At 55.8% G+C, this 57,671-nt stretch carries 54 protein-coding genes, 1 tRNA gene and 1 pseudogene (1 of these 56 running past the window's edge); 44 read left to right on the top strand and 12 right to left on the bottom strand.

Translation table 11 applies throughout. From position 1 onward, the window contains the following. The 6 genes from IPM39_23670 to IPM39_23645 all read left to right on the top strand — a co-directional run. A protein-coding gene (locus IPM39_23670; protein ID MBK8989032.1) for an aminopeptidase P family protein crosses the window boundary here: on the top strand, window positions 1-452 show its final stretch. 739 nt of this gene lie to the left of the window's left edge; only the last 452 of its 1,191 coding nucleotides appear in the window; the start codon falls outside the window, past its left edge; the stop codon is at window positions 450-452. Window positions 453-482: 30 nt separating this feature from the next. Next, window positions 483-1,151, top strand: coding sequence for a hemolysin III family protein (locus tag IPM39_23665; GenBank protein MBK8989031.1), 669 nt, complete (start codon window positions 483-485; stop codon window positions 1,149-1,151). A gap of 188 nt (window positions 1,152-1,339) precedes the next feature. Further along, window positions 1,340-1,588, top strand: coding sequence for a hypothetical protein (locus tag IPM39_23660; GenBank protein MBK8989030.1), 249 nt, complete (start codon window positions 1,340-1,342; stop codon window positions 1,586-1,588). Window positions 1,589-1,924: 336 nt separating this feature from the next. Next, window positions 1,925-3,058, top strand: coding sequence for an outer membrane lipoprotein carrier protein LolA (locus IPM39_23655; protein ID MBK8989029.1), 1,134 nt, complete (start codon window positions 1,925-1,927; stop codon window positions 3,056-3,058). Between the two features lie 59 nt (window positions 3,059-3,117). Next, on the top strand, window positions 3,118-5,148 hold the full coding sequence (locus tag IPM39_23650; protein MBK8989028.1) for an ATP-binding cassette domain-containing protein: 2,031 nt from the start codon (window positions 3,118-3,120) through the stop codon (window positions 5,146-5,148). A gap of 214 nt (window positions 5,149-5,362) precedes the next feature. Next, the gene (locus IPM39_23645) at window positions 5,363-6,397 is read left to right on the top strand and encodes a fatty acid desaturase (protein MBK8989027.1); all 1,035 of its coding nucleotides are present in this window, start codon (window positions 5,363-5,365) and stop codon (window positions 6,395-6,397) included. Between the two features lie 31 nt (window positions 6,398-6,428). Here the strand turns inward: IPM39_23645 and IPM39_23640 are convergent, their stop codons facing one another. Together IPM39_23640 and IPM39_23635 are read right to left on the bottom strand one after the other, a co-directional pair. Then, window positions 6,429-7,013: a DUF4126 domain-containing protein gene (locus IPM39_23640; GenBank protein ID MBK8989026.1), complete on the bottom strand. Its 585-nt coding sequence runs from the start codon at window positions 7,011-7,013 to the stop codon at window positions 6,429-6,431. A 39-nt stretch (window positions 7,014-7,052) separates the two neighbouring features. Further along, window positions 7,053-7,916 (bottom strand): DUF2085 domain-containing protein, encoded by an 864-nt coding sequence (locus IPM39_23635; protein ID MBK8989025.1) that lies wholly within the window; start codon window positions 7,914-7,916, stop codon window positions 7,053-7,055. Window positions 7,917-8,119: 203 nt separating this feature from the next. Here IPM39_23635 and IPM39_23630 point away from each other — a divergent pair, with 203 nt between their 5' ends. After that, window positions 8,120-9,247, top strand: coding sequence for a PAS domain-containing protein (locus IPM39_23630; protein ID MBK8989024.1), 1,128 nt, complete (start codon window positions 8,120-8,122; stop codon window positions 9,245-9,247). Here the strand turns inward: IPM39_23630 and IPM39_23625 are convergent. Further along, window positions 9,222-9,767, bottom strand: coding sequence for a hypothetical protein (locus IPM39_23625; GenBank protein MBK8989023.1), 546 nt, complete (start codon window positions 9,765-9,767; stop codon window positions 9,222-9,224). The genes IPM39_23630 and IPM39_23625 overlap by 26 nt on opposite strands. Window positions 9,768-9,991: 224 nt before the next feature. Between IPM39_23625 and IPM39_23620 the strand changes: the two genes are divergently transcribed. The 3 genes from IPM39_23620 (at window position 9,992) to IPM39_23610 (ending at window position 13,415) form a co-directional block, all read left to right on the top strand. Next, window positions 9,992-10,888 (top strand): GNAT family N-acetyltransferase, encoded by an 897-nt coding sequence (locus tag IPM39_23620; GenBank protein MBK8989022.1) that lies wholly within the window; start codon window positions 9,992-9,994, stop codon window positions 10,886-10,888. Between the two features lie 145 nt (window positions 10,889-11,033). After that, a complete protein-coding gene (locus IPM39_23615; protein MBK8989021.1) occupies window positions 11,034-11,960 on the top strand; it encodes a MoxR family ATPase in 927 nt (308 codons plus the stop codon). Window positions 11,961-12,029: 69 nt separating this feature from the next. Continuing rightward, window positions 12,030-13,415 (top strand): VWA domain-containing protein, encoded by a 1,386-nt coding sequence (locus IPM39_23610; GenBank protein ID MBK8989020.1) that lies wholly within the window; start codon window positions 12,030-12,032, stop codon window positions 13,413-13,415. A 64-nt stretch (window positions 13,416-13,479) separates the two neighbouring features. On the opposite strand, the gene IPM39_23605 is transcribed toward IPM39_23610, so the two are convergent. Then, a complete protein-coding gene (locus IPM39_23605) occupies window positions 13,480-14,922 on the bottom strand; it encodes a proline--tRNA ligase (protein ID MBK8989019.1) in 1,443 nt (480 codons plus the stop codon). A 357-nt stretch (window positions 14,923-15,279) separates the two neighbouring features. Here IPM39_23605 and IPM39_23600 point away from each other — a divergent pair, with 357 nt between their 5' ends. The 16 genes and pseudogenes from IPM39_23600 (at window position 15,280) to IPM39_23525 (ending at window position 29,531) form a co-directional block, all read left to right on the top strand. Further along, window positions 15,280-17,460, top strand: a complete 2,181-nt coding sequence (locus IPM39_23600; GenBank protein MBK8989018.1) for a serine carboxypeptidase — start codon at window positions 15,280-15,282, stop codon at window positions 17,458-17,460. Between the two features lie 184 nt (window positions 17,461-17,644). After that, the gene (gene dnaX / locus IPM39_23595; GenBank protein MBK8989017.1) at window positions 17,645-19,228 is read left to right on the top strand and encodes a DNA polymerase III subunit gamma/tau; all 1,584 of its coding nucleotides are present in this window, start codon (window positions 17,645-17,647) and stop codon (window positions 19,226-19,228) included. A gap of 127 nt (window positions 19,229-19,355) precedes the next feature. Next, window positions 19,356-19,688: a YbaB/EbfC family nucleoid-associated protein gene (locus IPM39_23590; protein MBK8989016.1), complete on the top strand. Its 333-nt coding sequence runs from the start codon at window positions 19,356-19,358 to the stop codon at window positions 19,686-19,688. A gap of 14 nt (window positions 19,689-19,702) precedes the next feature. Then, window positions 19,703-20,296: a recombination protein RecR gene (gene recR / locus IPM39_23585; protein ID MBK8989015.1), complete on the top strand. Its 594-nt coding sequence runs from the start codon at window positions 19,703-19,705 to the stop codon at window positions 20,294-20,296. 83 nt (window positions 20,297-20,379) lie between these two features. Then, window positions 20,380-20,451, top strand: a tRNA-Gln gene (locus IPM39_23580). Between the two features lie 114 nt (window positions 20,452-20,565). Continuing rightward, the gene (locus IPM39_23575) at window positions 20,566-20,991 is read left to right on the top strand and encodes an HD domain-containing protein (GenBank protein ID MBK8989014.1); all 426 of its coding nucleotides are present in this window, start codon (window positions 20,566-20,568) and stop codon (window positions 20,989-20,991) included. Window positions 20,992-21,248: 257 nt separating this feature from the next. After that, window positions 21,249-21,635, top strand: a complete 387-nt coding sequence (locus IPM39_23570) for a response regulator (protein MBK8989013.1) — start codon at window positions 21,249-21,251, stop codon at window positions 21,633-21,635. A 54-nt stretch (window positions 21,636-21,689) separates the two neighbouring features. Next, window positions 21,690-22,712 (top strand): NTP transferase domain-containing protein, encoded by a 1,023-nt coding sequence (locus tag IPM39_23565; GenBank protein MBK8989012.1) that lies wholly within the window; start codon window positions 21,690-21,692, stop codon window positions 22,710-22,712. Window positions 22,713-22,752: 40 nt separating this feature from the next. Continuing rightward, a pseudogene (locus tag IPM39_23560) lies at window positions 22,753-22,999 on the top strand (type II toxin-antitoxin system HicA family toxin). 1 nt (window position 23,000) lies between these two features. Beyond that, on the top strand, window positions 23,001-23,240 hold the full coding sequence (locus IPM39_23555) for a type II toxin-antitoxin system HicB family antitoxin (protein ID MBK8989011.1): 240 nt from the start codon (window positions 23,001-23,003) through the stop codon (window positions 23,238-23,240). A gap of 25 nt (window positions 23,241-23,265) precedes the next feature. Continuing rightward, entirely contained in the window at window positions 23,266-23,682 is a 417-nt protein-coding gene (cdd, locus tag IPM39_23550) for a cytidine deaminase (GenBank protein ID MBK8989010.1), read from the top strand. A 76-nt stretch (window positions 23,683-23,758) separates the two neighbouring features. After that, window positions 23,759-24,541 carry a DNA repair protein RecO gene (gene recO / locus IPM39_23545; protein MBK8989009.1) on the top strand — a complete coding sequence of 261 codons (783 nt, stop codon included), beginning with the start codon at window positions 23,759-23,761 and terminating at the stop codon, window positions 24,539-24,541. A 112-nt stretch (window positions 24,542-24,653) separates the two neighbouring features. Then, on the top strand, window positions 24,654-27,623 hold the full coding sequence (locus IPM39_23540; protein MBK8989008.1) for a glycine--tRNA ligase subunit beta: 2,970 nt from the start codon (window positions 24,654-24,656) through the stop codon (window positions 27,621-27,623). A 102-nt stretch (window positions 27,624-27,725) separates the two neighbouring features. After that, on the top strand, window positions 27,726-28,361 hold the full coding sequence (locus IPM39_23535) for a uracil-DNA glycosylase (protein ID MBK8989007.1): 636 nt from the start codon (window positions 27,726-27,728) through the stop codon (window positions 28,359-28,361). Between the two features lie 75 nt (window positions 28,362-28,436). Then, window positions 28,437-28,799 (top strand): hypothetical protein, encoded by a 363-nt coding sequence (locus tag IPM39_23530; protein ID MBK8989006.1) that lies wholly within the window; start codon window positions 28,437-28,439, stop codon window positions 28,797-28,799. A 48-nt stretch (window positions 28,800-28,847) separates the two neighbouring features. Next, a complete protein-coding gene (locus tag IPM39_23525; GenBank protein ID MBK8989005.1) occupies window positions 28,848-29,531 on the top strand; it encodes a class I SAM-dependent methyltransferase in 684 nt (227 codons plus the stop codon). Window positions 29,532-29,554: 23 nt separating this feature from the next. Here IPM39_23525 and IPM39_23520 read toward each other — a convergent pair whose 3' ends face one another. Continuing rightward, window positions 29,555-30,136, bottom strand: a complete 582-nt coding sequence (locus tag IPM39_23520; protein MBK8989004.1) for a VOC family protein — start codon at window positions 30,134-30,136, stop codon at window positions 29,555-29,557. A 272-nt stretch (window positions 30,137-30,408) separates the two neighbouring features. Here IPM39_23520 and pdxS point away from each other — a divergent pair, with 272 nt between their 5' ends. Continuing rightward, on the top strand, window positions 30,409-31,320 hold the full coding sequence (gene pdxS, locus IPM39_23515) for a pyridoxal 5'-phosphate synthase lyase subunit PdxS (GenBank protein ID MBK8989003.1): 912 nt from the start codon (window positions 30,409-30,411) through the stop codon (window positions 31,318-31,320). A gap of 73 nt (window positions 31,321-31,393) precedes the next feature. Beyond that, window positions 31,394-31,999 carry a pyridoxal 5'-phosphate synthase glutaminase subunit PdxT gene (gene pdxT, locus IPM39_23510; GenBank protein ID MBK8989002.1) on the top strand — a complete coding sequence of 202 codons (606 nt, stop codon included), beginning with the start codon at window positions 31,394-31,396 and terminating at the stop codon, window positions 31,997-31,999. A 130-nt stretch (window positions 32,000-32,129) separates the two neighbouring features. Here the strand turns inward: pdxT and IPM39_23505 are convergent, their stop codons facing one another. The 3 genes from IPM39_23505 to IPM39_23495 all read right to left on the bottom strand — a co-directional run bounded on the left by IPM39_23505 (window position 32,130) and on the right by IPM39_23495 (window position 36,970). Next, a complete protein-coding gene (locus tag IPM39_23505; protein MBK8989001.1) occupies window positions 32,130-34,301 on the bottom strand; it encodes a glutamine synthetase III in 2,172 nt (723 codons plus the stop codon). 109 nt (window positions 34,302-34,410) lie between these two features. Then, on the bottom strand, window positions 34,411-35,361 hold the full coding sequence (locus IPM39_23500; protein ID MBK8989000.1) for a hypothetical protein: 951 nt from the start codon (window positions 35,359-35,361) through the stop codon (window positions 34,411-34,413). Between the two features lie 202 nt (window positions 35,362-35,563). Continuing rightward, window positions 35,564-36,970 (bottom strand): ammonium transporter, encoded by a 1,407-nt coding sequence (locus IPM39_23495; protein MBK8988999.1) that lies wholly within the window; start codon window positions 36,968-36,970, stop codon window positions 35,564-35,566. A gap of 372 nt (window positions 36,971-37,342) precedes the next feature. Between IPM39_23495 and asnS the strand changes: the two genes are divergently transcribed. After that, window positions 37,343-38,680 carry an asparagine--tRNA ligase gene (gene asnS / locus IPM39_23490; GenBank protein MBK8988998.1) on the top strand — a complete coding sequence of 446 codons (1,338 nt, stop codon included), beginning with the start codon at window positions 37,343-37,345 and terminating at the stop codon, window positions 38,678-38,680. Window positions 38,681-38,780: 100 nt separating this feature from the next. Here asnS and IPM39_23485 read toward each other — a convergent pair whose 3' ends face one another. Beyond that, window positions 38,781-39,326, bottom strand: coding sequence for a hypothetical protein (locus tag IPM39_23485; GenBank protein ID MBK8988997.1), 546 nt, complete (start codon window positions 39,324-39,326; stop codon window positions 38,781-38,783). Between the two features lie 393 nt (window positions 39,327-39,719). Further along, window positions 39,720-40,706: a tyrosine-type recombinase/integrase gene (locus IPM39_23480; protein ID MBK8988996.1), complete on the bottom strand. Its 987-nt coding sequence runs from the start codon at window positions 40,704-40,706 to the stop codon at window positions 39,720-39,722. 168 nt (window positions 40,707-40,874) lie between these two features. Here IPM39_23480 and IPM39_23475 point away from each other — a divergent pair, with 168 nt between their 5' ends. From IPM39_23475 to IPM39_23425, 11 genes are all read left to right on the top strand, one after another. Further along, entirely contained in the window at window positions 40,875-41,192 is a 318-nt protein-coding gene (locus IPM39_23475; protein MBK8988995.1) for a hypothetical protein, read from the top strand. Between the two features lie 3 nt (window positions 41,193-41,195). Beyond that, window positions 41,196-41,441, top strand: a complete 246-nt coding sequence (locus IPM39_23470) for a hypothetical protein (protein MBK8988994.1) — start codon at window positions 41,196-41,198, stop codon at window positions 41,439-41,441. Between the two features lie 43 nt (window positions 41,442-41,484). Next, window positions 41,485-42,522, top strand: coding sequence for a hypothetical protein (locus IPM39_23465; GenBank protein ID MBK8988993.1), 1,038 nt, complete (start codon window positions 41,485-41,487; stop codon window positions 42,520-42,522). Continuing rightward, a complete protein-coding gene (locus tag IPM39_23460; GenBank protein ID MBK8988992.1) occupies window positions 42,506-42,757 on the top strand; it encodes a hypothetical protein in 252 nt (83 codons plus the stop codon). The genes IPM39_23465 and IPM39_23460 overlap by 17 nt, the downstream gene beginning before the upstream one ends. Before the next feature lie 182 nt (window positions 42,758-42,939). Beyond that, window positions 42,940-43,308, top strand: coding sequence for a hypothetical protein (locus IPM39_23455; protein ID MBK8988991.1), 369 nt, complete (start codon window positions 42,940-42,942; stop codon window positions 43,306-43,308). A 66-nt stretch (window positions 43,309-43,374) separates the two neighbouring features. Continuing rightward, on the top strand, window positions 43,375-43,713 hold the full coding sequence (locus tag IPM39_23450; protein MBK8988990.1) for a hypothetical protein: 339 nt from the start codon (window positions 43,375-43,377) through the stop codon (window positions 43,711-43,713). 114 nt (window positions 43,714-43,827) lie between these two features. Continuing rightward, window positions 43,828-44,811, top strand: coding sequence for a hypothetical protein (locus tag IPM39_23445; GenBank protein MBK8988989.1), 984 nt, complete (start codon window positions 43,828-43,830; stop codon window positions 44,809-44,811). A gap of 23 nt (window positions 44,812-44,834) precedes the next feature. Beyond that, window positions 44,835-45,248, top strand: a complete 414-nt coding sequence (locus IPM39_23440; GenBank protein ID MBK8988988.1) for a hypothetical protein — start codon at window positions 44,835-44,837, stop codon at window positions 45,246-45,248. Next, window positions 45,218-45,427: a hypothetical protein gene (locus IPM39_23435; GenBank protein ID MBK8988987.1), complete on the top strand. Its 210-nt coding sequence runs from the start codon at window positions 45,218-45,220 to the stop codon at window positions 45,425-45,427. The genes IPM39_23440 and IPM39_23435 overlap by 31 nt, the downstream gene beginning before the upstream one ends. Then, entirely contained in the window at window positions 45,424-45,861 is a 438-nt protein-coding gene (locus tag IPM39_23430; protein MBK8988986.1) for a hypothetical protein, read from the top strand. The genes IPM39_23435 and IPM39_23430 overlap by 4 nt, the downstream gene beginning before the upstream one ends. After that, window positions 45,827-46,294: a hypothetical protein gene (locus tag IPM39_23425; protein MBK8988985.1), complete on the top strand. Its 468-nt coding sequence runs from the start codon at window positions 45,827-45,829 to the stop codon at window positions 46,292-46,294. Before IPM39_23430 ends, IPM39_23425 begins: the two co-directional genes overlap by 35 nt. A gap of 86 nt (window positions 46,295-46,380) precedes the next feature. On the opposite strand, the gene IPM39_23420 is transcribed toward IPM39_23425, so the two are convergent. Continuing rightward, window positions 46,381-49,212, bottom strand: a complete 2,832-nt coding sequence (locus IPM39_23420) for a tetratricopeptide repeat protein (protein MBK8988984.1) — start codon at window positions 49,210-49,212, stop codon at window positions 46,381-46,383. 343 nt (window positions 49,213-49,555) lie between these two features. Here IPM39_23420 and IPM39_23415 point away from each other — a divergent pair, with 343 nt between their 5' ends. From IPM39_23415 to IPM39_23400, 4 genes are all read left to right on the top strand, one after another. Further along, the gene (locus tag IPM39_23415) at window positions 49,556-51,634 is read left to right on the top strand and encodes an SAM-dependent DNA methyltransferase (GenBank protein MBK8988983.1); all 2,079 of its coding nucleotides are present in this window, start codon (window positions 49,556-49,558) and stop codon (window positions 51,632-51,634) included. Further along, on the top strand, window positions 51,621-52,916 hold the full coding sequence (locus tag IPM39_23410; GenBank protein ID MBK8988982.1) for a restriction endonuclease subunit S: 1,296 nt from the start codon (window positions 51,621-51,623) through the stop codon (window positions 52,914-52,916). The genes IPM39_23415 and IPM39_23410 overlap by 14 nt, the downstream gene beginning before the upstream one ends. A gap of 10 nt (window positions 52,917-52,926) precedes the next feature. Then, window positions 52,927-56,166, top strand: coding sequence for a type I restriction endonuclease subunit R (locus IPM39_23405; GenBank protein MBK8988981.1), 3,240 nt, complete (start codon window positions 52,927-52,929; stop codon window positions 56,164-56,166). Window positions 56,167-56,391: 225 nt separating this feature from the next. Then, the gene (locus IPM39_23400; protein ID MBK8988980.1) at window positions 56,392-56,898 is read left to right on the top strand and encodes a hypothetical protein; all 507 of its coding nucleotides are present in this window, start codon (window positions 56,392-56,394) and stop codon (window positions 56,896-56,898) included. Between the two features lie 26 nt (window positions 56,899-56,924). Here IPM39_23400 and IPM39_23395 read toward each other — a convergent pair whose 3' ends face one another. Continuing rightward, window positions 56,925-57,500 (bottom strand): hypothetical protein, encoded by a 576-nt coding sequence (locus IPM39_23395; protein MBK8988979.1) that lies wholly within the window; start codon window positions 57,498-57,500, stop codon window positions 56,925-56,927. Window positions 57,501-57,671: the final 171 nt, after the last annotated feature.

Genomic DNA, 57,671 nt, shown 5'->3' with positions numbered 1-57,671 from the left:
AAAACGACTACTGTTCCGACATTCAGCGCATGTGGTATGTGTTGGACGATGGCGAAACGGCCGCTCCGCCAGAAGTCCAACGCGCCTTCGATGTCGTTCTGGGGGCTATCAAAGCCGGAGAAGCTGCCCTGCGGCCCGGTGTGCCTGGCTGGCAAGTAGACGCCGCCGCCCGCGCCCACATTATCGCCAACGGCTACCCGGAGTACATGCACGCTTTTGGGCATTTATTGGGCCGGGTGGCCCACGACGGCGCCACGGTGTTGGGGCCGCGTTGGGAACGCTATGCCGGAATTTGCGAATTGCCGGTGGAAGTGGGTCATATTTTTACGTTGGAACTGCACGTCATTGTGCCCGAAAGAGGTATGATGAGTTTAGAAGAAGATGTATTGGTAACGGCCGTCGGTGTTGAATATCTCAGCATTCCCCAAACGACGTTACGATACATTCAGTGAAGCTGGTATGTTGGGAGGTAAATTATCACCATGTGGTTGTTGAAAGAAAAACCAACCTGGAAAACCCCGCTTTATTCGCCTACAGAAGAAATCGTCAACAGCGTCACCCATGCCATCGGCGCGGCGCTCAGTATCGCCGGCCTCACTGCCCTGGTCACTCTGGCTGTCATTTACGGCGACTTCTGGCGCATCGTCAGTTTTAGCATCTATGGCGGCAGCCTGATTTTGCTTTACCTGGCCTCCACCCTTTACCACAGCTTGCAGCATCCCCGCGTCAAACACATCCTCCGCAAATTTGACCACGCTTCCATTTACATCCTCATCGCCGGCACATACACGCCTTACCTGCTGGTCAGCCTGCGCGGCAGCATTGGCTGGACCTATTTCGCTCTGGTTTGGGGCCTGGCGGCCGCCGGCATCGTCTGGAAAATGTTCTTTTTAGGCAAACTAGAAGTCATCGCTACCATCATGTATGTTTTGGTGGGGTGGATGTGCGTCTTTGCCTTCAAACACATGATCGCTGCTCTGCCACCTCTGGGACTAACCATGCTTGTTACCGGCGGCGTGATTTATACAGTGGGTGTGATTTTTTACGCCTGGGAAAAACTGCCTTATAACCATGCCATCTGGCATTTGTTCGTGCTGGGCGGCAGTATTTGCCATTTTGTGTCTATCGCCACGTTGGTTCCGGTGCAGTGATACCTTTTTGTTGACGAGGGTGGCATTATGCAAGCCATTCTTGTTTCGGCGAATCCTGACGAAATTTAAACAGCTCTACTCCAAAGTTTTCATACAGAAATCCTGTATTTTGACCGTATAGTGAAACGGCCGTCTCGTGGTAGATCCATCACCCCAGGCCGGCAGCTTGTATCTATGAGGTTCAAAGGATGACCGCCAAAAAAGATTTTACTTACTGTCCTGAATGCGACTCCCGAATTCGGCTGCGCGCGCCGCGTCTGGGGCAACGGATTCAATGTCGGGAATGTGAGACCGCGCTGGAAGTGGTGGACCTGACGCCATTGGAACTAGACTGGGCCTTCGAGGCTATCCCCTTGGACGACGAACCACGCTCGATTCGCACGCGGTTCGTCGCCCAGGCCAGCCGCAAAGATTTTCCGGCTCCCTACAACGATTGATTGCCCTCTTGAAAACCTACACAAAAACGGTAACGACTATTGCAGAGAATGCGAAACATTCTCTGGATAAACCGCCATGCCTTTGTGTTTTGCTCAGTTAATCCGGGTAATGGTAATCGCCAAAAACTCAAACGACGCCTACTTCGGGGCGGCTGCCGTCTGCTGGCAGCACGCCGTTGGGCCGTCGTGGGGTTAATAGATTGGTGAGCAAAGGGTGTCACAAAGCGTGGTGGGGTGGTGTTTAAGGGGTGTATATTCTAAAATAAGTGATAGATGTCATCTGACATATGCTTGGCAGATGCAGTCTGTATCAGGCAAACCAAAAAGGAGTCACCCATGCGAAACAAAAAAGTATTAATAAGCGCTATCATTCTCTTGCTGGTAGCCAGTCTGGGTTTAGCTGCGTTTGCTTTGCAGCCAACCGCCGAAGACCTGCTGGCACAGGCGATGGAAACCGTGCAAACCGTTACCGACGGTCACGCTGTTGCCAACTTCACGGTGAACACAGCGGAAATGAATGCCAGCGGCACGGTAGAAATGTGGGGCAAACTGGATGCCGGGCCAAACGGCGAACCCGCCTTCCGCGCCGAAATATTAGAGGCGACGGAAAGCAAGCTGGTGGGGTTAACGGCCGTTACCGATGGCTACAACTTCTGGCTGTGGGACCCGCAAGAAAACAAAGTCCTGGTTGGCAACGCCGACGAAGCCGCCGCCCTGATCGCCGCGCAAATGGCCGGGCAGGAATTTGAGATTGACCCAGACTACAACCATGAAGAGGGGGACCATCCGCAAACCCCAGAAGAAGCTGTGGCTAAACTGCTGGAGTACTTCACCGCCGAACGCATCACCGACGTACAAATTGGCGCTACCAACGCCCACGGCCTGCGCCTGATCCCCATCCCGGAGAAAATGCCCGATGAGGTTCGCGCCGCCGGCGGCTTCCTGAAAGTGTATGTGCGGCCCGAAGACGGCGCGCCGCTGTCTGTACAATATGCTGAAGGGGCTATAGGATCCGGCAGCGCCACTGCCACAACCCTGGAACTGAATCAGGGTGTGGACAACAGCCTCTTCACCTTTGTCATTCCTGAAGGCGCAGAGGTGGTGCGCCTGGAAGATCTGAAGCCAGAAGAGTTGACGGCCGTCGAAACCGCCGACCTGAATGTTCTTTCCCCGGCCATCCTGCCGGCCGATGCCGCGTTTGTTAGCGCGACGGAAATACGCGGGGCGGTTGTACAGCGCTACAGCCGCAGCGCCGGCGGCTTTACCATTGCCCAGGGACCGGCAACGGCCGTGCCCGACCGTGAGGCAGACGGCAAAATCGTCACCCTGCGCGGCATAGAGGGCACGCTCTACAGCGACGAAGCTGGCGCACAAAGTCTGCTCACCTGGACCGAAGGTGACATCACCTTCTGGATTGGCGGCGACCTGACCGCAGCCGAAGCGCTCGCTTTGGCCGAAGCGTTGCAATAACTTTTCGCGACCCCAACCTTCCGGCGGGTTTGGCCCGCCGGAAGGTTTTTTGATCTCCCATGGACAATACAATTCAACTATCAAATCTGGAGCGCCACTTTCAGCGCGGCGAGATGGACGTGCGGGCGCTGTACGGCGTCAACCTGACCATCGCGTCTGGTGAATTTGTGGCCCTGGTTGGGCCATCTGGCTCTGGCAAATCTACGTTGCTCAATCTGTTGGGCGGGTTGGATCGGCCATCTTCTGGCGAATTGTGGGTGGCTGGCCTGCCGCTGCACAACGCCGACGGCAAAGCGCGCACGGCCCATCGCCGCCACCGGGTGGGCTTTATTTTTCAGAGTTTTAACTTGTTGCCGCGGCTGACGGCCGTTGAGAATGTCGCCATCCCTCTCACCCTGGCCGGCGTGAACCCGGCCGAGCGATCTGCCCGCGCCGCCGAGATGCTGCACAAAGTGGGCCTGGGCCACCGGTTGGACCATTACCCCAGCGAACTATCGGGCGGCGAGCAGCAGCGCACGGCCGTTGCCCGCGCCCTCATCCACAACCCCTCGCTTATCCTGGCCGATGAGCCAACCGGCAACCTGGATTCAGCCACCGGCGCAGAAGTGATGGGTCTGCTGCAAACACTCAACAAAGAGCAGGGCATCACCCTCATCGTTGTCACCCACGACGCCGACGTGGCCGCCTACGCCGACCGGGTGGTCCATTTGAAAGATGGACAGATTGTCAACATTACCACTAATCGGCCGATAACGGCGCGCGCGGAACCGCTGTTGGCCGCCAGCCCGCAGTCCTCAACCTTCAATTCCCAGTCCCGCATTTCTTTTGGCGACATTGCCCGCTCGGCATTTCGTAATTTGGGGCGTCGGCCGGTGCGTAATGTGCTGACGGCCGGCGGCGTGTTGATCGGCATCATCACCCTGGTCGCCATGGTCTCCTTTGGCGTGGGGGTGCAGCGCGAAGTGCAGCGCAATTTTGAGACGGTGGGCCTGGAGAATATTTTTGTCAGCCCGGCTTATGACGAGGCGGCGTTGGACACCTTCGACCCCTTCGCGCCGCCGAAACCCAAGCAAGCGCTGACGCCGACCATCGTGGATGAACTGCGGGCGATTCCGGGGGTAACGGCCGTTACCCCCCAATTACAGCTCCCCAGCGGTGTAGACCTGACCCTGACGCTGCAAGAGCAATCGCTGCCGGTGCGCGTCTCGTCGGACATGGGCGAACGCAGCTTTAGTGTGGGCGGCGCCAACGAACCGCTGGCCGGCAGCCTGTTTGGCGATGGCGAGAACCGCGGCGTTGTCCTGGCCTCTGGCCTGGCCGACAAGTTGTTGGGCGGCGGCCAAGATTATGCCAGTCTGGTCGGGCAGCCGGTGGTTCTGACGGCCAAACTGCCACGCGGTGAAACGCAAGAATTCGCCACGACGGTGGTGGGGGTGCGCCAGAGTTTTAGCAGCCGCACCATTGATCTGGGTCTGGGCGAGACGGCGGCAGTGTTAGCCTGGTGGTTTAACAACCCCGATATTTTGCAGCAAGAGGGGTACAATATGGCGGTGGTGCGGGCGGAGAATTTGGGGATGGTAACGGCCGTTTCCGAAACCATTCAGGAACTCAACCTGGAAGCCCAATCCCTGACAACCATCCTCGACGCCGCCAACCAGGTATTGGCGCTGCTGCAAGCGCTGCTCGGCTCTGTCGGTGCGCTGGCGCTGCTGGTGGCTGCCCTGGGCGTCGCCAACACCATGATGATGGCTATCTACGAACGCACGCGAGAGATTGGCGTGTTGAAGGCATTGGGGGCAGCGCCCGGCGAAATCCGGCTGATGTTCACCGCTGAGGCGGCGCTCATTGGCCTGATTGGCGGTGTGGTTGGTCTGATTTTGGGTACGCTGTTGGGGCGGGTGGTGGATTGGGCGGCTCATCGTTACCTCATCAACGAAGGCGTCACCGGCATCGGTCAGCTCTCAGTGGTGCCTCTCTGGCTGGCGATTGGGGCGTTGATTTTTGCGGCGTTGATTGGGCTGCTGGCCGGCCTTTATCCGGCGGCGCGGGCGGCCAGCCTGGACCCGGTGCAGGCGCTGCGCCACGAATAGCACTTGTGCCTGGATGAAAAACAATTAAGTAATCGCTTCTCTGATGTTGCCATTTCTATCCAGCGTGTTACATTTGTCATGGATTCATGTCTTTGGCACGATGGCTGGTCTGTTTATCGGATTTACGACCGTTGTCCAGCACCACGATAGCAGTATCCCCTTGGCGGAAAACAACAGGTTTAGCCTGATTAAATTTTAGAAAAGGAGAGGAGTCATGGTTGTATCCCCGGTAAAGGCGTCCGAGCAGTTGAATTGGAAGAGTATGGTACGGCCGTTTCAAACAGCCGATACCCGAAAGAGCATCTGGCAGGTCGTCAACACATTTATACCTTTTTTTGCCTTGTGGGTGGTGATGTATTTCAGTTTACAGGTGAGTTACTGGCTTACCTTGCTGTTGGCGCTGCCGACAGCCGGGCTGCTGGTGCGTATCTTCATCATTCAACATGATTGTGGGCACGGCTCGTTTTTCCCATCACGCAAGGCCAACGACTATCTGGGCATTGTCTGCGGTTTGTTTACCCTGACGCCTTATTACCAATGGCGCAAAAGCCACGCTGTCCACCACGCCACGGCCGGCAACCTGGCCCGCCGCGACGTCCACGACGTGTATACCATGACCGTCAACGAATACAACGCCGCGCCGCTCGCCGGTAAAATTCGCTACCGGCTCTATCGCAATCCCATCACCCTCTTTTTGATCTTGCCGTTGGTCCTGTTTTTGGTTTTGTACCGCTTCCCTGGCCCGTTGGCCCGCCGCAAAGAAAAGCTAAACGTCCTGGCGAACGATCTCGCTCTGGTGCTTATTGTCGCCCTGGTCAGTTTGGTGATTGGTTTTCGACCCTTCTTGCTGGTTCATTTGCCGTTGATTTTTATTGCCTCCACGGTTGGAACCTGGCTCTTTTTTGTGCAGCACCAGTTTGAGGACACCTATTGGGCTGGCGGTGAGGAGTGGGATTATGCGGCGGCGGCGCTAAAGGGCAGCTCGTTTTACAAGCTGCCAAAAGTATTGCAGTGGTTCACCGGCAACATCGGCTTCCACCACATCCACCACCTTAGCCCGCGCATCCCCAATTACCGGCTGGAAGAATGCCACAGGCAGAACCCAGAGTTACAGAACGTTTCCACACTAACGCTCTCTTCCAGCCTACGGACAACTTTTTTGAGTTTGTGGGATGAGGATCAGAAAAAGCTGGTTAGTTTTCGCACTGCACGCCGCAATTCGCAGGTAACGCAGAGTATGGGTGAGTAGCAGTATCCACAAGTCAGTATTCAGTTGGTCTTTAGCGAAATGCAATACCCTCTTTTTTCTTACGTCGGCGGTAAAGCCGGACGGCAAAGAACAAAGCAACGGCCGCTGCGATTCCGGTGATAATGGGCAGCAGCAGCGCCAGGATGGAGGTAAACAGGGCGACCACATCTTCCACCAGACTGACGGCCCAATTGCCAGTTCCGGCCGTCGCCGCCGTGATCATAGGACGGGTGACAGCTTTGGTGGTGTGGATACCCCCGGCTACCATTAAACCAGCCGCCAGGGTGATCACCGGGCTGATGTCGGTGATGACGTTGGCGCTGGCGGCAAACAGAATGGCCCCGGCCGCCGGCCGGATGAAGGTCTGGATGCCGTCGTTTAAGGTATCTACGGCCGGAATCTTGTCCACCAACATTTCGATAATCAGCAACACCGACAACAGGATGATGATCCCGGGATTGCTCAATATATCGTAAGGGGCGGAAAGCTTCAGCAGCGGATCGGCCAGGGGATAGCGGGCGGCCACAGCCACAATGAGCAGGGGGATATAGGCGTTTAGCCCGGCGCTGCCGGCCAGGCCAAATGCGGCGCCAATGCCGCCGAGGGCTTCAATCATATTTTTCTCCTTTGGGTGGTTTGTTTGTTAACCAACCAATCACAAACCCGGCAAACCGGTCATGGTTCCGGTGAAGTGAAAACGGACCAGGCTGATGGCGCTGAGTTCAAGCAAGGCCAGGATAAAACCGATGAACAGGGGCACGGCCGTTTCCCACGCCCTCTCTGCCCGGCCGTCCCGCCGCAAGACCAACAGCAGGGACACTGTATTTAACGCCGTCACGACAATCAACAAACCGGCCGTGCTGGCTAACGCCAGTACGTACAAAATCGTCGGTTGGTTGCTCAGCAGCAGGATAACGGCCGTGCCCGCCACCACCACCATCTCTAACAAGTCCCGCCAGGCTGCCGCAGACGCCTGCCAGACCGGCTGCCGCCACAGAGTTTGCGCCAACATGGGCAGGGTGATGAGGCCCATGGTCAGGCCGGTCCCCATGCCGGTTAGCAGGCGCAGCCAGTTGCGCGGTTCGTAGATGTGGGGCGCGTTGGGGAAGAAGTGGAGGTAGGAATTGACGCCGTCAATGCCCATCAACCCAACAAATCCTATGAGTGTGAGCAAGATGGGGAAAGGGGGCAGCAAACTCCAGCGCAGTCGGCCACCCAGCCATAAGACCAGGAACACCAGGAACACGCCCAGGTACATGCCGGTACAGCGGGCGCAAAGGGGGAATTGACGGCCGTTAATCGCCAACGACCGCCCGGTAATGCGATGACACACTGCATACCCCACCCAATCCGCCCCGGCCAGCGTATGGTTATGCGTCAGGTGGGCCACATCCGTCACCGCGTAAAAGCCGATCAATAACAACATCGCTCCCACCACCGCCAGCAGAAACAGCCGGCGGCGGCGCGGCGGCTGCTGCGCCATCAAATTAGAGATGTGCCGATAGTTCAGAGGTGTCATCAGGTTATGCAATCCATTATACCCGTTCAGCGCTGCGTTTACTGTGGTTGACCAGAATTGCAGCATTGCTGCTCCGCCCCGTTTCCCTTCACGGCCCCTTCACGATGAATTTACGGCGCGCATACGGACGATACTCCCCCCGTCGCGTATGCTACTAACAGCCCGCTATTACGGGCAGGTGACATTTGGAATGAGGAATTCGCATGATGATCAACCCCCTGGTGGCTGAAAAAACCGATTCGCCCGCGCAGTTTTTTACCCACCTGTGGCAGAGTATGTCTTCCGGTACGTTGGTCATTAATGATGCCGGGGTAATTACCTCGGCCAACCAGACGGCCGCCACCATGCTCGCCACGTCCGTGGTCGAACTGGTGGGCGGTTATTTGCATGATTTTTGGCCGGAACAACTGCTGCCGCTGGAACTGCCCGACGATGTGGAGATTCATCGAGAAACGGTGCTGCGGCGGCGCGACGGCCGTGCCCTGCCAGTCGCGCTTACCATTACACCCATCGCCGCCGAAACCGGCGCGCACAAACTCATCGCCATCGCCAGCCTGCAAGATGTTCAGCGCCTCAACGAATCGCTGACCCACACCCAACGGCTGGCTGGCATGGGCACACTTACCGCCAGCATCGCCCACGAACTGAACAATCCCATCAGCATCATCACCACCGCCTGCGCCAACCTGAATCTGGATGTGGACGACAACGCCCTCAGCCTGGACCGTCTGCGTCATTACGTGGAGATGATCGAGCAAAGCGCCTGGCGTTGTGTGCGCATTGTCGAAGTGCTGCGCAATTACTCATTGGATGGACTGCCCCAAATTGCCGTGACAGTCTGGAACAAAATTGTTGAAGATTCCCTGACGCTGGTGAAGCAGCAGTTTCAGGGGCAGTTCAATGTTCATATTGAGACCGATCTGGCCCCGAACATGAAATCCATCGTCTGCGACCACCACCGGCTGACGCAGGTGGTGATCAACTTGCTCACCAATGCGCGAGACGCCATGCAGCCCGATGGTGGAGTGATCCAGGTGAAGACTTGGTTTATTCCGGCGGGCGCACCGCTGCCCGGGCCCACAGTTTATCCACTGGAATTGGCGACCACCGATTATGTAGCGCTTTCGGTGCGCGATTCAGGCGTGGGCATTCATGCGGATGTCCTGGACCGAATTTTTGACCCCTTTTTTACCACCAAAACCAATGGCTCTGGCACAGGGTTGGGTCTGTTTATTGCCCGGCGTATTGTGGAACAGCACGACGGTCACCTTTGGGCGGAAAACAACCCGGACAAAGGCGCGACGTTTACCGTGCTGCTGCCCAGGATGTAGAGTCCGTCCAGTCTTCGCCCTCTTTGCGCCAGTGGAGAGTGGCGGGCAGTTCTTCGCAAAGGGTTTCGATAGGCACCAGACGGCCGATGGTGATGTAGCTGTCGCCGCCGACGGGGGTGCTGGTGCGGGCTTCGCGGAAGCGGTCGCTGTTTTCGGCGAACCAGGGGCGGGCCAGGTTCATGGGGATGCAGTACAAATCGGCCACTTCAACAAAAACGTAGAAGAGCCAGTGGGCTTTGGTGTAGAGGAAGCAGCCGGCCGTTTGCCGGTTGGCGTTGCTGACAGTCTCCAGAAAGAAGTTGCCGGTCTGGTGGTAGCGGTCGCCTTTCACTTCCAGAGGGATGGTGCGTAAACGGCCGTTCCCACCCACAACACTCCACAACAAATCTACATCGTGCGTCTGGTAAGCCGGGTCGTCTTCCACACTGTGGACGGCGACGGTGTAAGCGGCCCAGCGGGTGTTGAGAAAGTGGGTGACCAGGGCGACGGCCGTTTTGCCTACGTCCGTCGTATAACTCATGCGGTGCTGCCGGATAGCCTTCGACATGCCTACAGTATAATATGCCGCAGGAAGGGAAGCCAGTTTGTCTGTTGTGCGCCAGATCATCTCGTTGCCAGCGGATTGAGTGACAAGTTTTGTGTTCAAAGGCCGCAGAACGCGGATTTTCAGGATTTTTGGTTGAATGTGCGTTTTGCCAGCTAATCAACATTGCGTGAATGGACAAATGTTTGTAAGTTATAGTGATGACATCGAAATCAATCACCATTGACGGATACAAATCAACGATGGCCGCTGCTTTAAGCGCCGGTTATCTGGCTGTCTACCCCCATCGCCGGACGATGGCCGCTTCGCTGGATGCCCACTTGCGGGCTGTTTTGCACCTGGAAGGTTACGTGTGGGCCATCCAGGTGGATGGGCAGCCGGTGGGCATGGCCTCTGTATCTCCCTTGCCCGGTCTGCCTGGCCTGTTTGCACTGGACGGCTTTATCGCGCCGGAATGGCAGCGGCAGGGGCTGGGCAGCCAGCTTTTACAGCGTGTTGTGGAGAATCTACGCGGTACGGCCGTGCGCCAGATCAGCCACGCCGTCACCGGCCAGAGCAGCCCGGCGGCGGCATTCTTGCAGCGCCACCAATTCACCCTCAGCAACGAAGAGTGGTTGCTGGTGAAGCAAGATTTGGCCGACTGCGGGCTGCCTGTTCACCCCGATGTAACCTGGGGTGTGATGTCCCGCGTTCAGGCCATCGCCCAATTTTGCCAGTTGTATGACCAATCTTTCAAGACGCTGCCCTGGTATCAACCGTATACGACCCATGAGGTTGCCGCCGAGTTGGTGGCTGCGCGCGATTTGTTGTTTTTGCGGCGCGGCGCAGAGTCTATTGGCTTCGCCTGGCTGCGCTGGCCGGAAAAAAACGTGGGGCAGATCGAGCCGATGGGCATTGTGGCCGGCGAGCAGGGGAAGGGATACGGCCGTTGCCTGCTCAACGTCGCCCTGCACCAACTGGCGCAGCGGGGCGCGCGCCGCGCCCAAATCGGGGCATGGGCCAATAATGATACGGCCGTCGCCCTCTACCAGAGTGTGGGCTTCCGCCACCAGGAGACAATTACATACCTGGCCTACAACATCAATCGTAAACCGTAAATGAGAAACGGCCGTTCCCCGCTTTACCGATTCTGCCATCCCCATTACAATCTTTACCAGTTAAACTGACCAATAACGCCCCCAACCTGAAACCCTGGTCGCCCCAAAACCGAATCCGCAATTTAAAAATGGAGCAAGAACCATCATGTTCAAAGATATCGCCGACGTGCGCGAACGATTGGGTAAGCAGCAGTATATTGCTTCAGAAGAAATAGGAACCGTCACCTTTCTGGCGCAGTCCCTCTGCAAACCGATTCTGGCTGAGGGTCCGGCCGGGGTGGGCAAAACGGAACTGGCAAAAGCGTGGGCCAAAGCCATTGGCCGGCCGCTCATCCGCCTGCAATGTTATGAAGGTCTGGATGAAAGCAAAGCCCTCTACGAATGGGAATATGCCAAGCAGATGCTTTACACCCAACTGCTGCGCGAGACCCTGCACAAAGTCATCGGCGATGTGCAAAGCCTGGCCGAAGCCGCCGACCGGCTGGCCCAAGAAGAAGATGTCTTCTTCTCCGAAAACTTCCTCCTCCCACGCCCCCTACTCAGCGCCCTCATGTCCGATGAGCCGGTCGTCCTGTTAATAGACGAGATTGACCGCGCCGATGTGGAATTTGAAGCCTTTCTGCTGGAAGTCCTCAGCGATTTCCAGGTGAGCGTGCCCGAACTGGGAACCATTGCCGCCAAACACCAGCCAATGGTCTTGTTGACCAGCAACAACACCCGTGAACTCAGCGAAGCCCTCAAACGCCGCTGCCTCTACCTCTATGTAGATTATCCCGCCCAAGAAGCCGAGCTAGACATTGTGCGCCTGAAAGTGCCCGATTTGCGTCCCGAATTGGCGCACCAGGCGGTGGCCGTCGTCCACCAACTGCGCAACATGGACCTGCGCAAAGTCCCCTCCATCAGCGAAACGCTGGACTGGGCGCGCGCCCTGGTGACGCTGAACGCCACCACCATTGACGAAAAAACCCTCAGCAATACGCTCACCGTCTTACTTAAATATGAGACCGACGTTGCCAAAGCCAAGCGGATGATGGGCAGCAGCGGCAGCCAACGCGGCCGTTGGGAGAAATAAAGCGTGAGCCTTTGACCGTAATCCGTAATCGGACCACGGAATACGGATTACGGAATACGGATAACAACAATGGACGACCGAGTCATCGAATTTGTACGGGGAATGCGAGCAGCCGGGGTGCGGATTTCCCTGGCCGAATCTATGGACGCCATGCGCGCCATTGAGGCGCTGGGCATCACCGACAAAGCCATCTTCAAATCCTCCATCCGCGCCACACTCATCAAAGAGGTGCAGGATTTTGCCGTGTTCGACCAGTTGTTCCCGCTTTACTTTGGCAGCGGCGGGCCGATGCTGCAAAACGCCCTGGACGACCTGAGCAGTGATGATCAGGAGATGTTGCAAGCAGCGCTGCAAGCGATGAGCGGCCGGATGCAAAACCTGCTCGATTGGCTGACCAGCGGCGAAGGGCCAACCAAAGAGGAATTGGAGGCGCTGGCGAACCAGGCTGGGGCGCAGTGGGCCAACAGCCCTAGCGAGGTACGCTGGGTGACACGGCAAATGTTGCAGCAGATGGGGTTGGGCCACCTGGAAAAGCAGCTTCAAGAACTGGCGCAAAAGCTGCAAGAGATGGGCATGAGCCAGGAAGCCATCGAAAGGCTGATGGGTGTAGTGCAAGCCAACCGCGAAGCGCTGGCCGAACAGGTGGCGCAGCAAATCGGCCTGCAAATTGCGCAGGAGCGGGCCAACCGGCCAGACGCCCTACATGGCCCGGACCTGATGCACAAACCTTTTTCGGCGCTGTCGGAGGAGGAAACGGCCGTGCTTCGCAAAGAAGTCCAGCGCCTCGTCACCCAGTTACGCACCCGCGCCGCCATGCGCCGCAAACGGGGCGCGCGCGGCAAGTTCGACTCCAAATCCACCATACGCGCCAACCAGCGGTATGGCGGCGTGCCCCTGGAACTGCGCTTCAAAAAGAACAAACTCAAGCCCAGCCTGGTATTGATGTGCGATATGTCGCGCTCCATGTTCCATGTCACCGAATTTATGCTGACCTTCATCTATCAGCTTCAGGATCAGGTATCTAAAACGCGCAGCTTCGCCTTTTACTCCGACATGCAAGAAGTGAGCCACCTGCTAAACAGCAACCGGGCCGACGACGCGGCGCAAGAGGTGTTCGACGCCTTTTACAAAAGGTCGCCGGGCCATTACGCCACCGATTTTGGCGGCAGCCTGGACACCTTTTACCACAATTGGTTGAGCGCGGTGAACGGCCGTACCACTGTCGTCATTTTGGGTGATGGGCGCAACAACTACAACTCGCCGCGCCTGGACCTGGTGAAAGACCTGCAAAAACGCGCCCGCCGCGTTATCTGGTTCTGCTCAGAGCAAAAACAGCAGTGGGGAACAGACGACAGCGATATGCGCGAATACGCCGGGGTGGTGGATTCAGTTTATGTGGTTCGCAATCTGGCGCAGTTGGCAACGGCCGTAGACAACCTGCTGGCCGGCGATTGAGGCTAAAGGCACGAGAGAACACGGAGACGCGATAGCCAATCTCCGTGCCTCCGTGTTAAATCTCTTAATACGCCCGGCCAAAAATGGCAATTCTGTCGGCTGGCCGCCCCGTGTAAAAGCAAGTCCCGTCGCCGCCAGGCTGTTCCAGCGGGAAGCAGCGAATGGTCGCTTTGGTATCTTCCTTCACCCGTTGTTCCTCTTCGCGGCTGCCGGCCCACCAGACACGGGCAAAACCGGTCTGAACTGCTTCCTTAAAGTCATCGTAATTGGTCACCTCATGGGTGTTGGCGTCGCGGAATTGGGTGGCGCGGGCCAACAAGTTTTGCTGCACGTCGTCTAGCAGCGCGGTGACGGTTTGCGCCAGACCATCTTGCGCGACAAACTGTTTGCCGTCGCGGCCGGGCACATCGCGGCGGGCCAGGGCGACGCTGTGCTTTTCCACGTCACGCGGGCCGATTTCGATGCGTGTGGGCACGCCGCGCAGCTCCCAATCGTTGAATTTATAGCCGGGGGTCAGGTTTTCACGGCCGTCTATATGCACGCGCACCCCCACCCCTTCCAGTTCCGCCTTGATGCGGGCGGTGGCGGCGAGAACGGCCGTTTTCTCCCCATCGTTCTTATAAATCGGCACAATCACCGTCTGGTACGGCGCCAGGCGCGGCGGCAGTACCAACCCCTGGTCGTCGCCATGCGTCATAATAATCGCCCCGATAAAGCGTGTGGATAGGCCCCAGGAAGTTGTCCAGCAGTGCTGAAGTTGATTATTGGGGTCCAGGTATTGGATGTCGAACGCTTTGGCAAAGTTTTGCCCCAGATTGTGCGACGTGCCCGACTGCAGCGCCTTGCCGTCGCCCATCATCGCCTCGATGGTCAGCGTCTCATTCGCCCCGGCGAACCGCTCCATCTCTGACTTAACGCCAGGAATGACCGGCACAGCCGCTTCGTTGATGGCAAAATCGGCGTAGACGTCCAGCATCATCCGCGTGCGTTCTTCGGCTTCGGCGGCCGTGGCGTGGGCGGTGTGCCCTTCCTGCCAATAAAACTCCAGCGTGCGCAAAAACAACTTGGTGCGCAGTTCCCACCGCACCACGCTGTTCCACAAATTCAACAGCAGCGGCAGGTCGCGGTAGCTTTGAATCCAGTTGGCGTAGGCGTGGCCGATCATCGTTTCCGACGTGGGGCGCACCACCAACGGCTCGGCCAATTCCTGCCCGCCGCCAATGGTGACGACAGCCAATTCTGGCGCAAAGCCTTCCACGTGGGCCGCCTCCTTTTGCAAAAAGCTCATGGGAATGAACATGGGAAACCCGGCGTTTTGCACACCGGTGGCCTTAAAGCGCTTATCCAACGCTGCCTGAATGTTCTCCCACAGCGCCCAGCCGTAGGGCTTGACAATCATCGTGCCGCGCACCGGGCCATAGTCGGCCATATCCGCTTTCAGCACAACCGAGTTATACCATTCGTTAAAATCCTCGCTGCGAGGAATGAGTTTGTCTTTATCTGCCATGTGGATGTTTGCCTCGTTAGAAGTTGGTAGTCAGGAGCTGATAGTTGGGAGCGGTCTGGTACGCCGGAGAGCAAATCATCAGACAACCGGCTACTCGACTATCAATCCGCAAAGGTCGAGTATAACAGTCTCCAAAACGAGCGTCAAAACGGCGCAACGGCCGTGCCACGACCAACGCATGACGTATGACGCTCAACGTGCTGACATTTTTCCCTTGTCCCAATGCGCATCACCACGTATCATCTCTTGACATTCACCCAATAAACACAAGCAATCAAAGCAACAACCCATAGCGCCCCCTCTGCACCTTACGTCCCTTTGTCGCTTTGTATAAAATTCTCTCAGGAGGCATCGCCCGTGAAACAAGTACTCATTATCCACTTGAACCAGGACAACCATACCGAGGTCGTTAACTTCCTCGGCCAGGAAATACAGATTCAGCGCAAAGGCTGCAGCGGCGACCCAGAACAGGCCCGCGCGCTCATCGCTGAATATGACGGCCGTGTAGACGCCATCGGTCTGGATGGTTTACCCGCCACCCTGGAACTCGGCCCCTTTAGCAAACCCCACGAAGTCGGCCAGACCTTGCCCTCCGCCGCCCAAACCACCCCCGTCGTAGACGGCAGCGGCATTCGCGCCGGGCTGGAACGCTGGGGCGTCATCCTGGCCGACCGCGCCCAGCCGGGCATTTTTGCCCAAAAGCACATCCTCATGGTTCCCGGCCTCAACCATCCCGGCCTCACCCAGGCCCTCAGCCGCCGCAGCCCGCATGTGCGCTACGCCGACCCGGTCGTCTACTTCGCTCTGCCGCAGTTCCCCGGCGTCGGCAGCCCGATCACCTTCAACCGCGCCGCCCCCGGCACGCTGGACCAAATGCAAAACGCTCCCTTCCGCCGCATCAGGCCCCAGCCGGGCGCGCCGGGCACAGCCCGCGCCGCCGCCCCCTTTGAATGGGCCGACGTCATCGCCGGCGACGTTGGGGCCATTCGCCGTTATGCCCCGGCGCAGCTTAAGCGCAAAACCGTCGTCGTGGAATGCGCCAGCGAAGAAGACGTGGCCGATTTGCGCGCGCGCGGCGTGACGATTCTCGTCACCCTCATGCCTTCGACGGATGGCGAAAAGAGCCTGGGGCGCTGGCCGGCAGCGGCCATCGAAGCCATGTTGGCCGCCCTACGCCCCAATCAAGACGACCCCCTGACCGAGGACACCTACCTGGACTTGATGGCCGAAATCGAATGGACGCCGGGCATCCGCTACTTGCAGCCGGCCGAAGCCGGCATCAACCGCTTCGCCTTCGTCATTCACCCACTCAACATCAAATTCATCCACAACGATCCCCGCTTCCGCTGGACGCGCTTTTTGCCCAACAAACTGGTGGAAAGCGTGGCCGCCTACATGCCGCCAATGTACATTTCCCGGATTACCGGCGGCCAGTCGCCGACGACCGGGCAGAAAATTGAGGGCTATCTGTTTAGCCTGGCGGCCACCCCCCGCGAGATGATGCGGCACGGCGAACGATTCACCTACAACCGCCTGAACCAGGCGGCGCGCATGTCGGAACGCAAAGGGGCGCGTATCATGGGGTTGGGCGCGTTCACCAGCGTCGTCGGCGACGCGGGCATCACCGTCGCCCACGAGTCGGACATCGCTATCACCAGCGGCAACAGCCTGACGGTATCGGCGACGTTAGAGGCGGCCAAGCAAGCGGTCATCAAAATGGGCGCAAAGGACCTGACAAAGGGCAAGGTGATGATTATCGGCGCGACCGGTTCCATTGGCTCGATTTGTTCCCGCCTGTTGGCTCAGGCGATTTTCGACGTGGTGCTGGTTTCGATTGAGCCGGAACGGCTGATTGACCTGAAGCGTATGATTCAGGAAGAGACGCCGGGCGCCAACGTGACCATCGCCACCAAAGCGGGCGACCTGCTAGGTGAATGTGATCTGATCGTCACGGCGACTTCGGCGTTTGGGCAGCGCATTGTAGACATCAGCCAGTGCAAGCCGGGCGCAGTGGTTTGTGATGTGGCCCGCCCGGCCGACATCAACAAGGTGGAGGCGGATTTGCGCCCCGATGTACTGGTGATTGAGAGCGGTGAAGTGCTGATTCCGGGTGACATTGATTTTGGCTATAACATCGGCCTGCCGCCCAAAACGGCTTATGCCTGTCTGGCGGAGACGGCGCTGTTGGCGATGGAAGGGCGTTTTGAAGATTACACCCTGGGTCGTAACATCACCATTGAGCGGGTGAAGGAGATTTATCACCTGTTTAAGAAGCACGAGTTCCAGATAGCCGGGCTGCGCTCGTTTGACGAGTACGTGACGGATGAATTTGTGGCCGAAAAGCGCAAACTGGCCGATCAGTACCGCGCCGACCCGGCGTTGTTTGCCCGCGTGCAGCAGGAAGCCGCCGCCAAAATTGCCACCATGCCGGTGATGGCCAAAGGCGTGGAGGCGTCTAATGACAATACGATGCGCAATCTGGCCCTGGGCGCGGCCGGGGTAGCCGTGCTGGCTTTGCTTTTGCGGTGGAAGAAGTGACATCGGGCTGAGATTTGACCAATCTCCAAGATTGGTCAAATCTTACGCAAAACCCTGAGAGCGCAGGCGTCTCGCCTGCCGGGGCGGACGGGACGCCCGCGCACCCATTTTCACGGGAGACGGTGGCAGAGACGGCCGTCTCCCTCATCTTGTCATTGGTTAGTGGCAATGCTAAACTAAGCCTATGTCCCAAGCTTTGTATCGCAAGTGGCGGCCGGCGCGTTTTGGCGACGTGATCGGCCAGGAGCATATTACCCGTACCCTGCAAAACAGCGTCGCTGCCGACCGGGTGGGTCATGCTTACCTGTTTTGCGGGCCACGTGGCACAGGTAAAACCACTTCGGCGCGCCTGCTGGCCAAGGCGGTGAACTGCCTGGACGAGAACCTGGCGGAACGGCCGTGTAATCAATGCGCCAACTGTCTGGCCATCAACGAAGGGCGCTTCCTGGACCTGATTGAGATTGACGCTGCCTCCAACACCGGCGTAGACGACATCCGCGACTTGCGGGAAAAGATCAACTTTTCGCCGAGTAACGGCCGTTTCAAAGTCTACATCATAGACGAAGTCCACATGCTCTCCACGGCCGCGTTCAACGCCTTGCTCAAGACGTTGGAAGAGCCGCCGCCCCACGCCAAGTTCATCCTGGCGACCACCGAAGAGCATAAGGTTCCCATCACCATTAAATCCCGCTGCCAGCAGTTTAACTTCCGCCTGCTGACCGTAGCTGAAATCAGCGCCCGGCTGGCCTGGCTGGCCGACAAAGAAGGCTTCAGCATGGAGCCGGAAGCGCAGGCGATGATCGCCCGGCAGGGGTCTGGCAGCGTGCGCGACGCCGAAAGTTTGCTGGACCAACTGGTGTTGGCTCCCGGCGATGCCATCACGTTGGCGCGGGCGCAGATGGTATTGGGCACGGCGGCAGATACGGCCGTCGCTCAACTGGTAGACCATTGGCTCAACAAAGACGGCGCGGGCGGGCTGGGTCTCATCCACCAGGCGTTGGCTTCTGGGGCCGATGCGCGCCAGTTTTGCCGCCAGATGGTGGTGTACCTGCGGGAACTGCTGCTGCTGCAAGCCGCCGGGCCAGACATGCCGCTGGACGGTACGGCCGAACAGAAGGCGGCGATGCTGGCCCAGGCACAGCGCGCCCCCCGCGCCGGATTGATCGAAGCCATCAAACGCTTCAACGAAGCCGCCCTGGTCCCGGCGATTAGCTGGCAGCCGCAGCTGCCATTGGAACTGGCCTTTATCGAGCTGCTGCCAGCCGAGCCGCTGCCCATGCCTGTGCCTGCTGCGCCGGTGGTCCAGACGGCCGTCGCGGAAAAGGTAACGGCCGTCGCGGAACAACCAACGGCCGTGGCCGAAAAATTGGCGGCTTCCAGGCCGGCCCCCAGTCCCCAACCACCGGCCCCTACCCCCCAATCTTCAACTCCCGGTCGTCTGACACTGGGCGCGGTAACGCCCCAATGGCGTAACATGTTGGCGCGGGTGGAACAAGTCAACCGCAATTTACCGGCGCTGCTGACCATGGGCAAACCGTTGGCGACCGAAGGCAATACCATCATTTTAGGTTTCGATTACCCCATCTTTAAAGACAAATTCGACCAAAACCACGACGCGGTGCAGGTGGTGGGCGACATTTTCAGCCAGTTGTTGGGCATGAAGTGTCTGATTCGGGCGGTCATCACCAGTGAATATACCGTGTCGGTGCAAAAGGCAGAATTCAACGCGCTGGCCCAGGAATTGGGCGGCGTGGTGCGAGAGGAATAATTGATAATTGGGCGTTGTTCATTTTACGAACAACTCCCAACTATCAGCTAGCAACTATCAACTAAAAGGAACAACCATGTCAAAACGATCTTTTCAACGAAATGTGGCTGGAGGAAAAAACAAGCAGATGAATCCACAAAATATGTTATCGCAGATGCAAGCGATGCAGCAGCAAATGGCCGAAACGCAAGAAGCGTTGGCCCACGAAATGATCACCGTAACGGCCGGCGGCGGGGCCATTTCCATCGTCATCAGCGGCCATCAGCGGCTGCAATCGCTGACGATTGATCCGGAACTGCTGAACGCCGAAGACGTGGAGATGCTGCAAGATTTACTGGTAGCGGCCGTTAACTCAGCCATCGAGCAATCCCAGGCAATGTCGGCGCAGCGTATGGAAAGCATTACCGGCGGGTTGGGTGGCGGTTTGAATGATTTGTTGGGTGGCTTAGGCGGTCTGTAAACGTGGCGCAAAATGTGTTGCCTCAGCCGGTGCAAAAGCTGATTAATGAACTGGGACGGCTGCCGGGCATTGGCCCGAAATCGGCGGCGCGGTTGACGTTTTATTTGCTGCGCTCCGGCAAGGAGCAAACCACTGACCTGGCGCAGGCGCTGCTAGACCTGAAGGAACGGACGCGCTTTTGTTCGGTTTGCTTCAACATCACCGAGGACGATCCCTGTGTGATTTGCCAGGACGCCGGTCGGGACCCGGCCATCCTCTGCGTGGTGGAGGAGCCGTTGGACGTGGTAGCTATTGAACGGTCGCGGGCGTTTAACGGCCGTTACCACGTCCTCCACGGCGCTATCTCGCCTGTTGAGGGTGTAGGGCCGGAAGATTTGCGCATCGCCGAGCTGGTGGAGCGGGTGGAACAAGGCCACTTCCGGGAAATTGTTCTGGCGACCAACCCCACGCTGGAAGGAGAATCCACCTCCTTATATTTGCAGCGCCGTCTGGCGCGTACCGGCCTGCGCCTTACACGCCTGGCGCGTGGCTTGCCCGTCGGCGGCGACCTGGAATATACCGACGAAATTACTCTGGGGCGGGCCATGGACGGCCGGCAAGAAATGTAAGGCAGTGATGATTGACGATTCCCGTTGACGACTTAAAGCGCTTGCCTACTCCGTTACCTTGTGTTAGCATTCCCGTCTGTCATTGCGGTGTCGCCAAGCGGTAAGGCAGCGGACTTTGAATCCGCCATTCCTAGGTTCGAATCCTAGCACCGCAGCAGCCAAAGACTGGTTCAAGATTTATTTTGAATCAGTCTTTTTTTTACGGAACAGGGATGTTTTGCGCGTTGGCGGGAAATTATGCGCAGATTTTGTAGTTGGAGAACCGACCCATGTCCGATTTAGACACAGCCCTATCCATTGCCATTCAAGCCCACACCGGCCAACAAGACAGAGGCGGACGGCCGTATATCTTGCACCCGCTCCGTTTAATGATGCAAATGGAAACCGAGACGGAGATGATAACGGCCGTCCTCCACGATGTTGTTGAAGACAGTCCATCCACGCTGGACGACCTGCGTCAGGCGGGATTTGGCGACGAGGTGATTACGGCCGTTGCCGCTGTCAGCCGCCACGCCGATGAAACGTATGAAGCCTTTATCGAACGGCTGCGGCCCAATCCCCTGGCTGTCAAAGTCAAACTGGCCGATCTGGTGGACAATATGGATACGCGCCGTCTGCCGGCCATCACCCCCAAAGACCTGGAGCGCCTGGAAAAATACCATCGCGCCTGGCGTTTGTTGACAGACCAAATGTAGGCCAGTGGCAAAACGATAGATACCCGTTTAGAAACGGCCGTTTCCCCCGGCCGTTTTTTTGGTTTATAATGTTCTGGGCAAATTTGCACCGCACCTCACACTCTTCCAACCGGCCCTTTGACACCCTAACAATCACAGCCAACATCCTGTTTGACTGACAGATCTCATTCTCAGGATGGCAGCAACAGCTTTACGTAAAAGCAGAATTTGCCCACCTGTGGACACCTATATCTAGCAGTTTGCAAGGGAAAAACGAAATGTGTGCGGTGATACTGGTAGTAGACGATGACCAACATACGCGCAAATTGTTGCAATTTGTTCTAACCCATGATGGGCACGAGGTGGTTGAAGCTGAAGATGGGTTGGATGCTTTAAGGCAGCTTTCCAGGGTACGGCCTGATCTGGTTGTCCTGGATGTACTCATGCCCAACCTTGATGGTTTTAGCACACTCCAACAAATTCGGACCAACCCACAATTTAAAGATCTCCCCATCATTTTTTTAAGCTCCAGGGCAGATGTGTCTGCCGAATACGCCGGGTTAGCGGCCGGCGCCCAACATTACATGGTCAAACCGTTTAAAGTGCAAGATTTATTGCAGTACATTCGCGACATGTTGTTGGCAGCGCCCACCCAGACACACTGAATCGCCCATCAAACCAGCAGCGGCTTGCTGACACTCGCACTGACAAAGAGGTTTATGAACAAACTGGCAGTTGTTTTGCTGGCAGCCGGGCAAGGGACCCGGATGCAGTCGAAGACGCAGAAGATTTTACACGAAGTGGGCGGCAAACCGATGGTGCGGCACGTTTTTGAAGCGGCCGAAACGGTAGCCGACTGCCTGCCGGTGTTGGTGGTTGGGCCGGGCAAAGCAGGTGTGCAAGGGCTGATTGGCGACCGGGCGGACTATGTGGTTCAGGCCGAGCAGTTGGGAACCGGCCACGCGGCGATGATGGCGGCTGATTTGCTGCACGGCCGCAGCCAACAAGTGATCGTCGCCTATGGCGATATGCCCCTGCTGCGCGCCGAAACGATGGTTCGCCTGTCGCAGACGCAGGTCCAGAGCGGCGCGGCTGTGGTGATGTTGTCGGTGATGGGCGAGCCTGGTTCTTCTTACGGCCGTGTTGTACGCGATGAAAACGGCCGTGTCCGGGAAATTGTCGAAGTCGCCGAAGCGCGGCAGCGGCCAGACCCGGCCAGCCTGCTGGCTATCCGCGAACTTAACGCCGGCGTCTACTGTTTCGCCGCCGACTGGCTGTGGACCAACATCCACCACCTGCCGCTGCGCCAGGCGCGCAGCGGCCCCGAGTATTACCTCACCGATATGATCGGGCTGGCGATTGACCAGGGTCGGCTGGTGGAAGCCATCACCACCGACGACCCCGACGAGTGCCTGGGAGCCGGAACCCGCGCCGAGATGGTGCTGGTGGAGAAAGCATTCCGCCGCCGCGCCAACCGCCGCTGGCTGGACAACGGTGTCACGCTGGTGGACCCCGACGCCACCTACATAGACCAGGACGTCACCATCGGGCAAGATACGGTCATCTGGCCCAATACTTATCTGCAAGGCCACACCACCATCGGCGCAGATTGCGTGATTGGCCCCAACGCCATCGTGCGCAACGCCCAGGTCGGCAACGGCTGCCACATCGAGCAAGCGGTTGTGGAAAACAGGGTGATTGCTGACGAAGCAGTTGTTACGGCCGTGAATTATCTGAATTAAAACCGCAACCACACTTGCTTGTGCTACACTATCATCAGGCATGTATAAGCAAAAACTTTTAGAGAAAGTGCTTTCTGGCTCCAAAAACATACGTGTTGCCGATTTTGTTACCCTGGTTGAAGCGTTTGGGTTTCAGTTATCAAGAATACGTGGCAGTCATCATATCTTTGAACACCAATATTCCCGAAATCTTGAACCTGCAAAGTAGTCGAGGACAGATCAAGCCTTATCAAATCCGCCAGTTTTTGCAGCTTGTTGAGCAGTACAGTCTGGAACTTGAGGATTAACATGCAAGATTATTTTATTAGCATTTTTTATTCTGAAGAAGACAGTGGTTATATCGCCGACATTCCAGATTTGCATTTTTGTTCTGCATTTGGCGAGACGCCGGAGGAGGCTTTGCGTGAAGTGCAAATTGCCAAAGAAGCCTGGCTAGAAACCGCGCACGCCAGTGGCAAACTTGTACCTGAGCCAAAGTACCGCCCGGCAATTTACCAGCTAACTACACCTCCCCTGATAACTCATTAGCAAACCATCCGAAATCCGAGATCACATGATTTCTCCTGAACTACGCGACAAACTTATCCAGGCTGCCCGCGAGGTGCGGCAGAACGCCTATGCGCCTTATTCCCGTTACCGCGTCGGCGCGGCAATTTTGCTGGCAGACGGCCGTATCTACACCGGCGTCAACGTAGAAAATGCCTCCTATGGGCTGTCTATTTGCGCTGAGCGAACGGCCGTTTTCAAAATGGTCTCCGAAGGGCGCGGCGAAATCGTGGCGGTGGCCGTCTGCACCGCAAACGCCGGGTCGCCCTGCGGCGCCTGCCGCCAGGTATTGGCCGAATTTGCCGATGATGTACCAGTATGGTTGGTGGATGATAAGGGAAACGGCCGTGACACCACCCTCTATACCCTCCTCCCCGACCACTTCGGCCCGGAACATTTGGAGACTGGGAGAACGGGAGACTAGGAGAACGGGAGACTGTCTCCTAGTCTCCTTGTCTCCCAGTCTCCCCGTCTCTCAATCTCTTGTCTCTTCACAAACCATGTCCAGAGAACGCACTTTCCGCACCGAGGCCATCGTCCTCAAACGCACCGATTTTGGTGAGGCTGACCGCCTGCTGACTCTCTATACCCGGGATTTCGGCAAGTTACAGGCCATTGCCAAAGGGGCGCGCAAACCGCAGAGCCGCAAGACCGGCCACGTGGAACTGTTCATGCGCACCCAATTTCTGCTGGCTAAAGGGCACGACCTGGACGTGATTACTCAGGCGGAAATGGCGGAATCTTATCCGGCGCTGCGCGATGATCTGGTGCGCACCACCTACGCCGCCTACGTGGTGGAACTGCTGGACCGCCTGACGGTGGAAGAAGGCCAAAACGTCAGCCTCTACAATTTATTGGCCGACACGCTGGCCCGGCTGGCCGCCACCGCAGACGTGCGTCTGGTGACGCGCTATTATGAGCTGCGTTTGCTGGGTCTGTCTGGCTTCCAGCCGCAGCTGTTTAACTGCCTGGCCTGCGACGCACCGATTCAAGAACAAGACCAGTTTTTTAGCGACGACCTGGGTGGGCTTCTCTGCCCCAACTGCCACGCCGCCGACCGCCACGCCCGGCCGATAACGGCCGTCGCCGTCAAAGTCTTACGCTATCTGCAAAGCCGCCCCTGGGAAACCGTGCAAGCGCTGCAACTGAAACGGCCGTTGCACCACGAGCTAGAAATCAACATGCACGGTTACATCGCCCACATCCTCGAGCGCCACCTCAAATCTGTAGACTTCCTGCACCGCCTCCGCCGCGAAGCTGCCCTCTTCGCCCCAGAAGAATAAAACAAGCCCGCTCTCTCCATCAAAAAATGACCGGGCATCCGGCCTATGTTATAATCCTCCACCTTAGCAGCAAAAAATCCCGGCGACGCGCCGTTGACGACAAAGGTATGTTATGAGCAAACTCAGCTTTCAGGACATCATTCTTCGCTTACTCGCCTATTGGAAAGACCAGGGCTGCCTGGTGCAGCAGCCCTACAACGTGCAAGTGGGCGCGGGAACCATGAACCCGGCCACCTCGCTGCGGGTGCTTGGCCCGGAATCGTGGAACGTGGTTTACGTGGAACCTAGCATCCGGCCCGATGACGGCCGTTTTGGTGACAACCCCAACCGGATGCAAATGCACCACCAACTCCAGGTCATCCTCAAGCCCGATCCTGGCAATCCACAAGAGCTGTACCTCAAGAGCCTGGAAGCCATCGGCATAGACCCCCTGCGCCACGACATTCGCTTCGTCGAAGACAACTGGGAAAGCCCGGCCCTGGGCGCCTGGGGTCTGGGCTGGGAAGTGTGGTTAGACGGGCAAGAAATCACCCAATTCACCTACTTCCAGCAGGCTGGCGGTTTGAACCTGGACCCGGTGGCCGTGGAAATTACCTACGGTTTGGACCGCATCGCTCTGGCGCTGCAAGGCGTCAACAGCGTGTGGGAGATCAATTACGGTGCGGGCATTCCCTACGGCGACCTGCTGCTGCAAAGCGAAATTGAACACTGCCAATATTACTTCAACGTCGCCGACGTGGAGGCCATCCGCCAGGTGTACGACCATTATGAAAACGAGGCCAAACGCTGCATCGCCGCCGGTCTGGTCTTGCCAGCCCACGATTTCAACCTGAAATGTTCCCACATGTTCAACGTATTAGACACGCGGGGCGCGATTGGCGTGACCGAGCGGGCTAATTATTTCCACCGGATGCGCAATGTCGCCCGGCAAATTACCAGCCTTTATCTGGCGCAGCGAGAGACGCTGCAATTCCCCTTCACCCAGGCATGGCCGGAACCCGCCCAAGATCGCTCAGGCCACATCATTCAATTCGCCCAGATCGAACAACCGCAAACCTTTTTGCTGGAAATAGGTACAGAAGAACTGCCGGTGGGTGATCTGGATACGGCCGTGCGCCAGCTGCGCGACCTCGTCCCCGCCGCCTTCGACCGGCTGCGGCTGCACTATGACCGTGTGGAAGTCAGCGGCACGCCGCGCCGCCTGGCCGTGCTGGTCCATCGGCTGGAAGGCCGCCAATCCGACCTGGAAACGGTGGTCAAAGGGCCGCCGGCCGACCGCGCCTTCGACGCCAACAGCAATCCTACCCCGGCCGCGCATGGTTTTGCGCGTGGTAAGGGCGTGGATGTGGCCGATTTGCAAATCATCGAAGAAGGGGACAAGCGTTATGTGGCCGCTGTGGTGCGTGAAGAAGGGCAGCCAACGGCCGGCGTCCTGGCAGCCGAAATGCCGGAGTTGATTGCCAGCCTCAAGTTCACTCGTGGGATGCGCTGGAATCGCAGCAACGTCGCTTTTAGCCGCCCCATCCGCTGGCTGGTGGCTCTGTATGGCCCGGATGTTGTGCCCTTTGAGTTTGCCGATGTGTTCAGCGGGCGGGTCAGCCGTGGCCTGCGCCCCTACGATTCGCCGGAAATACCCATCACCGACGCCGCGCAGTATGCGGTGGTGATGCGCAAAAATGGCATTATCCTGGACAAGGAGAAGCGCAAAGAGGCAATTACGGCCGTCGCCACCAAATTAGCCGCTGAAAAGAAAGGCAGCATCCCCGATGACCCCGACCTGCTGGAGGAAGTGGCCAACCTGGTAGAACGCCCCACGCCCATGCGCGGCCAGTTTGAAGAGCGCTTCCTGGCTCTGCCGGATGAAGTGCTGGTGGCGGTGATGCGCAAACATCAGCGCTATTTCCCGGTGTATAGTGAAGACGGCCGTTTGCTGCCCTATTTCATCGCCGTGCGCAATGGCGACGAAAGGCACCTCAACCTGGTGGTAGACGGCAACGAGCATGTCATCCGCGCCCGCTTTGCCGACGCCGAATTTTTCTACAAGAGCGATATAAAGCACACCCTGGCTGATTTTTTGCCCCGGCTGGCGACATTGACCTTCCAGGCCGACCTGGGTTCCATGCTGGACAAGGTGCAGCGGTTGGAAATGCTGACGCCGATTATCGCCGGGATGGTCGGGCTGACGCCGGGGGAAACGGCCGCTGCCACCCGCGCCGCTGCCCTCGCCAAGGCCGACCTGGCGACCGAATTGGTCGTGGAAATGACCTCGCTGCAAGGGGTGATGGGCGCCCATTACGCCCGGCGCAGCGGTGAACCCGAAGCGGTTGCCCTGGCCCTGGCCGAGCAATATCGTAGTGTCAGCCGCACCAAACCAGGGCTGGCCCTGGCCCTGGCGGACCGGTTGGATAGTCTGGCCGGGCTGTTTGCCGCCGGTCTGGCGCCCAAAGGCTCCAACGACCCCTTTGCCTTGCGCCGAGCGGCTATTCAACTGATTGAGAATCTGGTGGCCCATGAGATTTCCTTTGATTTGCGGGTGGCGCTGGCGGCCGCCGGCGCGCTTCAGCCAGTTGCGTTTGACGGCCGTGTCCAGGCCGAGGTGTTGGCGTTTGTAAACGGCCGTCAGGAAGTTTTGCTGCGTGAACGTAACCTGCCGGCCAGTGTGGTGAAGGCGGTGTTGGCGGTGCAGGCTTACAACCCCTATGCAGCTCTGACGACGGCCGTTGCCCTGCAACAAGCCATTACCACTGCCGACTGGGAGAGTTTGTTAGACGCTTATGCCCGCTGTGTGCGCATCACCCGCACCCAACCGGCCGCCTTTGTTTTGCGCCCGAATGCCTTTGCCCTGCCGGAAGAGCAGGCGCTGGCCGCCGCTTACGCCGCTGTGAAGCCGACCCAGAATGGCACGGTGGCCGCTCTGGTGGTCGGGCTGCGGACGCTGCAACCGGCCATCAGCCGCTTTTTTGATGGTGTGCTGGTGATGGACGAGGATACGGCCGTGCGCGAAAACCGTCTGGCTTTGCTGCAACACATCGCCGCCCTGGCCGAAAACGTCGCCGACTTGTCGCAGTTGGAAGGCTTTTAGGAGTAATGTTCAGTGTTCAGTGAACGTTTGTTATAGTTTGCACTTACTGCTTACTGAACACTGCCTACTGAACACTGATTACTGACTACGTAGGAGTGTCCTATGCAGGTTGGACTGTTTGAGGAAAGACCCCACTATTACACCTCGCTAGACGAACTAGTCGTGGCGATGATGCAAATGACCGACGACCCACTGGCAAACGCCGGGACCAACGTCGTCATTTGTCGCGGCAACCCCCAGGCCAAGATCATGATTGTGGGCGAAGCGCCAGGGCCGGAAGAAAACAAGGTGGGCAAGCCGTTTGTTGGCCGGGCCGGGCAGTTGTTGGACCAGATTTTGCAGGCGGCCCAATTCGACCCGGAGCAGGATGTGTTTATCAGCAATTCTGTGTTTCGGCTGCCCCCCGGCGAAGATGGCAAAAGTTTTCGCAAGCCCACCACTGAGGAAATCGAGTTTTACAAGCCGTATTTGCTGGAGATCATCCGTCTGGTGGACCCCAAAATCATCTTGCTGACGGGCAATGTGGCGACGCAGTCGCTGTTGGGACTGACGGGCATTACAAAGTTGAGGGGCGAGTGGCGGGCGTGGAACGGCCGTCACGTCATCCCCATCTTCCATCCCTCTTACCTGCTGCGCAACCCCGTCCGCACCCCCGACGGCCCTAAGGCCCTCACCTGGAAAGACATGAAGGAAGTACGTCGCAAATACGATGAGTTGAGGTCGGCCCAGGGTTGGTGATTGCTCGCAGATAAGGCTTGGGTTGCACTTTCCGTATGGTTCGTTCGATTTGTACGCAAGATGGGTGGTAAAACCATGACGATCACGGTGATTTCCAGATTTGACCTGGTGAGATCGGCCGTTTCCCTGGTTATCCCTCGTCTTATCGCCCAAGAAGTCACCCGGAACTTGACCCAAACTGAATACATCAAAGGCTTTTACCGACTTTTTTCCTCGCCGACCTTCGCCTTTGTCGTCGAAGAACCAGTCCCTTCACCCCTGGTATTGAAATACACTACCCTGGGTTTACCGGCCAAAGCGGATGCGTTTATTGGCGCGTTTGCCGAATGGATGGGTGTTGGCTATTTGGTCTCCGACAATCGCCACTTCTTGCGCGAACTCAAAACCGACGCTTATCAGGTGACGACGCCAGGCGAGTTCCTGGCCTTAAGGAGATAATTGTTGGCGCATTCCGACAAAGCTGCTTTGCGCGGCGAACCGGGTTATATGTGGCGCTCCGGCCAGGACCGGCGGCTGGCAATGATCCGGCGCTGGGTGGATTTGGAGGACGCGGTCATTTTGGATAATGGCTGTGGCCTGGGTACGTACCTGTCCGCCTTTGCCGCCTATTCACCGCATCGTTTTGGCCTGGAATTAGAACTTGACCGGGCGCAGAAGGCACTGCCAACGGCCGTTGCTATCATCCAGGGGGTCGGCGAAACGCTCCCTTTTGCCGACAACGTGTTCGATTTTGTGTTCAGCAATGAAGTGATTGAACATGTGGCCGATGATGCCGCCTATGCCGCGGAAATGGTGCGGGTGGTGAAGGGAAACGGCCGTATCCTCCTCTTCTGTCCCAATCGTTGGTATCCGGTGGAGCAGCACGGCATCTACTGGCAAGGCAGCTACAAATTCGGCAACATCCCCCTGGTGAATTATCTGCCGGACGTGTGGCGGAACAAACTTGCGCCACACGTGCGCACGTACACGAAAGGTAAGCTGATCAGGCTGTTTGCTGGTTTGCCGGTGGAAGTGGTGCATCACGGCCGTATCTTTGGCGGCTACGACAACATCGAAAACAGACTGCCACGGCTGGGCAAAGGCATCAGAAAAACGCTCTACGCCGCCGAGAAGACGCCGCTGTCATTCCTGGGATTGTCCCATTTGTTGGTCCTACAAAAACAAGGGTAACGGCGCTGCCGGGTTACGGCCGTCTAAAATGGATTCTTCGGTTCGCGGTCTTCCGATAGGGAGCGGGCGGTGCGTCGGGTAAGAACCTCCAGGGCATCGGCCAGGTGTTCATCGGCGATGTTGTAATCACCGGCGGCCACGCGCAGCTGATGGGCTTCCAGCAGCACCTCAGCGTGCGTCACGCCTGGCGGCGGGTCGAATTTGTAGTTTGCCAGTTCATACAACTGCCCCAACGGATCACGGAAGTAAATGGAATACATAAAACCACGATCAATTTCGCCAGAATTGGGCACGCCCCGCTCATCGAGCCGCTTCTTCACCTGGGTATAGGTTGCCCGCGACACGTTGAAGGCGATGTGGTGCAGGTTGCCAATCCCTTCCGGGTTGGGCGTGGGGTCCGGCCGCCAGCGCTCATTGGTGAAGATGGTGATGAGACGGCCGTCGCCCGGATCAAAATACAGGTGGTTCTGTTCCGGCGCATCCAGGTTGGGCTGCTCAAAAATGAACGGCATACCCAACACCCCCTCCCAAAAATCAATCGAAGTTTGCCGATCGGCGCCAATGAGCGTGATGTGATGCACGCCCTGCGTTTGAATCTTTTTCATATTGACCTCCATTAGCCAAAGCGAGTCTGTTGCCAATGACGTTATACTTGACAAGGTGACAAAATGTCAGATTATGACCTTTGCGTGTATAACTATAAAACAAAGGCAAGCTCTATTCAAATTGGACTTATCTATTTGCAGATTTATGGAACTTCATCAGGTCCAATCCTCTTGTTTTTCCCCTCCCGCCCCATTACAATCGAAAGTAAGTCACATGAACGGCCGTCTCTCAGCGCAGATCGCGCTCCGCGGCTGACAAACTGGAGGTTCACATGAGCAGTAAAAATGGACGAAACGAACAGAGCGGCGTTGGCAGCTTCAAAGTCAAAACCGGTCTGGCGCAAATGTTAAAAGGCGGCGTCATCATGGACGTGGTGACGCCCGATCAGGCTGTGATTGCCGAAGAAGCCGGCGCGGTGGCCGTGATGGCCCTGGAGCGCGTTCCGGCCGACATCCGCGCCCAGGGTGGCGTGGCGCGCATGTCTGACCCCGGTCTGATCAAAGAGATCATCCAATCGGTGACCATTCCGGTCATGGCAAAGGCGCGCATCGGTCACTTTGTCGAGGCGCAGATTTTGCAAGCCATCGGTGTGGATTACATTGACGAAAGCGAAGTCCTCACCCCGGCCGACGAGGAACACCACATCTACAAGCACAACTTCAAGGTGCCCTTTGTCTGTGGCTGCCGCAACCTGGGCGAGGCGCTGCGGCGTATCGGCGAAGGCGCGGCCATGATTCGCACCAAAGGCGAAGCCGGCACCGGCGACGTGGTAGAAGCCGTGCGCCACGCCCGCACCGTGTTGGGTGAAATTCGCCGCCTACAGCTGATGCCTGAAGAAGAGCTGATGGCCTACGCCAAAAGCATCGGCGCCCCCTTTGCCCTGGTGCTAGAAACAAAAGAATTGGGCCGCCTGCCGGTGGTTAACTTTGCTGCCGGGGGCATTGCCACCCCGGCCGACGCCGCCCTGATGATGCAAATCGGCGTGGATGGCGTCTTTGTCGGCTCCGGCATCTTCAAGAGCGCCGACCCCGCGCCGCGCGCCCGCGCTATCGTCGAGGCGACCACCCATTACAACAACCCGGAAATTCTGGCCCGCGTCAGCGAAAATCTGGGCGAGCCGATGGTGGGCATTAACGTCAGCAGCCTGCCGGAAAGCGAGCAGTTGGCCGTGCGCGGCTGGTAACAAGCTAAAGATGGAGTGTGGAGATAGAGGAAAGTTCTTCTATCTCCTAACGCTGGCAAACAGGTTGTTTTAGATGAAGATAGGCGTTCTCGCGCTGCAAGGCGCGTTTATTGAGCATGTGAAGATTTTGCGCGAATTGGGCGTGGAAGCGGTGGAGGTGCGGCTGCCAGAAGATATAGAAGGACTGGATGGCCTGATCATCCCCGGTGGCGAAAGCACAACCATTGGCAAACTGGCGACGTTGTATCGCTTAATGGAGCCACTGCGCGCGTTTGCGGCAAAAAAAGCGATGTGGGGCACGTGCGCGGGGATGATTTTTATGGCTAAGGAGATTGGTGACGGCCGTTCCAATCACGGCCAACCCCTGCTGGCAATCATGGACATTCTGGTAGACCGCAACGCCTTTGGCCGCCAGGTGGACAGCTTTGAGGCAAACTTAAACGTGCCTGTTTTCAACAACGGGGAACTGAAACCTTTCCCGGCCGTGTTCATTCGTGCGCCGAAGTTGGTGGCCGCCAAAGGTACGGCACAAGTGTTGGCGCAGTTAGAAGATGGCACGGCCGTAGCCGCCCAACAAGGCCAATGGCTCGTTACGTCCTTTCACCCCGAACTCACGGGCGATACCCGCTTTCATCAATATTTTCTGGAAATGGCTGCCCACCCTATCAACTATACCTGACAGGGTGACAAAAATGTCAGATCACGATCTTTGCGCGCATGACGAACACAGCTCCCGGCGCTTCATAAAAAGTGGCAAATGCGCCACGCTCGCCAAAGCGGGCGCATTTGCCTAAGGTGAGTGGAAACAGCTATTTAATGAACAGCATCTCCTGATAGGTTGGCAGCGGCCACAAATCGTCGGCCACCAGACCCTCCAACTTATCGGCATAGCTGCGGACACGCGCCATGTGGGGAACCAGGATGCCACTGGCATACTGCGCCTCAGCCAGGATAGAATCCGCTTCATGCTCCGTCAGCGTTTCCAATTCATCCAGACTGTCTTGCAACAACTTCACCAGATCGGTCACTTTGTCCAACGTATTGGTGTCAAACTCATACCCTACCGCCTTCAAATTGGCGCAGGTGAGGGCCAGTTGACTCTGGTGGCGAATGGCGGCCGGCCAGATCATGGTACGACCGATTTCCAGGGTCAATTTAGCTTCCAACGTCACCGCCTTTACATACTGCTCCAACTTCACGTCCAGGCGGCTTTCCACTTCCCGGTGAGACAAAACGCCATATTTTTCAAACAGGGCGACTGCTTCCGGGCTGCCAAAAGACGGCAGGGCGTCCACGGTGGTGCGCAGGTTAGGCAGCCCGCGCGCCGCCGCTTCGCGGTGCCACGCTTCGGAATAACCGTCACCATCGAAGAGAATGGCGCTGTGTTCGTCTAAAATTTCTTTGAGCAGAACTTGCACGGCCGTATTAAAATCACCCTCCGCCGCTTCCAAACGAGTCGCCATGTAATCCAATGATTCGGCGATAATGGTATTCAATACCGTGATCGGCATGGCAATAGATTGATTCGCGCCCACCGCCCGGAACTCGAACTTGTTGCCGGTGAAGGCAAAGGGGCTGGTCCGGTTACGGTCGCCGGCGTGCAGCGGCAGGGGCGGCAGTGTATCTGCGCCCAATTGCAGCGTCCCCGATTCTTTGCTAGACGTAGCGCTGCCGGTTGCCCGAATCTGGGCAAAAATGTCTGAGAGCTGCTCACCCAGAAAGATGGAGATAATAGCCGGCGGCGCCTCATTGGCCCCCAGACGATGATCATTGCCGGCCGAAGCCACCACCGAACGCAGCAGCGACGCATAGGTGCTGATGGCCCGAATGACAGCCACCGTAAAGACCAGGAAACGCGCATTGTCGTGCGGCGTCTCACCTGGCTCTAGCAGGTTGCCCACACTGTCGCTGCCCAACGAGTAATTGACGTGTTTGCCAGAGCCATTAACGCCAGCAAAGGGCTTCTCGTGGGTCAGACAGACCATGCCATATTTCGGCGCTACGCGCTTCAGCGTGGTCATCAGGATTTGTTGATGATCAGTGGCAACGTTGGCGCTCTCATACACCGGTGCGATTTCAAACTGGCCGGGAGCTACTTCATTATGCCGGGTCTTCACCGGCACACCCAACTTATACAATTCACGCTCGGCTTCTAACATAAAGCCAAGCACGCGTTCGGGAATCGCGCCAAAGTAATGGTCTTCAAATTCCTGGCCTTTGGGCGAGGGTGCGCCGAACAGGGTGCGGCCGGCCGTCAGCAGGTCTGGTCGGGCATAATAGAAGTTGCGATCAATCAGAAAGTATTCCTGTTCCGGGCCGGCCGTAGCCGAAACCATCGCCCCATCCGTATGCCCAAACAGCTTCAGGATGCGCTGCGCCTGCTTGTTCAGCGCCTGGTTAGAACGCAAAACCGGGGTTTTCTTGTCCAACGCCTCGCCCGTCCAGGAGACGAAGGCTGTCGGGATGCACAGGGTTGTGCCGTTGGGGTTTTCCAGAATGTAAGCCGGACTGGTGACGTCCCAGGCGGTGTAACCACGCGCCTCGAAGGTGGGGCGAATGCCGCCGGTGGGGAAGCTGGAACCATCTGGCTCGCCCTGAATAAGCTGGTAGCCGGAAAATTCGACGATGGCGCTGCCGTCGCCATTGGGCGAGAGGAAGCTGTCGTGTTTTTCGGCCGTCAGGCCCGTTAGCGGATAAAAGACGTGGGCGTAATGGGTTGCCCCTTTTTCGATGGCCCAATCTTTCATGGCGTTGGCGACGACATCGGCGACAGTGATGTCTAACGATTCGCCCTGGTTGATGGTACGCATTAGCGATTTGTACACTTGTTTGGGCAGGCGATCTTTCATCACGGCCGTGCTGAATACATTGGCGTTGAACAGTTCGCGGGTTGGCGTCTCCGCAAAGTTCAACTGCTGCTTCATTGGCGCATAGCCGTTGATCGCAGCAATCGCGTTTAATCTGGTTACGTTTCCACTCATTGCAAAAAACTCCTTATCTAAATTGGGGTAAATAGGTTGCACCAGGGCGGCGCGGAGAACAGGAAAATGGCCTTTCTCTCTCCTCTGCGCCACCCTGGACAATTTCTGTTTAAGCCATCACAAGCTCACTTGCGACAGCATATCCGCGCCGCGCAAAATCGGCGGCGGCGCGTTCTACAACAGCCTGGGCATCCTCACCGATAAAAAGACTGTAACGCTCTTCTTCGGGGCGTGGTTCCAGCCCTACCCAGACATCTGGGCTGCTGTATAGAGGGAGGGTAAACCGGTTAACGGCCGTGCTGCCTTGCGGTGTCAGGGTCGTTTCTAGCCGTTTCCAGTAATCGGGGAACAGGCGGTCTGGACGCAGGTCGTGGGGGTCGGCGAGACGGCCGTCGGCCATCAACGCCTCAGCCACCACCGCCTGCAAAGCCAGCACTTCCTGCCCACCCGCCACCGGCGCTTCGCGGCGCGCGCTGGCGGCGTAGGTGTATACAGATTGCCCATCGCCTGCTTCAAAGACCGGCGCCCAGAAATCTGTCTGGCCCACCACACGCTTCTTCAGGTAGAAGACCGGCCGGCGCAGCCCCAAAGTCTGCAAATTTACGCCGCGCACATGCAGCCGGTCGCTGACGCCGTTCTCGCCCAAGATACCAATCGTGTTGAGATAATCACCCAGATATTCGCGCACTTTGGCTAATTCTACGTGCTTAAAAATGGGGCCGCCGGGCGTTGTGGCAAAGACCTCGTTGTCAATGGTATACACCGGGTAAATTTCCCCGGCGCGCCGGGCGATGAAGACATAGCTGGGCAAGCGAGCCAGGTGTACCAGGCTGTTGACCAGATAACCGGCAATTTTGGGCAGTTCAGCCGGTTTGTCCGATTGGCGCTGGAACCCACAAACATCTATCGTAAATCGCTTACCACCACCTTGATATACCACGCCTACCGGAATCCTAAAAACGCTGCCGGCGTCCACCGTCCTCGTCAATACTTCCAATTCCACATAATAGGGAATGGTCTCAGCGTATTCGCTGCTGTTACGAACCAGGGCTGCTTTCATCTAACTCCTCTGAAAATGGGAGCGCGGACGTCCCGTCCGCCCCCGGCAGGCGAGACGCCTGCGCTCCCAGAGTTTTCATTCATGGTGGTGGGTAGACCACTCATGAAGTCTCCTCAAAACAATAGACACCCATCTGACAAATTCATCACTTACTTCAGGAGAATCCGCCCGATCTAATCAATCCGCGTATCCAAAATTCCCATTAGTCGCCGCTGGTAATTGTCACTACATCGGCCGCTGCCGGGCCAAATTCGGGATAACTGGACGTGAAATGCTCGGAGATGTCCAACCCTTCCAACTCTTCTTTGGGGGAGACACGAATGCCCATGGTCACTTTCATGATGTAAAAGAGCGCCCCCATTGTTACAAACGCCCAGGCGGCGATAACTACCGTGCCTAAGACTTGTACGCCCAATTGAGCAAAACCACCCCCGTAGAGCAGGCCCGAAATTTCGCCCATGCCCGTCAGCAGTCCAACAGACGGGGCGGCAAAAAGACCCACGGCAATGGTTCCCCACATGCCGTTCAGCCCATGCACGGCCACCGCGCCGACGGGATCGTCTACTTTCAGAACGCGCTCAATCAAATCCAGGCCGTACACCAACACGCCACCGGCGATAAAACCAATGAGAATCGCTCCGGTTGGCGTGACGTTGGCCGCACCGGCGGTAATGGCGACCAGACCGGCCAGGGAGCCATTGAGGGCCATTTCGGTGGAAGGATGCCCGGCTTTGAACCAGTTGACCAATAGGGCAGAGGTGGTAGACGCCGCTGCCGCCAGGGTGGTGGTGACAGCGATGTAGGCGATGCCGGGGTTCATGCCAGACAGTGTGCTGCCAGAATTGAAGCCAAACCAACCCATCCACAGGATGAAGACGCCCAGAGCTGCCAACGTCAGGCTGTGACCGGGGATGACGTTGCTGCTGCCATCTTTGTTAAATTTGCCGATACGCGGGCCTAATACCCAGGCGGCGGCCAGAGCGGCGAACCCACCGACGGCATGAACAATCGTCGAACCTGCGAAGTCAATGAAACCCAAGTTGAACAACCAACCGCCGCCCCAGTGCCAATGCCCGGAGATGGGATAGATGAAGGCGGTCATGACGACGCTGTACACCAGATAAGATTTGAACTTGAGCCGTTCGGCTACCGCGCCCGAGACGATGGTCGCCGAAGCTGCGGCAAACATGAGCTGGAAGAGGAAATCTACCCAGCTGTAGGGGTCTATTGCGCCAGGGTCCAATTCGGACAAGAAAAAGTTGGTTGTGCCGATGAAACCGCCGGCCGATGTGCCGTACATCAGGCCAAAGCCGATGGCAAAAAACAGGAGCGTGCCCATACAGAAGTCCATCAGGTTTTTCATGAGCAGGTTGGCGGCGTTTTTGGAGCGGGAGAAGCCGCTTTCGACCATGGCAAAACCAGCCTGCATCCAGAAGACAAGGAACGCGCCGATGAAGAGCCAGATGGTGTCTATTTGGATGACGATCTGGTCGGTGGTAACGGCCGTTTCCTCTTGAGCCATCGCGCTGCTGCTAAAAACCATCAGCAGCCCCATGCTCATCCCCACCAACAAAACACGAATCCACCGTTTTTTGTCAAACTTAAACATGTTCAATCTCCTCCAAACTCACCTTAGAATTTACTACAACTCCCTACACCGACCAGCCTGCCCAGAAAAGCAAAAAGACGCCTCTCCACCCAACAGCTTACGCTTTGTGTGGAGGAGACGTCCTGGTCTCGAAAATGTATTTGGTTGTGTGATTAAAGATACACAACGAGTCCGAATCAGTCAATCTATTTCTGCATCAAATTTTTAGACGGCCGTTGTGCAAAATGCACGAAACGCTGTCCAACCGCCAGCAACCTGGAAGGCGCACAGATCATCGCCCGACCCCATAATCAGACGCACCCCCCAGACCCATGACGCATGACCTATGAACGTGATACAATCCCCGCTTGAAACTGCATTGGGAGATTAGCCATGAGTAACGAATTTACCATCGAAAAAATCGCCGACTTTGTCGGTGAGCATGTGACATTAAAGGGTTGGTTATATGCCAGCACCCGCAAGGGCAAACTGCTGTTTGTGCGGCTGCGCGACGGCACGGGCATTTGCCAGGGTGTGGCCTACGAGCCAGAAATCGGCGAGGAACTGTTCGAGACGCTCAAGCGGCTGGGCCAGGAGTCGTCGTTAATTGTGACCGGGCAGGTACGGGAGAACGGCCGTGCCCCTGGCATCCCTGGCGGCCACGAAATTGGCATCGAAAGCGTCACCGTGCTGCAAGATGTCAGCGATTATCCCATCACCCCCAAAGATCATGGCGTCGAATTTTTGATGGACAACCGCCATCTGTGGCTGCGCTCCAGCCAGCAATGGGCGATTATGCGCGTGCGCGCCACCATCAAACGCGCCATTATAGACTTTTTCGACGACCGCGGCTTCCTGAACATAGACACGCCCATCATCACCCCGGCGGCGGCCGAAGGGACCAGCACGCTCTTTGAAGTAGACTACTTCGAGGACAAAGCCTACCTGGCCCAAACCGGCCAATTGTACAATGAAGCCAACATCATGGCCTTCGGCAAAGCCTACTGCTTTGGCCCCACCTTTCGCGCCGAAAAGTCTAAGACGCGCCGCCACCTGGCCGAGTTCTGGATGGTGGAGCCAGAAATCGCCTTTTGCGACCTGGACGATTTGATGGTGCTGGAGGAGGAATTTGTCAGCTACGTGGTGCAGACCACTCTGGCGAAGCGGCGTAATGAACTGGCGCTGCTGGAACGCGACCTGACGGCGTTAGAAAACATCAAACCACCCTTCCCGCGCATCAGCTACGACGAGGCGGTCGAACGAATCCAGGCCATCCGCGAGGCCACCGACGACCCGGAACTAAAAGAACAACTCAAAATTGAATGGGGCGACGATTTTGGCTCGCCGCACGAGACGGTGCTGACAAAGCAGTTCGACAAGCCGGTCTTTGTGTATGGCTATCCGACACAGGTGAAGGCGTTTTATATGGAGCCGTGGCCGGGCCGTCCGGAGGTGTGTAAAAGCGTAGACCTGCTGGCCCCCGAAGGCTACGGTGAAATCATCGGTGGCAGCGAACGGATGAGCGACCCGGCCGTCCTGCTGGCGGCCATTCAGCGCCACGAACTGCCGGAAGCCCACTACCAGTGGTATATTGATTTGCGGCGTTATGGCAGCGTACCGCACAGCGGTTTTGGCTTGGGGCTGGAGCGCACGGTGGCCTGGATTTGTGGCATCGAACACATCCGCCAGACCAGTCCCTTCCCGCGCACCCTCAATCGCATGAACCCTTGAGTTTGGTCTGCTGTAGAACGATTTTCCAAATCGTTCTCTGGGCGATTTGGAAAATCGCCCTACCGCCGCAGCCAAAAACCTTTGTGGATAACCATATGAATTAGGTGGGTAACTGGCGGATCAGGAAGACCAGGGACAAGAGGATGATCTGCGGCTGGCGAAAACGGCCGTCTGGCAGCATGATGACAAACTCAGACCCGTCAGACTGCCGGTCTATCTGGCCGACCGGATCCTTGAGGCAGTCGTCCAGCGGTTGGGTGTAGGGTTGGAAATGGGCGGGGGCATTGTCGCATAAGACATAGCTGGTCGTGGGGGAACGGCCGTCTACTACCCGGTTAAATGCCAGCCAACGCTGACCCTCGGTTTCAATCTCAAAATAGGGTGCGCCTTCCGGCTTATCCGGGTTGGGCCAGGGGTACTTGGTGATAATCGCGTAAACGGCATGATCATAAATCAGGGCATAGCTGATTCGAGGATTGCCGCCTTTGCTGACCGTTTTAAGGCCAGGAAATTCCAGGGAGGCGATGGCTTCGCCAGACGGCCGTGCCAGACGTATCTTACCCGGCTCATCCTTTAGCCAGGGAGAGCCAAAATCGCCCACCAGCGAGAGGCGGTTTCGCCCGACATATAAATGACAGCGCTGCATCGTTTCCGAATGCGGTTGGAGAAATCTGGCAACGTATTCCATGAACAGGCATTGTACAAACCATCGGCCAAACCGCCAACAAAGTGCAAGATGGCCGTCATCATGATCATTGACAGAGTACCAGTACCCGTATTCGGTAATCCGTCTGCCGTAGGATGCCACCTCTGGCAAATGCCAACGGCTAGTGGCATATAGACTTCGGTTTATGGCTACTTTAGATTTACGGAAAAACAAAACGGCCGTTCACCCTGAGCAAGGTTGATACGGCCGTTTCCAGACTGCGACTCGCTAATTGTATCTTAGCAAGGCTTATGATCATGCCCTCACGGAGATTCGAACTCCGGTTTTAAGCTTGAAAGGCTATTCCAAAGCTGATCCTATAAGCTACCTCGCTTACGATCTTGGTTTTGGCCTAAACAGCATATCAAGGGGATCGCCACGCCGCGCCGACGCCATCACCGCAGCTGCTTCCCCTACTCGATCTCTGTCTACGTCGTTGTAATGTTTCATCGTTGTGTTGATTGACGTGTGACCTAAATACTGTCGGGTTAGTTCTGGATCACGAAAAGTAGCTTGCAGGTCGCTGGCATTCCTTTTACGAATCGCATGGCTGCGGATTGTTGGGACTTTGGCATATTCGCATACTTTTGTAAAGCAGCGTCCCATTGTCTCGCGTCGGAGCAAACGGCCGTTCTTCGTACTGACAAACACAAATTCAGCATTGGGGTGCGGGTTAGTCAACTGCCACAGCCGGTACAGGTCGGCCGACTCGTTGAAAAACGTCAGCACCTGGTCTCCTGTTTTGCCATGACCCACAACTGTGTAGCGCATTCGACCATTGGCAGACATGTCCCCTGTTGATAATGCGTTCTCCATATCGCGCCGTCGCAAACTCCTGATTTCCCCAATCCGACAACCTGAATCCAGAGCCAGGCTAACTGCCAGAGCATCACGGACATCACGGCCAGCATAACCACCAGCAGCGACAAAACCCGGCAAGCATGTCGAGATAGCCTCCACAGAAGCCACTGGCGCGGCCCGTCGCCTTTTGGGGGAATAGGAATACCGACGCAATTTTGTAGCCGGTGAATTGTCTCGCAACCCTCGCTCCGCTATCCAGGCCCAGAAAGCTCGGTGCGTACTGGCATGACCGGCCATAGTACCATCGCTTCTCCCTCCTTCCTCCAATATTTGGAAGTGTTCATGTAACTCCAGTGCTGTTATTTGACCGACCGGTTTAAAACGCCGATCAGTTGGGAACTCCTCGCTCGGACAAATGAACTGGCTAAGTCTACTTTGCACAGTGCGCATGTGGAGCGGTGATAGATTCCGTTCCAACAGGCTTTCCAAATACGTTTTCATTATGTCGCTAAGATTCATTACAGTGTTCTCCATTTTGTTTTACTTGCAATACTGATTTTGACCGGGCGCATTATATGCCGACAACGTGACATAAAAAGGTGATTGAGAACATGTTTTATTCGTGACGATTTAGACTGTTTAACCAGTTCGACAAGTTTTGATGAAGTGTAATAAGGATTAAGCTGCATGAAAGATTTTGACGAGAAATCGACCATACCTGGTCGAATTTTAGGGGGAATAATCCTCCTGAATGTGTTTGGTTTGGTATTTGACCAGTTTACCAGTTGGTTCAACAGAAAACCTTTTGGTGAACAACGTTCAGCGTTTCTGGTTGTTATTGGCGTAACGGTGACGATAGCGTTACGTCGTTGGCTTCTGCCAATGACCTGGTTCTGGGACTTTGCCGCCTTTGCTTTTAGCGGCCTGCCCATGATTACCGGGCAATACCTGCGCTATGAACGGCGCAAGCGGGCAGCCATCAACCGACATTTGCTACGGAGATAAGTTATGGGTGGAGAAGCGAAGCCCTGGCCGCCTCACGGCCATGCAGTCAACGCTCGGAATCAGACGGGTGACAATATGGTCAAGGTTATGAAGATGCTGGATGGATTGGTCGAGCGTGCCCGCCAGGGTGAAGTCACGCGAGTAGACGTGACCCTGACGGTCACAGACGTGCGCAAGTTAGCGATGGAGAGTTTGATTTTGATGATTCAGCAGGGTTATGAAATTCATCCAAGTATTTTTTTGAAATGAGGTGAGATGTGTTTAAGCAGCATGGATTTGGAGAGGCTTAACAATGTCGTCAGCGTTGGATAATCCCGCGACAGCCTTGCATGTCCTTTCGTTCAAAGCATCCCTACCGGTTCTTGTGGCTATGTTCATGCCGGACTGCCCCACCCCGGTGTCTATTAAGTGGTTGATGCACCGAACAGGCGTGAAGGCACGCAAAACGATCAATGAAACGCTGGACTATCTGGAGTATTTAGGCGTCATCGCCTGCGTAATGACCGCTAACAAAGGTTGGTGGGCATTAACGGATAAAGGCAAACAGCTTCCTTTGCCGTTTGCAGGGTCGTTGGCAGCGGGCACACAACCGCTGCTCTCTCCTCATCGGGTGACAATACTCGATGAAGAGTCAGAGGCAAGCTCACAATTGCCTCTGCTGCGGTTCGCACAAACCGCAGTTGGTTGCCCGAGCGCACAATCGGGTGACGCGATCCCTGCAATAGTGGCAAACAGTGCCCTTGACGCTGGTACTCTGCCAACAGTGAGTAAAATTTACCCACCCCCCTCCCCTTTAAACAATGTTGTTGTTGTTTTAAATCAATCTGATTCAGATCAATTTTGTTTTGAACAACAACAACAAGAGCGGCCAGAGGTGGGTAAATTTTACCCACCTCCCCCCACTGGCACATTTTTGCGCGAAATTGGCATGGGAGAGCCAGTTCCAACCGAGTTTTGTGATTTTCCCCTTCCGGTGGCTCTGGCTTATTGGTGGTACGCCCTGGCGCAGGGCATGAGTAGCCCGCAGGGGTATCTGCGTCGGCGGTTGGAGCAAGGGCATACTGAGCCACCGGATGATTACTTGCAGGTCGCGCGGTTGTGGATTGAACTGACTGGTGATGAACGGGCCGAATTATGGGAGGCCACAATTCATTCGTTGCGTGGGGGCATTTCCTTGCCGGATGGATTTGGGCATTACGTGCCCTTTCGTCCGCTGCTGCGCCTGGGATGGGCATGGCGTCAGCGTGACCGTGATGGCGATCTGGTGTTTGTGCCAGATTGTCTGGCCTGGGAGGATGAGGAGGTTGAACAGGATGATTTTGCAGAATAGGGACGGTTTATTTGAGTTGATTACGACCAATGTCAATGGCAGTAAGGTCTTTTTGGTTTCCGTGGAGGAAGTAGAGCAGTCATTTTCGCGTTTGCTTGATGTGCCACTTGTCGGCTATCGGCGGACTGGAAAGGTTGGTTTTGTGAATTGCGATCAGGTAGACGTTGAATTGAGGATGGTTTTCGGCCCAATAGAATTCTTTGAAATTGAGCAACAAGAGCAAGAAGATGATTAGTGGCAAATAGGGCGCCGCCGGCAGCTGTGTTTGCCACCAATGAGGGAGTAAAAAACGTGTATCTAACACAAAATGTAACAGCAGTGATGAGTAGAGATGTTCTTCGGATTGCCGCTGATGAGGTGAGCAAATTGGTTTGCACATTTCAGTTTCCGCTTCCGCAGAAGGAGACTCAGGTTGCTTTGGACATCCTGGTGATTTTGGCTGAGTATGATCGTCAAATCGCCGAACTCAAGCAATCGCTTGGTGCGCTGGAGAAAAGAGCTTTGTGTTGTGGCGTTTTTGAGGAGCGCGACAACGGAGCGGTCTTGGTTGTGCATGGGGTGCGGGATGCGTGTCCCTACCCTGGACACGAGGCAATCGCAGGGCAACGGCGTGGCCCTCGGCGCTATGTGCGTCGGGAAGATCGGCAGGCGTTGAAGGATGCTCAGGCGCGGTATGCGGAAGTGCAAAGGCTGCTGCGTGATTTGAATGGTTTAGAGCGTGGGCGGCGGGTGGTGGCCGACAAACTGCGCGTAGGCCACGAGACTGCGGTATTGGCGATGAGATGATGGGTGTTTTCCGGTTGTGCGATTGCACGGCCGTTTATCTTTTTTAGTTTGTTCTGGAGGTAAGTTATGAAAAAAGTAGTAAAAGTTTTATTGGTTTTGTGCATGGCGGCTGTGGCCGCGCTGATGTGGCGTGACACTCACGCCAAGCAGCCGTTGGGGGTTGTTTATCCCACTCAGCCAGAGGTTTTTAGCGTACCGACGCCTGCCGCGCCGGCAGTGGTGGCTGAACCGATTGCGCCGGTTTGGGAAGCGAGGGTTAAGGAGCAGGAATTACCCGTCGTAACTCCCCTACCCCAAAAGGACAAGGATAAGGGTGTTTGGGAAGTTGTATCTAAGGCGGAGGTTATGAATCCTGATGGGGTTGATGACGCAAAGGCTGCGCCGGGTAAGGGTAGAAATAAATAGAGCCAGCGCATTGCTTTGGGGCTGACGCTGGCTCTGGCTATCCGTTAAGACGGCCGTTTCCGAGTGTAACACGAAACGGCCGTCTATTCCAAAATTAACTAAAGGAGTGTTTTGGTGGACGATTATTTTGAAGACGAAGATACAGATTTTTTGTTGACTGGTTCCGAGAATAAAAAAACATTGAAGGGATTTACGATGTTTTTTTTGTATTTGTTGCTTGCGCTGGTTGTCATTGTGACGGCCGCGCATGGCATCATGGTGGTATTGCACGTTTCTGAAGAGTTTACGTTTGGCTCCGGGTTGTTTGGTGCTTTTCTGAACTTGATTCGGATTTCGTTTCCGATCACCGTGGAGATGGCCGCTGTTGTGGCTGGCATGGGGTTTATTGCTGCTTATTGGCGTGCCGGGCAAAAGACCGTGGCGTTGAGCATCGAGTTAGTGTGGTTGCTTTTTGCGGCAGCCAACATGATCACCATGTTTTCCATTGAGCGCGGTTTGCCATTGGAGAAATGGCAGCTTAATTGGATAGGGTACGGCTTGCCGCTGGCGGCGTTGGCGGCCGGTTCTCTGACATATATGTTGAAAAGGACGGATCCTGATCATAAGCGAAGCAATGAGAAAGCAACGGCCAAAGAAAAGACGGACATGCTGCGGTTCAATGCGCGGTTGGCGGTTAGCCTGAGTCCGCAAATGCGGATGATCGAGAAGCAAAAGGCTTGGGTGGATCATATACGTTACTTGCGAAATGCAGGTTATAGCCAGGATCAGATTACATACATGTTGCAAGGCGTACCGGAGCTTATGTTTGATGGTGACGCGGATGGCGTTCCTGATCTGTTGGAGGAAGGCGATGCTCCGCAGCGACGAACACGGCGGGCCGCCCCACCCCCATCCGCGTCGTGGTGGTCTCGTTTTAAGCGTTGGCAGCCGGGCGCTCGGCCGGATGAGCAGCAGCCGGTGGTTATTCCGGGCGAGATGGACATCACGACGGAACCCATTGGCGAAGAAGAAGCGCCTCGCCCGCGTTACCAGGTTCAGCCCCGTACTGGCGCGGCTCCTCGCACCAGACAAAATGGACAGGTTGAGGATTTTACGTAAGCGTACCTGTTGAAGATGACGCAGTGCGTCAGCCGGCCGTTGCGGCCGTGCCTGACGCACTGGCGTCGGGACAGGTGCGCGGGCAAATCCTGACGGCTGATGATCGTACCGCAAAAAAAACGGCCGTACCGCAAAAAATCGAAAATAACTCGTACCGCAAAAAAGATAGGTTCGTACCGCAAAAAATTCAGCCCATACCGCAAAATTTTGCCGCTGATTTGGTGGTGGAAGATGACGATGAAACGGGCTTTGAAAATTTTGCGGGAGACTCGGCCTGGCGGGTTGAGCGACGGTTTTATAAGAAAAAGAATGGCGATGTCATGCTTTACTGGAATTATCGCAGTAGAAATCCTGTTTACATAAATGGTGAAAGAAAAATCCAGTATAAGCCTGGAGGCAAGAAACTATGGGAACAAAAGCTGATGAATACGAGTTGACGCCGCAGGATACGGCGGAAATTCTGGCGGGTACACTGCAATTGTTGCAGGAGAATGGGTTGGCGGTGTCAGTGAAAAACGCACGTCGGATCGAGAATCGGCCGCCTGGCCTGCTCATTTTCGTGAGTGGGGTGGGGGTGGCTGGTGATGGTAATTTGGCAGCATTGGAGGAATCGTGAAAGAAAAAAACGTTTGGAAACCTGCTGAGGATGAGAAAACGAGTGCGCCTTTGTCAATCTGGCTTTTAGCGTTGATTGCGCTGGCCTTGTTTGCAAGTGTTGTTACGAGCGCTGTTTTTGGAGGCCCTCGTAACGAAGTGTTATATATTGTGGCTACGCCGACGCCGGACACGTATTATGTTCGGTTTCTGTGCTTGACCAATGGTGACAGAATGGTTGCTCATGCGGCTGTTACCTGGCAGCGTGAAAATGGGCAAGTGGTGGATGATGTGACCAACGATGTAGGTTGCGTGATCGTGCCAGCGGACGAGCAAATTGGTGTGTGGAGCCATGTGCATCAGGTGACGATCACACTGTGGCCCGGACACCGGGCCATTTGTCAGGACATAGGGACTGGCATTGTTCAAAGCGGCAATCTTTGCCCGCCTGGGTAAAGATAGTTTGCGACGGCCGTTCTTCGCTTGCGGAGAACGGCCGTTTTTGTTTTTGGGGGTGAACATGCTAGACAAGATTTTGACGGAGATGAAGCAGCAGCGTTCCAGTAAGCCTAAACCGTTGGGTGGGGGGTTGACCATTCGACTAGTTGCTCATGATGCGGGTTTGTTTGAGTTACGCGCCTGGCGCGAAAAGAAGCTGCCTTCTGACCTGGAGATTGGCACGCTGATCAATACGATTAAGTTGGTGGATGATCCTGTTCTTGTTTTTCGCACGATTGAACCGGAAGTAAGCGAAGACGGCCGTTTCTTCGCTTATCGTATCTGGTGGGTGACTGGTGGCGTGACGATTTCCTGGCTGCGGCCGGCACAGTCAGCACTGCCCGTTTTGCTGCCAATGGAACCGGCCGTAGGGGAAGGGGCATTTTCATAAGAGGCGCTGGCACGCCAGCAAAACCGGTGTTGAGTGAAAATCAAACGGCCGTTTATTCATTGGCAAAATGCAATCGATAGGGCAGGTTAGGCATCATCAAGAGCCTCAAGGTTTTCACGCACGATCTGAGTATTGTTATGTTCAGGGCCTAATGCCGCTTCAAAGATAGACAAGGCCCGCTGTAAATAAACGCGAGCGCCAGGCAAATCCCCTTCTGCCTGAGCCAACATGCCTAAATTATTCAAACTATAGGCTAAGTCGGGATGGGTGGGGCCGAGGGCTTGCTCGTAGATGGCCAGGGCGCGTTCGTAATAGGGCCGGGCGTCGGCCAGTTGGCCCATGGCCCGGAGGAGTTCGCCGAGATTGTTGAGGCTCGTGGCGGTGTCGGGATGGGTGGGGCCGAGGGCTTGCTCGTAAATGGCCAGGGCGCGTTCGTAATAGGGCCGGGCGTCGGCCAGTTGGCCCATGGCCCTCAGGAGGTAGCCGAGATTGTTGAGGCTTTGGGCGGTGTCGGGATGGGTGGGGCCGAGGGCTTGCTCTCGGATGGCCAGGGCGCGTTCGTAATAGGGCCGGGCGTCGGCCAGTTGGCCCATGGCCCGGAGGAGGTAGCCGAGATTGTTGAGGCTGCTGGCGGTGTCGGGATGGGTGGGGCCGAGGGCTTGCTCGCGGATGGCCAGGGCGCGTTCGTAATAGGGCCGGGCGTCGGCCAGTTGGCCCATGGCCCGGAGGAGGTAGCCGAGATTGTTGAGGCTGAGGGCGGTGTCGGGATGGGTGGGGCCGAGGGCTTGCTCGTTTATGGCCAGGGCGCGTTCGTAATAGGGCCGGGCGTCGGCCAGTTGGCCCATGGAATCGAGGAGTGCGCCGAGATTGTTGAGGCTGAGGGCGGTGTCGGGATGGGTGGGGCCGAGGGCTTGCTCTCGGATGGCCAGGGCGCGTTCGTAATAGGGCCGGGCGTCGGCCAGTTGGCCCATGGAATCGAGGAGTGCGCCGAGATTGTTGAGGCTGCGGGCGGTGTCGGGATGGGTGGGGCCGAGGGCTTGCTCTCGGATGGCCAGGGCGCGTTCGTAATAGGGCCGGGCGTCGGCCAGTTGGCCCATGACCTGGAGGAGTGCGCCGAGATTGTTGAGGCTGAGGGCGGTGTCGGGATGGGTGGGGCCGAGGGCTTGCTCTCGGATGGCCAGGGCGCGTTCGTAATAGGGCCGGGCGTCGGCCAGTTGGCCCATGGCCCTCAGGAGGTAGCCGAGATTGTTGAGGCTTTGGGCGGTGTCGGGATGGGTGGGGCCGAAGCTCTGCTCGTTTATGGCCAGGGCGCGTTCGTAATAGGGCTGGGCGTCGGCGTAGACGGCTACCTGATCAAGGTAATAGCCCAGCCAACTGCACAAGCTGCCAGCTTGTGCATCGTCACGGCTCATGGCAGCATCGGTGACGAAATAGAGGTGCGGCAGCAGCAGGGGAATGGGGGAGATGTATCCGGCCCTGTCCTGTCGGTTTGACACAGCCTCTCGCACCGCTTTCTCAGTCGCTCGCTGCGCGTCTTCCGGATCATCCGCTATCTTTTGGGCAAAGAGCGCCAGCAACCGGTGTAGGCGTACCGCGCTGTCTTGCTCAACCGCCACAAAACCCAGGTTACGCAGCCGCTGCCAGCCATCTTCAACCTGCAGCAAACCTTCTTCATCATCTTCATCAATGGGAGCCAACTCCTGGCATAAATCATCGGGTATGGGTTCGCCGGGCGCTAAGAAGGCGAGCCGCGTGAGCAGCGTCAAGGCCAGGGCGTCGGTTTCATTCGCCAGGTCCAACCGCTCGAAGCTCACAGCAAAGGTGCGGGCCACGTCCAGATCGTGGCCGGTTGGGGAGTAGTCTGTGCCTCGCCCCAACATCGAAGCATGTTGCAAAATCTGCTTGTCGCGCAGTTTCTTGAGGTAGTCAGTGGGGGAAACACGACGATATGTTGCCAGAAAGCTGCCCGCCAGGTGCAGCGCCAGGGGCAGGTCGCCTACTTCGGCTGCAATCACGTCCGCGTCGCTCTCAGCCAGGTCGGGCGCTAACCGGCGCAGCAGGGTGACGCTTTCGGCTCTGGGCAAGACTTCAAGCCGCAGTTGGCTCACGCCCAGCGCCCGGTCCCACTGCTGGCGGCGGCTGGTCACCAGGACATGGCAGCCACCATGCGGTGGTCGCCAGTCGGCCAGCAGTTTCTCCTCTTCGCAGTTGTCAAAGATGAGCAGCCTGGCGACCGGCTGACGCCATGCCTGCTGCACGGCTTTCACCTGGTCAGCCAACGGCAAGTCGGCAAAGCCGGGAGCCAGGTCGAGGCCATCCGGGCCACCGCAGACAGCGATTTCCGAGGGGAGGTTGGCGGCTTCGGCAAAGCTCAACCAGAAGACGCCACCGGGGAAGTAACGGCCGTACCGGTGCGCAAACTCCACCGCCAGTTGGGTCTTGCCAATGCCACCCATGCCGGCGGCGACGGCCGTTTGGGTGATGATGACGTCACGGCCGTTGGCCTCGTAAAGAAAGGTGTTCGCCAGGCGCAGCAGGTCGTCGGCGCGGCCGGTGAACAGAGGGTTGCGGGAGTAGAGCAGCCGAGAGCCGGGCGGCAAGGGGCCGGGTTCGGGTAGGACGCCGCGTTCAGGCAATGGGGGTGGGGCGTACACCGCGCCGGAGTGGGTGACGTGGTAGGTGGTCGGCCAGGCCCCGAGGGGCCGTAGTTCGCGCAGCCGGTGGAGCAGGTCGGCTTGCCGGCTCTGCCGGGCGACGTGGTCCAGCAGGGCGAGGATTTTGGTGGGTCTTGTTTCTCCAGGAAGGTGTTCGTACTCAATGCCTACGTCGGCACAGAGCAGACGCAAGTCAGCCAGGCTGAAGGTGTCGTCTATGGACTGGCGAAGTTCGATATAGGAATTGGAGGCGTCGTTGGTCATGTCTGGTTGCTCCGCGTTGGGCCGGCCGGTTTGCGATTATTGTAAATGGTTTGCGGGGCAGTTACAAGGGAGGAGAGTGGGGGAACGGCCGTTTCCCCTTGTTGACGCACCGACATTAGGACTTTAGTTCTGGTAGGCAGTGCGATTTGTTTATGTTATCTTTAGGGGCGTGTGGGTTTGACCGAGAGGGATGCGGCCAGGTTGCCGGATTAGTCGCCTAAGCACTTATTTATTTGTACAATTGAATCGTTATTAAGCCACCCGAACGGCCGTTACCGAACCCACACACTTCTGGTAACCTTTCGGGTGGCTTTTTTGTTTCCTGACAAGCTTATATAAACCTATGACCTCACAAGAACTCAAAGACCTCCAGGCCACCCTCTGGAAGAGCGCCGACGACCTCCGCGCCAACTCCGACCTGCGTTCCAGCGAATACTCCACCCCCGTCATGGGGCTGATCTTCCTCAAATTCGCCGATAACAAATATCGCCGCTATGAAGACGAGATAAAGGCCGAATATGCACAGCTCAAAGGCACGCGCCGCGAGAAAACGCTGCCCGAAATTGCCGTCGCCAAATGTGGCTTTTACCTGCCCGACAACGCTCGTTACAGTACCTTGCTTAACTTGCCCGAAGCGGCAGACATCGACCAGGCGCTTAAAAACGCTATGGTTGAAATCGAGAAACACAAACCCGAATTAGCAGGCGTTCTGCCGCAAGATGAATACTTCAAGCTGACGCGCCTGGATAAATCCATGCTCAGCCGGCTGCTGCAAAACTTTGCCAACATTCCCGACGATGCCGATGGTGACCTCTTCGGCCAGATATACGAATACTTTCTGGGCAACTTTGCGCTGGCTGAGGGGCAGGGCGGCGGCGAATTCTTCACGCCGCGCTCGGTGGTGCGCTTGATGATTGAGATTATTGAGCCGCATCAGGGCACCGTCTTTGACCCCGCTTGTGGTTCCGGCGGGATGTTTGTGCAGTCGGCGGCGTTTGTGGAGGCGCACCGGCAGGCGCAGGAAGCCCATGCGGCCGATGCCCTATATGTGTATGGGCAGGAGAAGACGCTGGAAACTGTCAAGCTGGCTAAGATGAACCTTGTCGTCAATGGCTTGCGCGGCGAGGTTCAGCAGACCAACACTTATTATGAAGATCCCTACGGCAGTTTTGGCCGTTTTGATTATGTGCTCGCTAATCCCCCGTTTAATGTGGATGATGTGAATTTGAAGCGCGTGGAAAGCGACCGGCGCTTTAACACGTATGGCATTCCGCGTAACAAGGGGCAGGGCAACAAAAAAGCAGCGGGTAATGAAACGGTGCCGAACGGCAACTATTTGTGGATCAATCTCTTTGCCACCTCGCTCAAGGAAAATGGCAGAGCCGCTTTGGTTATGGCTAACTCGGCGTCTGATGCGCGGCACAGTGAAGCCGACATCCGGCAAACGTTGATTGAGAAGAATCTCATTTATGGCATGTTGACACTGCCCTCGAATATGTTTTGGACGGTGACACTGCCTGCTACGCTCTGGTTTTTTGACAAGGGGAAGCAGGACGAACGCATCCTCTTCATCGATGCCCGCAATATCTTTACCCCGGTTGACCGCGCTCATCGGGAGTTTTCGCCGGAGCAGATTATCAATATTGGCCTGATCAGCCGCCTGCACCGGGGCGACCGGGCGGCGTTTGTGCGGGTGGTGGACGATTATTTTGCCCAGGGTATGGCGCGGCTGGCGGAAAACGCGGCCAAAGAGCACGCGGTGGCGGCGCAGTTGCTGAATGTGCTGGACGACGCTGAGGGGCAAGATGCCGTACAAACCTTGTTGGCACAGTGGGCGGATTGGAGCGACTTGCAAGCGGCGTATGAAGCGTATCTGGTGGAGCGAGGGACGCTGTTGGCACAACAGCCGACGACCATTGAGGCTGAAAACACAGCCCAACACCAGTTGCAAGCTCAGTTTGAGCCTTTCTTTGCCGGTTTGCACGCTGGCTTGAAGGCGCTGGACAAGACGGTGCACCAATACGAGAAGCAGGAACGGGAAGCCAATGAACGGCGCGGCATCGCCCGCGATTTGAAGGGGTTGAAAACGGCGCTGGAAACGGTGCGAGCCGAAGTGAAAGATGCCGAATCCTTTTTTGCCCACATTCACTGGCTGCAAGAACGGTTCCCGCAGGCGGCTTATGAAGATGTGACCGGCCTGTGTAAGCTGGCGACTTTGGAAGATATAAAAGAACAGGATTATTCATTAAACCCTGGCCGTTATGTGGGCGTGGTGATTGAGGAAGATGGCAAGACCGAAGAGGAGTTCATTTCAGAAATGCTAGATTTGCATGGGGATTTGGAAAAATTAAATAACGAAGCACACCAATTAGAGAATGTCATAATGCAAAATTTGAAGCAATTGGTGAATGAAGATGCATAACTGGGTGGCAGAAAGGCTAGGCGAAAATGTTACACATAAAAAAGGATATGCCTTCAAGAGTGATTGGTTCCAATCTGAGGGAATTCCTGTTGTAAAAGTCACCAATTTTTCTGAAGCTGGCATTGATGCAACTAATTTGGTTTTTGTTACAGAAGAAATTGCTTTTGAAAAAAAAGGATACGCTCTAAATAATAAGGATATTATTATTCAAACTGTTGGGTCTTGGCCTAATAACCCTGCATCTGTCGTTGGAAAAGTCGTTCGTGTACCAAATGAATTGGACGGTGCCCTGTTAAATCAAAACGCAGTTATCCTGCGACCAAATAACAAAATTGACAAAAATTTTCTGTTTTACCTTCTCAAAGACCGAAGTTTTAAAGGGTACATAATTAACACTGCTCAAGGTGCAGCTAATCAAGCAAGTATTACATTAGATTCTATTTTTCGTTTTGATTTTTTTCTTCCACCACCTGAAACACAAAAGAAGATTGCGGCCGTTCTCTCCGCCTACGATGATCTCATTGAAAACAACAACAAACGCATCGCTCTCCTGGAAAAAGCCGCCGAAGAAATCTACCGGGAATGGTTTGTCAGGCTGCGCTTTCCGGGATGGGAAACGGCCGTTTTCCAAAAAGATGTCCCCGAAGGCTGGGAGTTAAGAAAAGCCTTTACTCATGTTAAAGGCAAGTCTTACACCAGCATAGAAATAAACGATGATGGCGAGGGAATGCCATTCGTAAACCTGAAGTCAATTAACAGAGGTGGTGGTTATCGAACTGACGGCCTCAAATATTACACGGGTAGATATAAAGAAAATCAAGTTGTACGTCAAAACGATATAATAATGGCGGTGACAGACATGACACAAAACCGAGATGTTGTTGGTCGTGTTGCCCGAATTCCAGAAACAATAGATGTTGCGTTTGTCATTTCCTTGGACATCGTCAAAATTGTGCCGGAAAAAGTATCATCAACATTTTTATATAGTTATTTAAGATATTCAGGATTTGGGCATTTCATCAAGGAATTTGCTAATGGTGCAAACGTATTACACCTAAATCCCGATTTGGTATCCAAACAGAGCGTAATAATCCCGCCTAAACCTCTTCGTGATAAATTCGATGGAATTGTTGAGCCAATTCTCAAACAGATAGATTCTTTAAATCGTAAAACAGCAACTCTTCAAAAATCCCGAGATCTTTTACTTTCCCGCCTCATCTCCGGCAAACTGCCCGTAGCTGACCTCGACATCCAATTCCCACCCAGCATGATTTCCGACTAGGAGCCATCCCATGCCTAACTTCATATCCGAAGATAACATCGAACAAGGCTTGCTCACCCTTTTGCGCAATGAATATGGCTACGAACTGCTCAACTGCTACACGCTCGACGCCAACACTCTCAACGATGGCAGTGGGCGCAGTGACAAGCGGGAAGTTATCTTTTCTCAACGGTTGAAAATTGCGGCGCAGCGGCTCAATCCCACCATCCCCGAAACCGCCCTGGCCGAAGCTCTCCATGAAGTCACCCGCAGCCGCCGCGCCATGTCGCTCATCGCCGCCAACCAGGAACTGGACAGCCTCATCCGCGATGGCATCCCCATCACCTTCAGCAACGCTCAGGGAAAAACCGAACACCAGCGCGTCCGCCTCATCGACTTCAGCCCCACCAACGACAACGACTTCCTCGCCGTTTCGCAACTGTGGGTTAAAGGCGACGTTTACTACCGCCGCCCCGACGTCCTCCTTTATATTAACGGTCTTCCCCTCGTCTTCATCGAGCTTAAAAACTCCAACATCAAACTTAAAAACGCCTACGACAGCAATCTCATCACCTACAAAAAAGAGATTCCCCAACTTTTCCATGCCACAGCCGTCTGTGTACTCTCCAATGGCCTAGAAAGTAAAGTTGGCAGCGTCAGTGCCGGGTGGGAACATTTCTTCAATTGGTTACGGGTTGATAACGAAAAGGAAAAAATCGACCGCCTACAAATTTACGAATCCGGCACCAGTTTGGAGCGTATCATCCATGGCCTTTGTCGTCCAGAAATCCTTTTAGACTACATTGAAAACTTCATCCTTTTCCACAACAACCAAAAAATAATTGCCCAAAACCATCAGTTCATCGGCGTCAACAAAGCCATTGATGTTTTTGCCCAACGTCAACAGCAAAGCGATGAAGAAAGAGGCAAACTAGGCGTCTTCTGGCATACTCAAGGCTCCGGTAAAAGCTTCTCCATGATCTTCTACGCCCGCAAAATCTGGCGCAAAATGACCGGCAACTACACCTTCGTCGTCGTCACCGACCGCCAGGACTTAGACGGACAGATTTATCGCAACTTCCTCAATACCAACACCGTCAGCAAAAAAGAAGCCGTTCGTCCCAAAGATAGCCAGGAAATGCGGGCTTTCCTTAGTCAAAACAAGCGCATCGTCTTTACCCTCATCCACAAATTCCGTTATCCTAAAGGCAAGCAATATCCGGTTCTCTCACCCCGCGAGGACATCATCGTCATTGTTGATGAAGCCCATCGCACCCAATACGAAACCCTCGCTCAGAACATGCGCGTTGGTTTGCCCAATGCCCAATATCTGGCCTTCACCGGCACGCCTCTGCTGGGCAAGAATCGCAAAACCAACGCCTGGTTCGGTGGTTACGTCAGCGAATACAACTTTGTCCAATCTATGGACGATGGCGCCACCGTGCCTCTCTTCTACGAAAAACGTGTACCAGAAGTCCTCATCCAAAACGAAGACCTCAGTGACGAATTCTACGAAATCCTGGAGGACGAAAACCTCGACGACGTGCAGCAGGCCAAGCTCGAAAAGAAATTCGCCCGCGAAACCGAAGTCATTGTACGCGACGACCGTTTAGAAACTATCGCCAAAGACATCGTCCAACATTTCCCCCGGCGTGGTTATCTGGGCAAAGGTCTCGTTATTTCCGTGGACAAGTTCACGGCCGTGAAAGTGTATAACAAAGTGCAATATCACTGGAAAGAAGAAATCAAACAGTTGCACAAAGAAATCAAAGCCGCCACCAGCCCAGGCAAAAAAGCATACCTTCAAAAAACTCTTGACTGCATGCGTTGTACGCAGATGGCAGTTGTTATCAGTGAAGAGGCCGATGAAGAAGCAAAGTTTGCCAAAAAAGGACTTGACATCAAGCCTCACCGTCAGCGCATGAACAACCTCGACAAACAAGGTCATGATGTCGAATATCAGTTCAAAGACCCCGACGATCCGCTACAGCTCGTCTTCGTCTGTGCCATGTGGCTCACCGGCTTTGATGCACCTACACTTTCTACCCTTTACCTCGACAAGCCGATGAAAAACCACACCCTTATGCAAACTATTGCCCGCGCTAATCGCGTCACCCCCCATCTCATAAATGGTGTGGTCAAGACCAATGGCGAAATCATCGACTACTATAATGTCTTCCGCAACATGAAGGAAGCGTTCGCCGCTTACGCCGAAGGCTCCGAAGGGCAAGAAGAAATGCCCGTTCAGGAAAAATCCGCACTCTTTGGCCTGCTCGACGACGCCCTGGCTCAAGGCATCAACTTCTGCCAAAGCAAAGGCATCGACCTGGAAAGCCTCGATAAATCGGCAGAGGTTTTTACCAACCTGAGTCAGTTCAAAGAATATGCAGATACCTTGCTCAGCAAAGACGACTGGCGTAAAGAGTTCACCGTCTACGAAAATACCATTTCTGCCCTTTACGAAGCGTGTAAACCAGAAATTATGCAAAAAGAGCAGTGGCGACCGCTGGTCTTCGTCTTCCAGTATCTGCGCGGCGTTCTCGACGCCATCATCGAGCAGCAAGACATTGACAATGTCAGCCTGCGCATCGCCGAACTTTTGGACGAAAGTGTCGTTACTATTGACGATGGCTTGCAAACACAAAAACCAAAAACAGAATATCAAATCAAGCAGATTGGGAAAGTGTGGGATTTACGCCAGGTCAACTTAGCTAAGCTCCGGGAAGAATTTAGGCAAAAGCCATACAAGCACATCGAAATCGCCGATCTTCGTGCTTTCATCGAAGACAAGCTGCAACAAATGCTGCAACAAAATAGCACTCGCGCCGACTTTGCCCAACGCCTTCAAGAAATCATCGACCGCTACAATGCAGGTGGAATGACGACCGAAAATACGTTTGAAGAACTTATCAAATTCAACCAGGATTTAACGGAGGAGGAAGAACGCCACATCCGCATGGGTCTCACTGAAGAGGAGTTGGAATTGTTCGACCTCATGAAGAAAGAGAAGATGACGAAGACAGAGGAAGTGGCGGTCAAGAACGCAGCCCAAGCTCTGCTCAAACGCCTGCGCGAAGAGAAGCCTAAAGTTATTGTGCAAGATTGGTATCGGGATGGACAGAGCCAGGAAAGGGTGAAAACGGCCGTTGAGACTATTCTCGATAAAAACTTACCCACCAGTTATGACCGTGCTTTGTTCAAATCAACTTGTGATCGCGTCTATAACACCATTTATGAGCGAGCTTATCAGGGTTTAGCTTGGGCTTCTTAGACCGGCCTTGCGCGGGAGTTGGTATTGATTTGCCAACGACAGGGGCGGTTGAGTGGGTGGGCAAGGGCGGGTATACTGCCTTACCATTTCGTGATCGCCACCGGGTCGCCTTCCTCGATGCCCTGCACGAGCGTATCTTGCTTCGTCGCGTTGGTAGCGGTTGGGTTTTTATCCATCGCTCACTGCTAGAGTATTTGGCCACCCTGCCGGTTATTGAGGAAAATCGTGAGTAAAACCATTTGCCCTAAATGTGGCAACCTTATACAGGATAGCAGGTGTCCTCAATGCGACGCCAACCAGTTTGTCCGCGCCAAGCGCTGGCGCACTGGTGACCACGGCGGCAAACGGCCGGAGCGCCGCCAGGTGCAGCGCACTTTGCTGGACGCTCTGGACGGTACATGGCACAATGCCAAACACCTCATCACGGTTCATATCAACGTTGAAGAAAATAGTTATCGCAGCAGGCACGGCCGTGCCCCAGAAGCCCAATTCTCCTTCCAGTTTGTCAAAGAGCAGGACCGCACGATTCATTTTCACAAAGGCGCTGTCTTCATCGAAGCGACGGTTTTAGAAAGTGGGTATCTACACATGTCGGCGCTCAACAAAACGATGGTATTTGTCTACATGTACGATGAGGAAATGTACCGCACCTGTCATTATTGCTTTGGGAAAACGCCCGTAGACCATGATGTTTGCAGCCACTGTCACCAGGAATTTGACGACATCGTATAGCTTAATCTCTCCACAGCCCATTCCACTTATGGCGGTCCCCGTCCCCCCAACCACGGCAAATTAGGCCGTTCTTCTCGCACAATCTCAACCAGTTCATTCAGCCGTCGCCGCCGTTCCAGGTGGCTTAGCAGCGACCTGGCCTTATCTGATTTGCGCTCCCCGGCCAGATTGTCAAAATCTACATTAAGCCTGAACGCCAGCGCCTTAATCTCGTCAGCATCGAAAAATCTGTCCAATACATGCAGCAAGTGAAGGATTTGTTCCGATTCATTGCCGGCGGCACTGCCCTGACCGTGAAATGTGCTGAGATACTCCTGGATTTCCAACGGCAACACCATGCCGCTTTCCACTACCAGGTCAGCCAGTATTGTCAACATGCGGCCCAACTGAAAAAGCTGGCGGTCGGCGGCCGCCAACTTGCCGGCATCTATAGCGTGTTCCGTTTCCAGGTTGCGCACGCGCTCTGTCAGTCGGCGCATTTCCTGGCCATCTGTTCGGCGCACCACCATGACGGTCAGCACGCCGATCAGGATAGCCACAGAGAGCAGCGCCGGGCTGAGCAACACTGTGATTTCAATAAGGGTAAACGTATGCTCCAGCATTGTGACCCGGCGCTGCGATAGTTAGCTTGTGATGGGGGGGCCAGCAACCTCCAACGTGGCGAAGTTCCTAAGTTCCGAAAAAACGGCCGCTTCGATGGCTCCTGCGAGCAAGTCCAGGTCCAACTGAATGCCATACGCCATGAGCCACTCCTCGGCATGGGCAATGGCGAG

Source organism: Candidatus Leptovillus gracilis (genome assembly GCA_016716065.1).
Classification (GTDB): Bacteria; Chloroflexota; Anaerolineae; order Promineifilales; family Promineifilaceae; genus Leptovillus; species Leptovillus gracilis.
Note: the sequence above shows the minus strand (reverse complement) of the source record. Positions and strands in the feature narration are given on the sequence as shown.

What these genes read in the sequence shown, in the direction of transcription:
- dnaX (MBK8989017.1), top strand. Translation starts at nt 17,645, where the DNA reads ATGTCCCAAGCTTTGTATCGCAAGTGGCGGCCGGCGCGTTTTGGCGAC.
- IPM39_23420 (MBK8988984.1), bottom strand. Translation starts at nt 49,212, where the DNA reads ATGACCAACGACGCCTCCAATTCCTATATCGAACTTCGCCAGTCCATA.
- IPM39_23540 (MBK8989008.1), top strand. Translation starts at nt 24,654, where the DNA reads ATGAGCAAACTCAGCTTTCAGGACATCATTCTTCGCTTACTCGCCTAT.
- pdxT (MBK8989002.1), top strand. Translation starts at nt 31,394, where the DNA reads ATGAAGATAGGCGTTCTCGCGCTGCAAGGCGCGTTTATTGAGCATGTG.
- IPM39_23630 (MBK8989024.1), top strand. Translation starts at nt 8,120, where the DNA reads ATGATGATCAACCCCCTGGTGGCTGAAAAAACCGATTCGCCCGCGCAG.
- IPM39_23555 (MBK8989011.1), top strand. Translation starts at nt 23,001, where the DNA reads ATGCAAGATTATTTTATTAGCATTTTTTATTCTGAAGAAGACAGTGGT.
- IPM39_23450 (MBK8988990.1), top strand. Translation starts at nt 43,375, where the DNA reads ATGAAAAAAGTAGTAAAAGTTTTATTGGTTTTGTGCATGGCGGCTGTG.
- IPM39_23535 (MBK8989007.1), top strand. Translation starts at nt 27,726, where the DNA reads ATGCAGGTTGGACTGTTTGAGGAAAGACCCCACTATTACACCTCGCTA.
- cdd (MBK8989010.1), top strand. Translation starts at nt 23,266, where the DNA reads ATGATTTCTCCTGAACTACGCGACAAACTTATCCAGGCTGCCCGCGAG.
- IPM39_23530 (MBK8989006.1), top strand. Translation starts at nt 28,437, where the DNA reads ATGACGATCACGGTGATTTCCAGATTTGACCTGGTGAGATCGGCCGTT.
- IPM39_23665 (MBK8989031.1), top strand. Translation starts at nt 483, where the DNA reads ATGTGGTTGTTGAAAGAAAAACCAACCTGGAAAACCCCGCTTTATTCG.
- IPM39_23405 (MBK8988981.1), top strand. Translation starts at nt 52,927, where the DNA reads ATGCCTAACTTCATATCCGAAGATAACATCGAACAAGGCTTGCTCACC.
- IPM39_23485 (MBK8988997.1), bottom strand. Translation starts at nt 39,326, where the DNA reads ATGCAGCGCTGTCATTTATATGTCGGGCGAAACCGCCTCTCGCTGGTG.
- IPM39_23615 (MBK8989021.1), top strand. Translation starts at nt 11,034, where the DNA reads ATGTTCAAAGATATCGCCGACGTGCGCGAACGATTGGGTAAGCAGCAG.
- IPM39_23655 (MBK8989029.1), top strand. Translation starts at nt 1,925, where the DNA reads ATGCGAAACAAAAAAGTATTAATAAGCGCTATCATTCTCTTGCTGGTA.
- recO (MBK8989009.1), top strand. Translation starts at nt 23,759, where the DNA reads ATGTCCAGAGAACGCACTTTCCGCACCGAGGCCATCGTCCTCAAACGC.
- IPM39_23395 (MBK8988979.1), bottom strand. Translation starts at nt 57,500, where the DNA reads ATGCTGGAGCATACGTTTACCCTTATTGAAATCACAGTGTTGCTCAGC.
- IPM39_23570 (MBK8989013.1), top strand. Translation starts at nt 21,249, where the DNA reads ATGTGTGCGGTGATACTGGTAGTAGACGATGACCAACATACGCGCAAA.
- IPM39_23635 (MBK8989025.1), bottom strand. Translation starts at nt 7,916, where the DNA reads ATGACACCTCTGAACTATCGGCACATCTCTAATTTGATGGCGCAGCAG.
- IPM39_23590 (MBK8989016.1), top strand. Translation starts at nt 19,356, where the DNA reads ATGAATCCACAAAATATGTTATCGCAGATGCAAGCGATGCAGCAGCAA.
- IPM39_23640 (MBK8989026.1), bottom strand. Translation starts at nt 7,013, where the DNA reads ATGATTGAAGCCCTCGGCGGCATTGGCGCCGCATTTGGCCTGGCCGGC.
- IPM39_23650 (MBK8989028.1), top strand. Translation starts at nt 3,118, where the DNA reads ATGGACAATACAATTCAACTATCAAATCTGGAGCGCCACTTTCAGCGC.
- IPM39_23505 (MBK8989001.1), bottom strand. Translation starts at nt 34,301, where the DNA reads ATGAGTGGAAACGTAACCAGATTAAACGCGATTGCTGCGATCAACGGC.
- IPM39_23525 (MBK8989005.1), top strand. Translation starts at nt 28,848, where the DNA reads ATGTGGCGCTCCGGCCAGGACCGGCGGCTGGCAATGATCCGGCGCTGG.
- IPM39_23520 (MBK8989004.1), bottom strand. Translation starts at nt 30,136, where the DNA reads ATGAAAAAGATTCAAACGCAGGGCGTGCATCACATCACGCTCATTGGC.
- IPM39_23495 (MBK8988999.1), bottom strand. Translation starts at nt 36,970, where the DNA reads ATGTTTAAGTTTGACAAAAAACGGTGGATTCGTGTTTTGTTGGTGGGG.
- IPM39_23470 (MBK8988994.1), top strand. Translation starts at nt 41,196, where the DNA reads ATGGGTGGAGAAGCGAAGCCCTGGCCGCCTCACGGCCATGCAGTCAAC.
- pdxS (MBK8989003.1), top strand. Translation starts at nt 30,409, where the DNA reads ATGAGCAGTAAAAATGGACGAAACGAACAGAGCGGCGTTGGCAGCTTC.
- IPM39_23460 (MBK8988992.1), top strand. Translation starts at nt 42,506, where the DNA reads ATGATTTTGCAGAATAGGGACGGTTTATTTGAGTTGATTACGACCAAT.
- IPM39_23410 (MBK8988982.1), top strand. Translation starts at nt 51,621, where the DNA reads ATGAAGATGCATAACTGGGTGGCAGAAAGGCTAGGCGAAAATGTTACA.
- IPM39_23480 (MBK8988996.1), bottom strand. Translation starts at nt 40,706, where the DNA reads ATGAATCTTAGCGACATAATGAAAACGTATTTGGAAAGCCTGTTGGAA.
- IPM39_23605 (MBK8989019.1), bottom strand. Translation starts at nt 14,922, where the DNA reads ATGGCAGATAAAGACAAACTCATTCCTCGCAGCGAGGATTTTAACGAA.
- IPM39_23575 (MBK8989014.1), top strand. Translation starts at nt 20,566, where the DNA reads ATGTCCGATTTAGACACAGCCCTATCCATTGCCATTCAAGCCCACACC.
- IPM39_23620 (MBK8989022.1), top strand. Translation starts at nt 9,992, where the DNA reads ATGACATCGAAATCAATCACCATTGACGGATACAAATCAACGATGGCC.
- IPM39_23475 (MBK8988995.1), top strand. Translation starts at nt 40,875, where the DNA reads ATGAAAGATTTTGACGAGAAATCGACCATACCTGGTCGAATTTTAGGG.
- IPM39_23645 (MBK8989027.1), top strand. Translation starts at nt 5,363, where the DNA reads ATGGTTGTATCCCCGGTAAAGGCGTCCGAGCAGTTGAATTGGAAGAGT.
- IPM39_23565 (MBK8989012.1), top strand. Translation starts at nt 21,690, where the DNA reads ATGAACAAACTGGCAGTTGTTTTGCTGGCAGCCGGGCAAGGGACCCGG.
- IPM39_23465 (MBK8988993.1), top strand. Translation starts at nt 41,485, where the DNA reads ATGTCGTCAGCGTTGGATAATCCCGCGACAGCCTTGCATGTCCTTTCG.
- IPM39_23415 (MBK8988983.1), top strand. Translation starts at nt 49,556, where the DNA reads ATGACCTCACAAGAACTCAAAGACCTCCAGGCCACCCTCTGGAAGAGC.
- asnS (MBK8988998.1), top strand. Translation starts at nt 37,343, where the DNA reads ATGAGTAACGAATTTACCATCGAAAAAATCGCCGACTTTGTCGGTGAG.
- IPM39_23435 (MBK8988987.1), top strand. Translation starts at nt 45,218, where the DNA reads ATGGGAACAAAAGCTGATGAATACGAGTTGACGCCGCAGGATACGGCG.
- IPM39_23660 (MBK8989030.1), top strand. Translation starts at nt 1,340, where the DNA reads ATGACCGCCAAAAAAGATTTTACTTACTGTCCTGAATGCGACTCCCGA.
- IPM39_23610 (MBK8989020.1), top strand. Translation starts at nt 12,030, where the DNA reads ATGGACGACCGAGTCATCGAATTTGTACGGGGAATGCGAGCAGCCGGG.
- IPM39_23500 (MBK8989000.1), bottom strand. Translation starts at nt 35,361, where the DNA reads ATGAAAGCAGCCCTGGTTCGTAACAGCAGCGAATACGCTGAGACCATT.
- IPM39_23625 (MBK8989023.1), bottom strand. Translation starts at nt 9,767, where the DNA reads ATGAGTTATACGACGGACGTAGGCAAAACGGCCGTCGCCCTGGTCACC.